This window comes from Kitasatospora purpeofusca (assembly GCF_042691725.1).
GTDB lineage: Bacteria > Actinomycetota > Actinomycetes > Streptomycetales > Streptomycetaceae > Kitasatospora > Kitasatospora purpeofusca_B.
Window position 1 is genome coordinate 6,391,692 of record NZ_CP170483.1, and the last position, 55,883, is coordinate 6,447,574.

Genomic DNA, 55,883 nt, shown 5'->3' on the forward strand with positions numbered 1-55,883 from the left:
CCCATGGATGCTGAACGGGGATCAGTCCGGTCGGTCCCGTCGGGCGTACGCCACCCCGCCGCACCGGCGGCCGGCGCCCGGCGCACCGACCTGCCGCGCACCGACGCGCCACGGACCGGGGCACCGCCCTCCGGCGTCCGCAGACCCGCGGCGCAACTGCCCAGGAGCCGGCGTCCGCTCCCCGAGGCGCCGCTCGCCGAGACCACCTCGCCGTGGATCCTGATGTACCACTCGGTGGCCGTCGAGAAGGAGGACCCGTACCAGCTGACCGTCAGCCCCGAGCGGTTCGCCGAGCAGATCGCCTGGCTGCACCGGCGCGGGCGGCGCGGGGTCTCGGTGCGGGAGCTGATGCGGGCCCGGGCGGCCGGGCGGGCCGACAAGCTGGTCGGCCTCACCTTCGACGACGGCTACGCCGACTTCGCCCGCCACGCCGTGCCGATCCTTCAGGCCTACGGCTTCACCGCCACCGCCTACGTGGTCGCCGACCTGCTCGGCCGCGCCAACGACTGGGACACCGAGGGGCCCCGCAAGACCCTGCTCACCGTGCAGGAGGTCACCGACCTCGCCGCCGCGGGCTGGGAGATCGGCTCGCACGGCCTCGGCCACCAGGCGCTGACCGGTCTGCCCGCCGAGGTGCTCGCCGCGCAGACCCGGGAGAGCCGGCGGGTCCTGGAGGAGGTGGTCGGCGGCCCGGTCACCGGCTTCTGCTACCCGTACGGCGCGGTCGACCTGGCCGCCACCCTGGCCGTCCGGGACGCCGGCTACGACTATGCCGTCGCGATCGCGCACTCCCCGCTCACCGGCCGCTACGCGCTGCCGCGCTGCTACGTCGGCGACCGCGACGGCGCCTGGCGCCTGCGCGCCAAGCGCGGCCGCCACCGCCTGCGCGACACCGTCGCCGAACTCCGCCGCCAGCGCCTCGCGGCGCGCCGGAACGGCTCCCGAAGGGTGCCGTCGTGAGGATCCTGCACATCGTCACCGGGCTGGCCTCCGGCGGGGCGGAGCGCCAGCTCCAGCTGCTGCTCCGCCATCTGCCGGCCCACCAGCACTGCGAGGTGCTGGCGCTGACCAACCCCGGTGCGGTGGCCGCCGGGCTGCGCGCCGAGGGCGTCACCGTGCACCACCTCGGCATGCGCGGCAACCGGGACGTCGGCGCGCTGCCCCGGCTGGCCCGCCAGGTCCGGGCCGGGCGCTACGACCTGGTGCACACCCACCTCTACCGGGCCGGGCTGTACGGCCGGACCGCCGCCCGGCTGGCCGGGGTGCGGGCGGTGGTCGCCACCGAGCACTCGCTGCACCCCGGGGTGATCGAGGGCCGCCCGGTCACCCGCGGCGTCAAGGGCCTCTACCTGGCGGCCGAACGCCTCGGCAGCACCACCGTCGCGGTGTCCCGGCAGGTCGCCCAGACCCTGCACGCCTGGGGCGTGCCGCCGGCCCGGGTCGAGCTGATCCCGAACGGCATCGACGCCGCCCGCTACCGCCACCCGCCCGCCGACCGGGCCGCCACCCGCGCCCGGGTGCGCGCCGAACTCGGCCTGCCGCCCGGGAGCCGGGTGATCGGCGGGATCGGCCGGCTGGTCCCGGGCAAGCGCTTCCACGTCCTGCTGGAGGCGCTGGCCGGGCTGGACGCCGCAGCCCGCCTGGTGCTGGTCGGCGAGGGCCCCGAGCGGCCCGCCCTGGAGCGGCTGGCCGCCGGCCTCGGCGTCCGCGACCGGCTGGTGCTCGCCGGCGAGCGCGACGACGTGCCCGACCTGCTCACCGCCCTGGACGTGCTCGCCGCGCCGTCCACCGAGGAGACCTTCGGCCTCGGCGTGCTGGAGGGGCTCGCGGCCGGCCTGCCGGTGCGCCACAGCGCCTGCCCGGCGCTGGACGAACTGCCTCCCGGCGCCGCCCCGCAGGCCCGCCGGATCCCCTCCGAGGCCGCCGCCTACACGGCCGCGCTGCGCGAGCTGCTCGACCTCGACGACCACACCACCGACCCGCTGCCCCGGCCCCCCGCGGTCGGCCACTACGACATCGTCCGGGTGGCCGCCGACCTCGGCGCCCTCTACGACCGGCTGGCCCGGGCCTGAGCCGACAGCACCGCCGCCGGGCCCCCGGCCGGGCGGCCCGCACAGCCAAGGAGTCCTCCATGACCGAACCGCGCAGTAGTGTCCGCCGGCTGGTCGGCCGCTGGTGGCCGCTGGTCCTCGCGGCGCCGCTGGGCGCCGCCGCCGGAGCCGGGTACGCCGTCGTCGCCCATCCCTCGTACGCCGCCAACTCCTATGTGATCGTGGTGCCCGAGACCCAGGGCGAGACCGGCACCGCGGTCAACTTCGCCCAGGCGTACGGGCGGCTGGCCGGACAGCCGCAGGTGCTCGCGGCGGCCGCCGCCGAGACCGGGCACGGCCTGGGCGAGCTGACGGCCCTGGTGCGGGGCACCACCTCGCCGGACGCGCCGATGATCGAGATCACCGGCACCGGCCCCCGGCCGCAGGAGGCCGTCCGGGCGGCCGACGCGGTGGCCCGCTCGCTGGTCGCCTTCGCCAACACCAACACCAAGGAGACCGGGGTGCGGCTGGTTCCGCTGGCCGCCGCCGCCGAGCCGGAGAAGCCGACCACGCCCTCCGGCCGGCTGGACGTCGCGGTCGGCGGCGCGGCCGGGGTGCTGATCGGCGCGCTGGTGCTGATGACCCGCCGCCGGAGCACCGCGTCCGCCGAGTCGGCCCCGTCCGCCCCGCCCGCCGCGACCGCCCCGCGTCCACGCGCCGCCGAACCGGTCCCCGGCCCCGCCGCCGAGCCCGAGCCCGAGCCCGCCGAGCCCGCCGCGTCCGAGCCCGTCGGGGCCGGGGCGGCCGCCGGGAGCGGACGATGAGCACCGAGGCCGCCGCCCCCGCGGCCGGCCTCCCCGCCCAGGCCCGCGCCCCCCACTGGACCACCGAGCTGCGCCGTGAGGACGACGCCCTCGACACCCTGGCCGAGGAGTGGGACGACCTGGTCGCCCGCTGCCGGACGGCCACCTTCTTCCAGGCCGCCGCCTGGCAGCGCTCCTGGTGGCGCCAGTACGGCACCCCCGGCGCCCTGCTGGTGGTGCTGGTGCGCCGGGAGGGCCGGCTGGTCGGCGCGGGCGCGTTCCGCCGGCGCGGCGGCCCGCTCGGCGGTCTGACCGGCCTCGGCGCCGGGCTGATCGACTTCACCGACGTCCTGCTCGACGACGACTGCGCCGACCGCGCCGCCGCCGAGTTCGCCGACGCCCTCCCGCTCACCCGCCCCTGGCACAGCCTGGAGCTGCGCGAGGTCCGCCCGGAGGCCGCCGTCCAGCGGGTGTTCGAGAAGTGGCGCGGCCGGCGGTCCCGGTTCGGCGACTCGCTCTGCCAGTACCTGCCGGCCGCCCCGATGGACCAGCTGCTCAAGCGGGTGCCCGGCAGGACCGCCCAGCGCAGCCGGGTCAAGCTGCGCAAGATCGCCGAGTCGGGCGTGGAGGTGCGCGCGACCGGGCCGGAGGAGGTGCCCCAGGCGCTGGACGGGCTGCTGCGGCTGCACTTCCTCCAATGGCAGGAGCGCGGCGTCACCCCCGAGCACCGCAGCGAGCGGTTCGCCCGGCACCTCTCCGAGTCCACCGCCGGGCTGGTCGCCACCGGCCGCGCGGCCGTCCACCAGTTCTGGCTGGACGGCGAGCTGGTGGCGGTCGACCTGGTGCTGCTCTGCCCCTCCTTCAGCGGCCTCTACCTGTACGGCGCGCATCCGGCGCTGCGGGAGCGGCTGGACATCGCGGGCCTGCTGTTCGGCGCGGCGCTGGACGAGACGCTGGGCGCCGGGATCCCGGTGATAAGCCTGCTGCGCGGCCAGGAGCCGTACAAGCAGCGCTGGCGGCCGGACCAGCTGCCCAACCAGCGGCTGCTGTTCGGCCCGCGCGGCGCGGCCCCGGCGGCCGCCGCCCGCGGCGGCGCGGTGCGCGCCCGGCGGGCGGCGGTGCGGCTGCTCGGCACCCGCGCACCGCGCCTCAAGGAGGCGTTGGCGGCCCGCCGCCGCAGCTGACACGCCTGTGGCGTGTCTGACCATTCCCGCCGGGCGGGCGGTGTCAGGGCACGCACGCCCCCAGCCTTCGGCCGGGAGGTACCCCCACGCCGCGTTGTCGTCGGTCGCCGATGGCCCCCAGCCTGGCGGCCGGGAGGTGCCCCCACCGCATGGACTCCGCCCCCAGCCTGGCGGCCGGGGGTGCCCCCACCTCCGCCTTGCGATGCACGCACCCTGACGCCGCCCGCTGATCCGACGCGAATGGTCAGACACGCCCTACCGCGGCCCGGGCGGCGCCGGGGCGGTCGGTGGGACGGGGGCGGTCGGGGCCGTGGGCGCGGCCGGCGGTGCGGGGACCGCCGGCCCGCCCGGGAGGCCGGGGGCCGGCGGCGCCGCCGGCCCGGCGGGCTCCGGGGCCCCCGGGGAGCCGGTCATCAGCTGCCGGAACCGGCTGCTGGAGCGCGGGTTGCGGTCGCACTGCCAGAAGCCGTGCGGACAGTAGTCGGTGACGGTCTGGTACGCGGTGTCGTGGGTGCGGATCCACTCCACCATCCGCTGCACGAACTCCGGGTTGTCGCCGTTGCGGAACAGCCCCCACTCCGGGTACGAGACCGGCTTGCCGCGCTTGGCCGCGAACTCGACCTGGTCCTGCAGCCCGTACGGCTCGCGCACGTAGTCGTCGAAGGTGCCGCCGGCCGGCTGGTCGTAGTTGTCCATGCCGATGATGTCGACCACGTCGTCGCCCGGGTAGCACTTGGTCCACGGGATCGCGTCCAGTCCCCGGTTGGGCGCGAAGTCGAAGCGGAACCGCTGCCCGGGCACCGAGCGCATCACCGTGACGATCCGCCGCCAGTAGGTCTTCCAGGCGGCCGGGTCGGGCTTGCAGCGGTGGGTGTAGGTGACGCCGTTCATCTCCCAGCCGAGGGTGAGCACGGTGTCCGCGCCGCCGAGCGCGACCAGCCGGCGGGCCAGCGTGAGGAAGTGCCGGTCGAAGTCGCCGCGGGCGCCCTGGCCGAGCAGCCGGGCCACCTCGCCGTCCGGCACGCTCGCCTCGCTCGGCGCCAGCATCGGCACGCCGAGCACGAGCATCCGGGACGGCTCGGCCAGCCGCCACTGCGACCACATGGCGAGCACCATCGGCTCGCCCTCGATGTCCGCCCAGCCGTTGCCCGCCAGATAGGTGTGGCCGACCTGGAGGTTGGCGTCGCCCAGCCACTGGGCGTACCGGCCGATCTGCGGGATGTAGTTGTCCCAGGAGCCGACGAAGGCCCCGAACGGCGGCTCGTGCGCCGGGCGCTGGACCGGCGGGCGCGGGGCGGCGCCGCGCGGCGCGATCGCGTCGGAGGAGAGCGAGTGCCGCTCGGTCTGGCCCAGCGGTGTCCCGGCGGGGACGCCGGCGGTGGTGAGCAGCAGCAGAGTGGAGGCGGCCAGCGCCAGACGGCCGAATCGCATGGGGTCTCCTCGGACGGCGCCCCGGGACGGTGCCACGGGCTGGGCGGAGCAGGGCTGGGCGGAGCGGGAGGGCCACGCAGCGTGGCAGTACCCTTGCCGACAGTAGGTCCGACCGGGCGAGGAAAGCCGAATGTCACCCTAAAGTGGGCGATATTCGAACGCCGTCCGCGTGTGCCGTGTATCACCTCGGTAACGGTCCTCGCGGGCCCGGGCGCCCTACCGCCGCGCCCCGTGCCAGGGCCCGTACGGCCGTTCCGGGGCCCGACGGCGCAGGTCGCCGGGCGGGCCCGCGCGGGGCTCCGGGAACCGGCCGGCGGGGTTCGGCCGTTCGGCCGTACGGGAAAGTCCGGCTGACTCGCGCGGGCACCGAAAGGTACGCTCCGCCCGTGTCCTGGAAGTCGCGCGCCCTCAGCCCCCGATCGATCCTGCCTGCCCTGGCGGTGCTGCTGGTCCTTGTGGCGGGCGCCGCCGCGCACGCCAACAAGCCGGTCCCGTTCGGCGACCGGGTGGCCGCGAGGAGCACCGCGGACGCGAGCGCGGACCCCACGGCCGCGCTGGACGCGGCCGCGCTGGACCTGCGGGTGGGGCCGGGCCTGGAGGCGTACCACCGGGCCACCGGCGAGCACGCCTGGTCCTACCACCGGGAGGGCGCCACGGCGCTGTACCTGGCGATGGCGGGGGAGAACGCCGTGGTGGTCTGGGACGACGGCCTGGTCACCTCGGTGCGGCCCGGCGACCAGCAGGTGCGCTGGCACCGCGCGGTGCCCGGCCTGGCCGACTGGCTGCGCGGCGCGGGCGAGCCGGGGGCCGACAAGCGGACCGAGGAGCAGCGCAAGCAGCTGGCCACCGAGCGGGCCGCGGCCTCGCTGCGCACCGTCGGGGAGCCCGCGCCCTGGGTGGCGGTGGTCACACCGGAGCTGACGATGGGGTTCCGCGACGCCGACGGTGACCTGCGCTACAACTCCAAGCCGCCCGGCAGCTGCGTCTACGACCCGGAGCGCACGGTGGCCACCGACCACGCGGTGCTGGTGCCGCGCAGCTGCGTCAACGGCAGCGGGCAGCAGGTCTCCGGCGGGATCTCCGGCTACCGGCTGGACAGCACCGGCTGGCAGCTGAACGCCGGCCCGGGCGTCGAGATGAAGGCGCTGGACGGGCGCCGGGTGCTGATCTCGGACGGGCCGATCGTCGCCCCCCGGGTCTTCGACACCTGGGCGGCGGCGCCCGAGGCGGCCTGCGGCAGCCCGGCCGAGCCGTTCGCCGCCGTCCGCCCGGCCGGCGGCTGCGGCGAGGAGGGTCCGCAGCGGCCGTAGTGCTCCGGACGGGTGATTCTGCGGGGCCGCGGGCGCGGCCCGGTAGACTTGCCGTCATGGCTGTTCTCTCCGGGCATTGACAGGCGAACGGCGCCGCCCCGCGCGGTCCGCCGATCCCCGTCGACGACGCCCTTTCCCGCCTCCCGGCCCGAACCCCGTCCGGTCGCCCGCCCACGTCCCAGGAGTAGTCCCCAGCCATGATTTCCGCCAACGGTCTCGAACTGCGTGCCGGTGCCCGGATCCTGATCGAGTCCGCGAGCTTCAAGGTCGCCCCGGGCGACCGGATCGGCCTGGTCGGGCGCAACGGCGCCGGTAAGACCACGCTCACCAAGGTGCTGGCCGGCGAGGGCATCCCGGCGGCGGGCACCGTGACCCGCTCGGGCGAGGTCGGCTACCTGCCGCAGGACCCGCGCACCGGCGACCTCGACGTCCTCGCCAAGGACCGCATCCTGTCCGCCCGCGGTCTGGACAGCGTGCTGCGCAAGATGCGCGAGAACGAGGAGCGGATGGCGAACGGCAAGGGCGCCACCCGCGAGAACGCGATGAAGAAGTACGCGCGCCTGGAGACCGAGTTCCTCACCAAGGGCGGGTACGCCGCCGAGGCCGAGGCCGCCACCATCGCCGCCGCGCTGGGCCTGCCGGACCGCATCCTCAACCAGCAGCTGCACACCCTCTCCGGTGGTCAGCGCCGCCGCGTCGAACTGGCCCGGATCCTGTTCTCCGACTCGGACGTGCTGCTCCTCGACGAGCCCACCAACCACCTCGACGCCGACTCGATCGTCTGGCTGCGGGACTTCCTGAAGACCTACAAGGGCGGCTTCATCGTCATCTCGCACGATGTCGACCTGGTCGAGACGGTCGTCAACAAGGTCTTCTACCTGGACGCCAACCGCTCCGCGATCGACGTCTACAACATGGGCTGGAAGCAGTACCAGCAGCAGCGCGAGGACGACGAGAAGCGCCGCAAGCGTGAGCGGGCCAACGCCGAGAAGAAGGCCGCGACGCTGAACGCGCAGGCCGACAAGATGCGCGCCAAGGCCACCAAGACCGTCGCCGCGCAGAACATGGCCCGCCGCGCCGACAAGCTGCTCTCCGGCCTGGAGCAGGTCCGGATGAACGACAAGGTCGCCAAGCTGCGCTTCCCGGACCCGGCCCCGTGCGGCAAGACCCCGCTGACCGCCAGCGGGCTGTCCAAGTCCTACGGCTCGCTGGAGATCTTCACCGACGTCGACCTGGCCATCGACCGGGGTTCCCGGGTCGTCGTGCTGGGCTTCAACGGCGCCGGCAAGACCACTCTGCTGCGGATGCTCGCCGGGGTGGAGAAGCCGGACACCGGCGAGGTGATCCCGGGCCACGGCCTGAAGATCGGCTACTACGCCCAGGAGCACGAGACCCTGGACCCCGAGCGCAGCGTCCTGGAGAACATGCGCACGGCGGCGCCGGACACCGACCTGGTGCAGATCCGCAAGATCCTCGGCTCGTTCCTGTTCTCCGGCGACGACGTCGACAAGCCGGCCGGGGTGCTCTCCGGCGGCGAGAAGACCCGGCTCGCGCTGGCCACCCTGGTGGTCTCCAGCGCCAACGTGCTGCTGCTGGACGAGCCGACCAACAACCTGGACCCGGCCAGCCGCGAGGAGATCCTCGGCGCGCTGCACGAGTTCTCCGGTGCGGTCGTGCTGGTCACCCACGACGAGGGCGCGGTCGACGCGCTCCAGCCGGAGCGGATCATCCTGCTGCCGGACGGCGTGGAGGACCTCTGGAGCCCGGCCTACGCCGACCTGGTCACGCTGGCCTGATCCCGGCTTCTCGGGGCCCGGTCGTCCGTTCGGACGACCGGGCCTTCGTCTTCCGGTCCGGCCGGGCGTCGATGAGTCCTCCCCTTTTTGGGCCAGAAAAACTAGTCCTTTCGGCGTGTCCGGGAATGAAGGGGTCCTGCATTCCGTTTGAGGAGCTTCCGTCGGACCGCCACTCGATCGTGGTCGGGGCCACGCTGCTGATCAGCCCTTTCGCATCGAACGGCGGCACGCCCCCGGGGGCGTGCACTCAGCGTGAGCGCCCTTGTGCGCTCGGATCACTACCGCAGGACCGCCCGTTGCGGACATGGACCTTGTCGAATGGGTGGCCAGGACGCGGTGGATGGGTGATCATGGGAATCTGACCGAGCAACGCTACGAGGAGGCACGGGTGGCCGAGACTCTGAAAAAGGGCAGCCGGGTGACCGGTGCCGCGCGTGAGAAGCTCGCGGCCGATCTCAAGAGGAAGTACGACTCCGGGGCGAGCATTCGCGCCCTCGCGGAGGAGACCGGTCGCTCCTACGGCTTCGTGCACCGCATGCTGAGCGAGTCCGGGGTGATTCTCCGGGGCCGCGGCGGTGCCACGCGGGGCAAGAACAAAGCTCCTGCTGGAGCTGGTTCCTGACGCTTCGTCAATTCATCGGACGGATGACTCGGCGGCAGGGCGCCGACTGGGGAGACGACCGTTGATCGTCCGCCCCCGGCCAGAGCGAACCGGCCGCCGATCGTCATGCCGCGGCCGCGCGCCGGCCGGGCCGCCCGTCGTCGGGAGCTGCCCGCCGACCGCCCCCTGCCGTCGCGCCGCCAGTTTTGTTACTCTCCGGTAGCCAAGCACCCTCGCCACCGGAGGTCCCCGCATGACCGCTCCCGCCACCGATCCGCAGACCCCGCACCGGGAGCAGGACGGCGTCCGCCTGGAGATCGACGGTGAACTCGCCGTCGTCACCCTCTGTCAGCCCAAGCGGCGCAATGCCCAGTCACCCGCCCTGTGGCGCGCCCTCACCGCCATCGGCCGCGAGCTGCCCGGGACCGTCCGGGTGGTACTGCTCCGCGCCGAGGGCGTCTCCTTCTCCGCCGGCCTCGACCGCGCGATGTTCACCCCCGAGGGCATCCCCGGGGAGCCCAGCTTCCTCCAGCTGGCCGCCGCCGGGGACAAGGAGCTCGACGAGACCATCGCCGGCTACCAGGAGGCCTTCACCTGGTGGCGCCGCCCCGACGTCGTCACCGTGGCCGCCGTCCAGGGGCACGCCGTCGGCGCCGGCTTCCAGCTCGCCCTCGGCTGTGACCTGCGGGTGGTCGCCGAGGACGTCCAGTTCTCCATGAAGGAGACCTCGCTCGGCCTCGTCCCCGACCTCGCCGGCACCAAGCCGCTGACCGAACTCGTCGGCTACGCCCGGGCACTGGAGATCTGCGCCACCGGCCGCTGGGTCGGCGCGGCGGAGGCCACCGCGACCGGCCTGGCCAACCTCGCCGTCCCGGCCGCCGAACTGGACGCCGCCGCCCGCGACCTCGCCGCCGCCCTGCTGGCCGCCCCGCGCAACGCGGTCATCGAGACCAAGGCCCTGCTCCGGGGCGCGGCCGACCGCACCTACGACGAGCAGCGTTCGGCCGAACGGGCGGCGCAGGCCCGCCGGCTGCGCGACCTGGCCGGCATCGGCGACTGACCGACCGCAACCGCGCCGGAAGGCCCGGCCCGGTGGGGCGCACCCACCGGGCCGGGCCTTTCCGGCGTTCGGGCCTTCCGGCTGCTCCGGGGGCGGGATTCGTGGCGAAATGCCAGAGTTGGAGCGATTTGCGATATAGCTGGAGCCGCACGACGGGAGATGAGCCATGCCTGACACTCCGACGCCCGCCACCCTGCACAAGAACGCCCCGCACGGTGCCCCCACCCCCGCCACCGCCTCCTCCGCCACCGCCTCGCCGGCGAGCTCGGAGGCCGCCCGTGGGGTCGGCGAGCGCGGCCGCACCGCGCTGGCCATCGGCGTGGTCGAGAAGATCGCCGGGATGGCCGCGCGCGAGATCAGCGGCATCCACGCCCTCGGCTCCGGCTTCGCCCGCACCTTCGGCGCGATGCGGGACCGGGTCCCCGGCGGGCGCGGCAGCGTCGGGCGCGGCATCAAGGCCGAGGTGGGGGAGAAGCAGACCGCCATCGACATCGCGCTGGTCGTCGAGTACGGCGTCGTCATCCCCGAACTCGCCCGCCAGGTGCGGGAGAACATCATCGACGCGGTCGAGCGGATGACCGGGCTGGAAGTCGTCGAGGTCAACATCGCCGTCAACGACGTCCACCTGCCCGACGAGCCCGACGTCGAGGAGGAGGAAGAGGAGGTGCCCTCCTCCGGGCAGCGGCCCAAGCTGAAGTAGCCCATGACGTGGTTGGTGGCGGAAGACGAGGTGGAAGCGGATGAACCTGGCCATCGTCGGCCTGGTGGTGGGAATGGCGCTCGGCTTCGCCGGATACTTCGGCGGCTTCGCGGCGTTCCTGCTGGTGGCGGTGCTCGGGGCGGCCGGATTCGTGGTCGGCCGCCTGCTGGAGGGCGACATCGACCCCGGTGAGCTGGGCGACCTGCTGCGCAACCGCGACCGGCGCCGCTGATGGCGGCCCTCGCCCCGGTACCCGCCCACCGGGAGCCCGGTGCCCGCGGCCGGCTGCGGATGGCCGACCGCGTCTACGCCCGGATCGCCGCCCGCGCCGCCCGCGACGCACTCGCCGACGCCTGGCGCGACCGCACCGCGCGCGGCGGCCCGCCGAAGGTCTCGGTCACCGGCCCCGCCACCCCGGGCGCCCCGGTCACCGTCCGGGTCTCGGTCGACCTCCCCTTCCCCGCCGACCTCGCCGCCCTCGCCCGCGCCGTCCGCGACCGCGTCACCCGCGACACCCGCGCCCTGACCGGCACCCGGGTGGCCGAGGTCGTCGTGGTGATCGAGCACCTGCTCCCGGAGACCTCCCGGTGAACGCCCCGCCGCGAGCCGCAGGCGTGGCGGAGCAGGCCTCGGGGCCCGCCCCGGCGAAGGTGCGGCGGCCGCGGGCCCCGCGCACCGCGGCGGCGGCGGTGGTGGCCACCGCGCTGCTGGTGGTCGCCGGGGCGCTGCTGTACGACGTGATCGCCGTGCGGACGGGGCACCCGGCCCGGCAGTGGCGGGCGGACCTGGCGGACGAGCTGGCCACCCGGCACCTGGACGACCCGGCCGTGCTGCTCGGCGCAGGCGCGGGCGTGCTGCTCGGCGGCGTGCTGCTCCGGCTGGCCCTCGCGCCCGGCCTCGGCCGCTGGCTGCCGCTGCGCCCGTACGGCGGCACCGCCGCGGCCGTCGACCGCTCCGGGGTGGCGGCCCTGCTGGCCGACCGGGCCGCCGGGCTGCCGGGCGTCGAGCACCTGCGGGTGCGGGTCAACCGGCGCCGGGTGCGGATCGCGCTCGCCGGCCCGGCCGACCCGGCCTCGGTGCAGCGCCGGCTGCGCGAGGAACTGGCGGCGGTCACCCTGGCCCGGCCGCTGCGCCTGGAGGTCCGGACGGCGGGCCGGCGCCGGCGCGCGAAGCCGGTCGAGGACACCGAGCAGGACACCGAGCAGGACGTGGAGCAGGACGCCGGGCGGGACGTGGAGCAGGACGCCGGGCGGGACGTGGAGCAGGACGCCGGGCGGGACGCGGAGCGGGACACCGCCCGGGACAGCGGGACGGCGCCGGGCGGGGGCGCCGAGTGAGCCGGGGCACCGTCAACCGGCTGCTGCTGGGGGTGGTCGGGCTGGTGCTGCTGGCGGCCGGGGTGCTGGTGCTGGCCGGCGGGCTCGACCTGTACGGGCACCTCGGCGTCGACCCGCCGTCCTGGTGGCCGCTCACCTCGCCCGACCAGCCGGTGCTGAGCGCGCGCTCGCGCTCCCGCTGGGCGGGCGAGTCGTGGTGGTGGCCGGTGGTGATCGCCGGGCTGGTCGTGGTGGTCGCGGGCACCGCCTGGTGGCTGGTGGCCCAGCTGCGCCGCAGCGGTCCGACGACCGTCGTGCTGCCGACGCCGGGCGCGCCGGGCCTGCGGCTGCGGCTGCGGAGCAGGGCGCTGGAGGAGGCGGTGGAGACCGCCGCGGTCGCGCTGCCGGAGGTCGAACGGGTGGGCGTCCGGCTGGTCCGCGGGCCGCGGCAGCCGCGGTTGCGGGCGGCGGTCCGGATGACCCCGGGCGGTGACCCGGCCGCGCTCGCCGAGCACTTCGAGACCGGCCCGCGCACCGGGGCGCGGGCCAGCCTGGACCTGCCGGACCTGCCCGCCGACCTGCGGATCCGGGTGGTCGCGGCCCGGCCGGAGGTCACCGGGCGGCGCCACCGCCGCCGCGGCGGGCAGCCGCGCGTGGTCTGACGCGCCCGGTGGCGCTCAGAGCCCGCGCAGCGCGCCGCCGTCCACGGGGACCATGACCCCGGTCAGGTAGGAGGCGGCGGGGGAGAGCAGGAAGGCGGCGACCTTGCCGAACTCCTCGGGGGTGCCGTAGCGGCCGAGCGGGATGTCGGCGCTGTGCCGGACCCGGGCGGCCTCGGCGTCGCCGCCGAGGGCGTCGAGTTCGCGCACCCGGTCGGTGTCGATGCGGGCCGGCAGCAGGCCGACCACCCGGATGCCGCGCGGGCCGAGTTCGTCGGCGAGCGACTTGGCGGCCATCGCCAGGCCGGGGCGCAGGCCGTTGGAGATGCCGAGGCCCGCGATGGGCTGGCGGACGGAGCCGGAGAGCACGAAGCCGATCACGCCGCCCTCGCCGAGCGTCGCGGCGGCGGCGCGGGCGATCCGCAGGGCGCCGAGGAAGACCGACTCGAAGGCGTCCCGCCAGGCCTCCTCGGGGGCGGTGGCGACCGGGCCGGCCTGCGGTCCGCCGACGCTGATCAGCACGCCGTCCAGCCGGCCGAAGCGCTCGACGGCCGCCGCGACCAGCCGCTCGGCGGTCGCCGGGTCGGCGTTGTCGGCCGCCAGCCCGTGCACCGCCCCCGGTCCGCCGCCGAGGGCGGCCAGCTCGGCGACGGCCGCGTCGACGCTCTCCTGACGCCGGCCGGTGACCAGTACCCGGGCGCCGTCGGCGGCGAGTTCGCGGGCGGTGGCCAGGCCCAGGCCCCGGGTGGCGCCGGTGACCAGGTACACCTTGTTCTGCAGTCCAAGATCCATGGGAGCCATCCTGCCGGGTCGCCCCGCACGGCGCGCCGCCGGGCGCGGCCGGCGCTGGCGTTGACGCCCGCGTCAAGGTCTACCGTCGTTCCCGGCGGCGTTCGAACAGCGGCCGGAAGGGCAGGGTCCGGACATGCGGATCGGTGAACTGGCGAAGCGGGCGGGGACGACCACCCGGGCACTGCGGTACTACGAGGAGCTCGGACTGCTCCCCGCCCGGCGGGCCGGCAACGGCTACCGCGCGTACGGCGAGGAGGACCTGCGGCTGCTGCGCCAGATCCGCACCCTCCAGGACTTCGGCTTCGGGCTGGAGGACACCAGGCCGTTCGTCGAGTGCCTGCAGGCGGGGCACCCGCACGGCGACTCCTGCCCGGCCTCGCTGGAGGTCTACCGCAAGAAGCTGTCCGAGCTGGACGAGTGCATCGCCCGGCTCGAGGAGGTCCGTACTCAGGTGTCCGAGCAGTACGCCCGGGCCGAGCGGGAGCGCGACGCGCTCGCCGCCGGGGCCTCGGAGCCGCCGCAGTGTGAATGGGCCGCACCGGCGGCCCCCGACCGGGACGAATGGGAGACGAGGTAGGCCATGGTGCAGATCACAGGGGTGGCGACGGTGACGGACGAGACCTTCGCCGCCGAGGTGCTGGCGGCCGAGGGGCCGGTGCTGGTGGACTTCACGGCGGACTGGTGCCCGCCGTGCCGCCAGATGGTGCCGGTGCTGGCGGACATCGCCCGGGAGGAGGCGCACCGGCTGACCGTGGTCAGCCTGGACGTCGACCACAATCCGCAGACCCAGGCGGCGTACGGGGTGCTGTCGATGCCGACGCTGATGGTGTTCCGCGGCGGCGAGCCGGTGAAGTCGGTGGTCGGGGCCCGGGCCAAGGCCCGGCTGCTGCGCGAGCTGGACGACGTGCTCTGACGGTTCCTGCGGCGCTTCGGCTCGGGCGCGGGCGGCTCAGGGGCGGGCGGGGACGGCTCAGGCGGGGACGGCGACCGCCGGGCCCTCGGCCTCGGCGGCCTCCTTGCGGCGGTCCTTGGCCTCCCGGCGCGCCATCACCGCGAACCCGACCGGGATCATCGCGGTGAACAGCCACCACTGGATCGCGTACGCCATGTGCGGGCCGATGTCGGAGTGGTTGGGTTCGGGCAGCAGCTCGGGCTGGTCGGCCGGGGCCGCCGGCTCGGTGGCGGTGAGCTCCAGGTAGCCGCCGAGCAGGGCGGCGCCGCTCTCCTTGGCCTGCTGGGTGCTGCTGATCAGGGTGAACTGCCGCTCCGGCAGGCCGGCCCGGTCCTTGATGCTGCCGGAGGCCGCCTCGTCCGCGCGCAGCCGGCCGGCCAGGGTGACCTGGCCGGCCGGTGCGGCCGGGACGGCCGGGTACTCGGCGGCGGAGGCGGCGGAGGGCACCCAGCCGCGGTTGACCAGGACGGTCCCCCTGCCGTCGGCCAGCACCAGCGGGGTGACCACGAAGTAGCCGATCTTGTCGCCGCTGGAGTCGGTCCGCTTGCGGACCACGAACTCGTGCGCCGGGTCGTACTGTCCGGTGGCCGTCACGGGGCGCCAGGTGAGGTCCTTGGGCACGGCGAACCCGGGTGCGGCCGACAGGGTGTCGTACGGCACCGGCTCGGCGGTGAGGGCCTGGGCGATCAGCTCGTTGCGGTCCACCCGCGCCTCGTGGCGGTGCAGCTGCCAGAACCCCAGCCGGATGGTCGCGGGGATCAGCAGCAGGGCGATCAGCAGGGTGATCAGCCAGCGCCGGGAGAGCAGAAAACGGTACACATGGGCACGGTACGCCTTGCCCACAACCGGCTCACGCACCGGGGTGCGGGGCGACCTCGCGCAGCAGTTGGAGGAAGGCGTCCTCGCCGACCACCGGGGTTCCGACCTCGCGGGCCCTGCGGGCCTTGCCGCTCCAGCTGTCCGGCTCGTTGGTGACCAGCAGGCTGGTGAGCCGGCTCACCGAGGTGGCGATGTGCAGGCCGGCCTCGACGGCGCGGTCCTCCAGCAGCTCGCGCTCGGTGGCGGTGTCACCGGTGAACGCCACCCGCATGCCCTGGACCAGCGGCTTGCCGTCCTCCCAGCGCCCGGGGTTCGGGTACGGGCACGGCGGGCGCTTCTTGGCCTGCCGGTACGCGGCGCCGGTCCAGGAGGCGCGGGAGGGGGAGGCGGGCGCGTCGTCGCCGAGGTCGGTGACGGCCACGCAGGACTGGAGCGGGAGCGGGACGCCCCCCGAGCGGGCCAGCGCCAGGCTGGGGCGGAACGCCTCGGCGAGCACCCGGGCGTCGTCCAGCGCGTTGTGCGCCTGGCGCTGGTGGACGCCGAAGTACGCGGCCAGCGAGGACAGCTTGCCGTTGGGCAGCGGCAGCCGCAGGTCGCGGGCCAGCACCATGGTGCACAGGCGCTGCTCGACCGGGGCGTGCAGGCCGGCCCGGGAGAACTCGCGGGAGATCATGTTCCAGTCGAAGAGCGCGTTGTGGGCGACCAGCACCCGGCCGCGCAGCCGCTCGGCGAACTCGTCGGCGATCTGCGGGAAGGTGGGCGCGCCGGCCAGCAGGTCGTCGGTGAGGCCGTGGATCCAGACCGGGCCGGGATCGCGCTCCGGGTTGACCAGGGTGTACCAGTGGTCGACGACGTCGCCGTCCTCGGTCAGCCGGTAGACGCCCGCCGAGATGACGCGGTCCGTGCGGCCGAGGCCGGTGGTCTCGACGTCCACCACCGCGAAACCGCCGGCGGGGGCGGCGGAGCGCTGGGCCGGGACGGGAGCGGTCCGCGGCGCTGCGCCGGGGGTCTCGGGCTGGATCGCGTACATGGTCCAACAGAATAAGGCCCGCCGGTGACCGCCCACGGCGCTTCGCCGTGGGCGGGGGTCGTCCGGAAGGTCGGCCGGGACGTGCCGGAATAGAGTGGACGGTGCAGTCGTCGTACACCTGGTCGATTGTTTTCCGGTCGCCCGCGGTACCCCGGCGGGCACCTCTGCGAAGGACGAACCCTCATGCGTGCCACGGTCATCCACGGTCCCCAGGACATCCGGGTCGAGGAGGTTCCGGACCCGGTCGTGCGGCAACCGACCGATGCGGTGGTGCGGGTGGTGAACGCCTGCATCTGCGGCAGCGACCTGTGGGCGTACCGCGGCGTCGCCTCGCGGGCGGCCGGGCAGCGGATCGGGCACGAGTTCCTCGGCGTGGTGGAGGAGGCCGGCGCCGAGGTGCGCGGCTTCACGCCGGGTGACCTGGTGGTGGCGCCGTTCGTCTGGTCGGACGGGACGTGTGACTTCTGTCGCGAGGGCCTGCAGACCTCCTGCCCGCACGGCGGCTTCTGGGGGCAGGTCGGCTCGGACGGCGGGCAGGGCGAGGCGGTGCGCGTCCCGTACGCGGACGGCACGCTCGTGAAGCTGCCCAAGGAGGCGCTGGGCGACGAGAAGCTGCTGCCGGGGCTGCTGGCGCTGTCCGACGTGATGGCGACCGGGCACCACGCGGCGGTCTCGGCGCGGGTGCGGCCGGGCGCCACGGTGGCGGTGGTCGGCGACGGCGCGGTGGGCCTGTGCGGGGTGCTGGCCGCGCACCGGCTGGGCGCCGGGCGGATCATCGCGCTGGGCCGGCACACCGCCCGTACCGACCTGGCCCGCCGGTTCGGCGCGACCGACGTGGTCGCCGAGCGCGGCGAGGCGGCGACCGAGGCGGTCCGGGAGCTGACCGGCGGGCAGGGCGCGCACGCCGTGCTGGAGGCGGTCGGCACCGAGGAGTCGATGCGCACCGCCGTGTCGATCGCCCGGGACGGCGGCGCCGTCGGCTACGTGGGGGTGCCGCACGGCGGCAGCGCGGGCGTCGACATCGGTCAGATGTTCGGCCGGAACGTGTCGCTCAACGGCGGCGTCGCGCCGGCCCGCGCCTACATCCCCGAGCTGCTGCCGGACGTCCTGTCCGGCGCCATCGAGCCGGGCCTGGTCTTCGACCGCACGGTGGACCTCGACGGCGTCCCGGACGGCTACCGGGCGATGGACGACCGTTCGGCCCTGAAGGTGCGGATCGCTTTCTGACGTACCGCTGTTGACGCTCCACCGGGGGTGGTCCGGTTCGCCGGGCCACCCCTTAGGTATGCCCGGATGGGTGGTTTTCGATCAGTCGGTTACGGCGGAAGAGTGAATGTTTGGCTGATCACGGTCAAACTCTTCCGGGTGAAGCGCGACCCTCCTAGCATGGCGCGGCGCGCATCGGAGTTGTGACTTCGCTCACGTTCGATCGTTTCCACTGATGCGACCGCTACGCCGAAGGAGTGAGGAGTCAGAGTGGAATCGCCGCCGATCACCACCACCCCCAGCGAAACCCAACTCATCGAGGAGAGTGCGGAGTTCCGCACCCTTCGCCGCTCGTTCCGGAACTTCGCGTTCCCGGTCACCATCGGTTTCGTGCTCTGGTACCTGCTCTACGTACTGCTCTCCGGCTACGCCCCCGCCCTGATGGCCGCCAAGGTCGCCGGGCACGTCAACGTCGCCCTCGTGCTCGGGCTGGCGCAGTTCGTCACCACCTTCGCGATCGCCGCCTGGTACGCGCGCTACGCCGACCGGAGGATCGACCCGAGCGCGGCCGCGATCCGCGAGGCGCGCGGTGCGGTCGTCCACGCCCCCCGGGAGGCCGCCGAATGAACCTGCTCGCCAGCTCCGCCACCGACCACCGCGGTCTCACGATGACCCTGTTCGGGATCTTCGTGCTCGCCACCCTCGGCATCACCGTCTGGGCCGGCCGGCAGACCAAGGACGCCGCCGACTTCTACGCCGGCGGCCGCGCCTTCTCCGGCTTCCAGAACGGCCTCGCGATCTCCGGCGACTACATGTCCGCCGCGTCCTTCCTCGGCATCGCCGGCGCCATCGCGCTGTTCGGCTACGACGGCTTCCTCTACTCCATCGGCTTCCTGGTCGCCTGGCTGGTCGCACTGCTGCTGGTCGCCGAACCGCTGCGCAACTCCGGCCGCTACACGATGGCCGACGTGCTGGCCTTCCGGATGCGCCAGCGCCCGGTGCGCACCGCCGCCGGCATCTCCACCATCGTGGTGTCGATCTTCTACCTGCTGGCCCAGATGGTCGGCGCCGGCAGCCTGGTCGCCCTGCTCCTCGGGGTCAGCGGAGACTCCGCCAAGCGGTGGACCATCGTCGCGGTCGGCGCGCTGATGGTCCTCTACGTCGCCATAGGGGGGATGAAGGGCACCACCTGGGTGCAGATCGTCAAGGCGGTGCTGCTGATCGCCGGCACCGCGCTGATGACCGTGCTGGTGCTGGCCAAGTACCACTTCAACCTCTCCGCCCTGCTCGGCGCCGCCGCCGACGCCAGCGGCAAGGCCGACGCCTTCCTCGAACCGGGACTGAAGTACGGCGCCACCGGCACCAGCAAGCTCGACTTCCTCAGCCTCGGCCTCGCCCTGGTGCTCGGCACCGCCGGCCTGCCGCACATCCTGGTCCGCTTCTACACCGTGCCCACCGCCAAGGCCGCCCGGAAGTCGGTGCTCTGGGCGATCGGGATCATCGGCGGCTTCTACCTGATGACCCTCGCGCTCGGCTTCGGCGCCGCCGCGCTGGTGGGCCCCAAGGCGATCAAGGCGGCCAACCAGTCGGGCAACACCGCCGCCCCGCAGCTCGCCGAGCAGCTCGGCGGCGGCGCCGGCACCACCGGCGGGGCGGTGCTGCTCGCGGTGATCTCCGCGGTCGCCTTCGCCACCATCCTCGCCGTCGTCGCCGGGCTCACCCTGGCCTCCTCGGCCTCCTTCGCCCATGACCTCTACGCCAACGTCATCCGGCGCGGCAAGGTCTCCGAGCGCGAGGAGGTGCACGTCGCCAAGTGGGCCGCCGCCGGGATCGGCGCGGTGGCGATCGTGCTCAGCCTGTTCGCCGACAAGCTCAACACCGCCGCGCTGGTCGCCCTGGCCTTCGCGGTGGCCGCCTCGGCGAACCTGCCCACCCTGCTGTACTCGCTGTTCTGGAAGCGCTTCACCACCGCCGGCGCGGTCAGCTCCGTCTACGCCGGGCTGGTCTCCTCGGTGGTGCTGGTGCTGTTCTCCCCGGTCGTCTCCGGCGCGAAGAACTCGCTCTTCCCGCACTCCGACTTCCACTGGTTCCCGCTGGAGAACCCCGGCCTGGTCTCCATCCCGGTCGGCTTCCTGGCCGGCTGGATCGGCACCCTGCTCTCCCGCCGCGCGGCCGACCCGGCGAAGTACGCTGAACTGGAGGTCCGCTCACTCACCGGGCTGGGCGCCCACTGACCGGCGGACGATGACTAAGCTGGCCCGGCCCGCCGTGACGGTGGCCGGGCCGGCCGCCGTCGGCGGCACCTCACTCGGGAAGGGACCGCCGTGCTGCTCGACACCTTCGGCCGCCGCGCCGTCGACCTGCGGGTCTCCCTCACCGACCGGTGCAATCTGCGCTGCACCTACTGCATGCCGGAGGAGGGCCTGCGGTGGCTGGCCAAGCCCGAGCTGCTCACCGACGAGGAGATCGTCCGGCTGGTGACCCTCGCGGTGCGCGACCTCGGCGTCCAGGAGGTCCGCTTCACCGGCGGAGAGCCGCTGCTGCGCCCCGGACTGGTCGGCATCGTGGAGGCCTGCGCCGCCCTCGACCCGCGCCCCGAACTCTCGCTCACCACCAACGGCATCGGCCTCGCCCGCACCGCCGCGGCGCTGCGCTCGGCCGGCCTGGACCGGGTCAACGTCTCGCTCGACACCCTCGACGAGGACACCTTCCACACCCTCACCCGGCGCCGCCGCCACCACGACGTGCTGGCCGGCCTGGCCGCCGCCGAGGCCGCCGGGCTCGTGCCGGTCAAGCTCAACGCGGTGCTGATGCGGGGCGTCAACGAGCACGAGGCGCCCGAACTGCTCGCCTGGTGCCTGGAGCGCGGCTACGAACTGCGGTTCATCGAGCAGATGCCGCTGGACGCCCAGCACGGCTGGGACCGCTCCGCGATGATCACCGCCGAGGAGATCCTGGAGCGGCTGTCCGCCCGGTTCGCCCTCACCCCCGAGCACTCCGCCGCCCGCGGCGCGGCCCCCGCCGAACGCTGGGTGGTGGACGGCGGACCGGGCCGGGTGGGCGTGATCGCCTCGGTGACCCGTCCGTTCTGCCGCGCCTGCGACCGCACCCGGCTCACCGCCGACGGTCAGGTCCGCAACTGCCTCTTCGCCACCGGTGAGACCGATCTGCGCACCGCCCTGCGCTCCGGCGCGGACGACGCCGAGCTGGCCGCGCTGTGGCGCGCCGCGATGTGGGGCAAGAAGGCCGGCGCCGGCATCGACGACCCGGAGTTCCACCAGCCCGCCCGCCCGATGTCGGCCATCGGGGGCTGAGGCTCAGCCCTCCTCGGGGGTCCACTCGGTGAAGCCGACGACCTCCTTGAGGAAGCCGCGCACACCGAGGAACTGGGAGAGGTGCTCCCGGTGCTCGTCGCAGGCCAGCCAGGTCTTGCGGCGGTCGGGGGTGTGCAGCTTGGGGTTGTTCCAGACCAGCACCCAGACGGCGTCCGCGCGGCAGCCCTTGGCGGAGCAGATCGGCGTCTGCGGCTGGGGGGTGTCGGGGAGCAGCATCGGCGGTCGTCCTCGGGCGGTCGGCGGGGGAGCGGTCACCGCCAGTCTGTCACGCGCCCCGATGAGCACCGCGCGAGAGCCCGCGCCCGAGCACCGAGCCCGACACCGGGGGAGCCGGAGCACGTGCGAGCGAGCCGAAGGGCCGCGCCGGTGCCGAAAGGGAGAAGCGAGGACGCCGTGACGAAGTCGCGGCGTTGGAGCGCCGACCGTCGGCACCGGACGTGAGCGGCCCGGAGGCGAGCCGAGCCCAAAAAAGGGGGAGAAGCGAGGAGGCCGCGACGAAGGAGCGGCATTGGAGCGCCGACCGTCGGCGCCGGACCGGAGCGGCCCGGAGGCGAGCCGAGCCCAAAAAAGGGGGGGAAGGGGGCGACGCCGGGCAGCCACGGGGGGAGCCGCCCGGCGTCGGTCCGTCGCTCCGACGGGGGATGCGGAGCGCGTACGCAGTATGTCACGGCCCGAGGCGGGTATGGGGAGGTCTTGCATGATTAATCTGAGCTTCTTTTGAGCTTTCCAGCCAGGCAACCGGTGGATTGTGGCTCAAAACGGACGGTCAGCTCCGGTCCTGTGAAGAATCGGTGGGCACACGCCCGGCCCCATCAGTACCCTGCGTCACATCCGCACCGCGCGCACCGGCGCCGCCGGGACCCAGCATCAGCTGCGTGGTCGGCGGCACGTCGAAGGTGGACGGCAGGCCCGGGGCGCGCTCCCGGCCCGCGTTGGCGAGCAGCACCGCGAAGTACGGCAGCAGCACCCCGCCCGCCAGCGCCGCGAACGCCAGCCACCGCTGGACGTCCCACAGCACCACCGCGAGCAGCACGCAGACCGTGCGCAGCAGCATCGAGGCGACGTACCGGCGCTGCCGCCCCCGGACGTCCTCGCTGAGGCTGCTGCGGGCCCCCGTGATCCGGTAGACCTGCTCGCCCTCGGCGCTCTTGCCCATGTCCCAAACCGCCCTTGTCCGCGCGCCCGCGCGCCTCGCCGCGCGGCCATCTCACGGTACGCCGGGAGGGGTCCGCGGACGAGACCGGGTCCGCGGAGATGCCCCTATCGGCCCTGCGAGAGGTACTCCGGCGGCACCACGTCCGTCAGCCAGACCCCGTTGGCGCTCACCCGGAACTCATGGCCCGCCGCCGCCATCGCGGCCGCGTCCACCAGGAGCACCACCGGCCGGCCGTGCCGGGCGCCCACCCGGGTCGCGGTCCCGGTGTCCGCCGACAGGTGGACGTCCTGCCGGGCCATCGGGCGCAGGCCCTCGCGAAGGATCGCCGGCAGGCTCCGGCTCGCCGTGCCGTGGAACAGCACCGGCGGGGGCTCGGTGGCGGCCAGCCCGAGGTCGACCGCCACCGTGTGGCCCTGGCTGGCCCGGATCGAGAGGCCGTCCGGCGAGTAGGCGAAGCGGCGCTTGTTGTTGGTCTCCACCACGTGGTCCAGCTCGGCCCTGGTCAGCCGGTTGCCCCGGGCGGCCAGCGCGCCGAGCAGCGTGTCCACCCGGACCCAGCCGGCCGGATCCAGGGTGATCCCGACCCGGCCGGGGTCGTGCCGCAGGATGCGCGACAGCATCTTGCTGGTCTTCACCGTGCGTTTCTCGTCCATCAGGCCGATCCTCCTCCGGTCGGCCGGGCCCCGGCTACGAGGCCTGGCTGACCGAGCTCATGTTGAATCCCGAAACCCGGACCGGCGGCATCGCCGTCCGGGTGAACCAGTCGCCCCACTCGCGGGGCAGGCAGCGCTCGGTGCGGCCGACCTCGGTGATCCGGCCGAGCATCTCCACCGGCGACTCGTTGAAGCGGAAGTTGTTGACCGCCCCGACCACCTCGCCGTTCTCCACCAGGTAGACGCCGTCCCGGGTGAGGCCGGTCAGCAGCAGGGTCGCCGGGTCCACCTCGCGGATGTACCAGAGGCAGGTGAGCAGCAGGCCGCGCTCGGTGCGGGCGATCATCTCCTCCAGGGTCGGCGCGGCCTCCTGGCCGGAGCCCTCCAGGACGAGGTTGTCGACCGCCGGGCGCAGCGGCAGCCCGCCCAGCGCGGCCGCGTGGCGGCTGGTGACCAGGGCGGCCAGCTCGCCGTCCCGGATCCAGTCGGTGGCGGTCAGCGGCAGGCCGTTGTCGAACACCGACGCCTCGTCCTCGCTGGCGTGCGCCAGCACGAACGGCGCGGCCTCCAGGCCCGGCTCGTGCGGGTCGGAGCGCAGCGTCAGCGGCAGCCCGGCCAGCTTCTCGCCGATCCGGGTGCCCCCTCCCTTTTTGGAGAAGACCGTCCGGCCCTCGAAGGCGTCCCGGCCGCCGGCCGACCAGTTCAGGTACACCATGAGGTCGGCGACGGCGGACGGCGGCAGCAGCGTCTCGTACCGGCCGGCCGGCAGGTCGATCCGGCGCGCGCCCCAGCCGAGCCGGCGGGTCGCCTCGGCGTGCAGGGCGGTGACGTCCACGTCGGAGAAGTCCCGGGTGGCGGCGCCGGTCCAGGCGGAGCCGGACAGGTCGGCGGTCTTGGCGTTCAGCTCGAACGTGCCGGTCGGCTGGTCGTGGCGCAGCCGCAGGCCGGTGGAGGTGCCCAGGTAGCTGGTGACCATCTCGTGCCGGGCGAAGCCGTACAGCAGCTCGCCCTGCTCGGCGGCGCGGGCGAAGGCCCGGCCGAGGGCCGGTCCGAACTCCGCGAACACCTCGATCGAGGTCTCCGCGGGCGGCCGGGTGAAGTCCGGCGAGTTCTGCTGCTCGGTGGCGGTGACCAGCGGCTGCGCGTCCTCGGCCGGGCCGGCGGCGCGGGCGGCCTCCTCGGCGGCCCGGACCAGGTCGGCCACGTCGTCCGGCCCGGCGGCCTCGCGGGAGACCACGCCGGAGGCGGTGCCCTCGGCACCGGCCACCGTGGCGATCACGGTGAGCCGCCGGCCCCGGGTGACGCCGTTGGTGGTGAGCGCGTTGCCGGCCCACCGCAGGTTGGCGGTGGACTCCTCGTCGGCGATCACCACGCAGCCGTCGGCGCGGGAGAGGCCGAGCGCCAGCTCGACGAGTTCGTGGGGCTGCGTCGTCGCGGTCATCAGTGGCCCGCCTCCTGCTGGGTGTTGAGCACGTTGACGTTGCGGAACAGCGCGGAGGGGCAGCCGTGGCTGACCGCGGCGACCTGGCCGGGCTGCGCCTTGCCGCAGTTGAAGGCGCCGCCCAGCACATAGGTCTGCGGGCCGCCGACGGCCGCCATCGAGCCCCAGAAGTCGGTGGTGGTGGCCTGGTAGGCGAAGTCCTTGACCTGGCCCGCGAGTTCGCCGTTGCGGATGGCGTAGGCGCGCTGCCCGGTGAACTGGAAGTTGTACCGCTGCTGATCGATGGACCACGAACGGTCGCCGACGATGTAGAGGCCGTTCTCGACGCCCGCGAACAGGCCCTCGGTGGACGGGCCGCCCTCGGCCGGCCGGAGCGAGACGTTGGCCATTCGCTGCACCGGGACGTGCGCGGGGGAGTCGGCGAAGGCGCAGCCGTTGGAGCGCTCGAAGCCCTTGAGCCTCGCCATGGCGCGGTCGAGCTGGTAGCCGACCAGCACGCCGTCCTTGACGAGGTCCCAGGACTGCGCGGCCACCCCCTCGTCGTCGTAGCCGACGGTGGACAGGCCGTGCTCGGTGGTGCGGTCGCCGGTGACGTGCATCAGCTCGGAGCCGTACTTCAGCGAGCCGAGCCGGTCGAAGGTGGCGAAGGAGGTGCCCGCGTAGGCGGCCTCGTAGCCGAGGGCGCGGTCCAGCTCGGTGGCGTGGCCGATCGACTCGTGGATGGTCAGCCAGAGGTTGGACGGGTCGATCACCAGGTCGTAGCGGCCCGGCTCGACGCTCGGCGCCCGCATCTTCTCGGCTAGCAGGACGGGCAGCCCGGCGAGCTCGGCGTCCCAGTCCCAGCCGGTGCCCGTCACGTACTCCCAGCCGCGCCCGACCGGCGGGGCCAGGGTGCGCATCGAGTCGAAGGCGCCGGTGCGCCCGTCCACCGAGGTGGCCTCCAGGACCGGGTGCAGCCGGATCCGCTGCTGGGTGGTGACGGTGCCGGCGGTGTCCGCGTAGAACTTGTTCTCCTGGACGGTCAGCAGGGTCGCCTGGACGTGCGAGACGCCCTCGGCGGCCAGCAGGCGCGCGCTCCACCCGGCGAGCAGCGCCGTCTTCTCGGCGTCCGGCACCTCGAAGGGGTTCACCTGGTACGCGGAGACCCAGGTGGCGTCCCGGTGCACCGGCTCGTCGGCCAGCTCGACCCGGTCCGTCGACCCCGCGGTGCGGCTGATCCCGCCGGAGAGCCGGGCCACCGCGACGGCCTGCTCGGCCACCCGGGCCGCCGCGTCGGGGGTGAGGTCCACCCCGGACGCGAAGCCCCAGGCGCCGTCCAGCAGCACCCGGACGGCGAAGCCGAGCTGCACGCTGTCGGAGGTGCCGGCCGGGCGGGCGTCGCGCAGCCGCCAGGAGGCGCTGCGGACCCGCTCCAGGCGGAAGTCGGCGTGCGCGGCGCCGAGTTCGCGGGCCCGGGCGAGGGCGGCGTCGGCGAGGGCGCGCAGCGGGAGGCCGAGGAAGAGCGGGTCGACGGCGCGGGACGGGGGCGTGCTGGTCGGGGGCAGCGGAGGCAATCGGGCTCCCTGGTCGGGCGGACGGCGGGTGCGGGCGCCCTCCTGCGCACAAAAGGGGAGCCCGCACCGCATCATTGCCCGTCAAAGGGGTTTCGGCCAGCGCATTTCCGGTGCGGCGGCCGGCCCGGTCGGACACGCCTCAGCCGACGCCCTCCCACCAGCCGTCCAGCTCCGGCGGGTTGTCGACGTCCACCCGTTCACCGGGGCGCGGGACCGCCAGCCGCACGCTGTGCTCCTTCGCCGCCACCAGCAGCCGCTCGACCGGCTCGGCCCACGGGTGCAGGCCCAGGTTGAAGGTGCACCAGTGCACCGGGAGCAGCAGCTCGGCGTTCAGCTCCCGGTGGGCGAGGACGGCGTCCTCGGGCGTCATGTGGATGTCCGCCCAGGCCGGGTCGTAGGCGCCGACCTGGACGAGCGCGGCGTCGAACGGGCCGTGCTCGGCGCCGATCCGCGCGTAGCCCTCGAAGTAGCCGGAGTCGCCGGTGTAGTAGACCTTGCGGCTCGGCCCGGCGACCACCCAGGAGCCCCACAGCGTGGTGTTGCGGGTCAGGCCGCGGCCGGAGAAGTGGTGGGCGGCGGTCAGGGTGAGCGCCAGGTCGCCGAGCGTGCAGGTCTCGTCCCAGTCCAGCTCGATGATCCGGTGCTCGGGCACGCCCCAGCGGCGCAGGTGGGCGCCGATGCCGAGCGGCACCGCGAACGGCGCGGACTGGCTGCGCACCAGCCGCCGGACGGTCGCCATGTCCAGGTGGTCGTAGTGGTCGTGCGAGATGAGCACCGCGTCCAGCTGCGGCAGCTCCTCCAGCTCCACCGGCACCGGGTGCAGCCGGCGCGGGCCGACCTGCGCGGCGGGGGAGCAGCGCTCGCTCCAGATCGGGTCGAGCAGCACCCGCGAGCCCTCGATCTCGACCAGCGCCGAGGCGTGCCCGTACCAGGTGACCGCCACGCCCTCGGCGGCCGGGCCCGCGCCGTCGGCCGGGCCGACGACGGGCACCGCGCGGCTCGGGGTGCGGCCGTCGCGCTGGAACAGCACCCGGCGCACCGTCTGCGGGTCGATGCCGGACGGCGCGGCCGCCCGGGCCAGCTCGGAGGGCGCGTTGTGGAAGACGCCGTCGCGGTACTGGGGGGAGTTGCGCAGCCGTTCCTCGCGCTCGCCGTCCGGCCGGCGGCCGAACGCCGCCGGGAGGTCGCGCAGCGCCCAGGCGACCGCTCCCGCGCCGACCGCCAGCGCGGCCAGGGCCGCCAGTCGTCCGCGCCGGTGGGTGGTCCCGGCCCGTGCCTCGCTCATTCCGCGCTCCGCCTCCGCTCGTCACCGGGGCCGCTGTCCGGTCGAGGGCCGTCGTCGGCCCCGGTGCGGCGGCCCCGGCGTCGTGCCGCACCTGGGGGCACAACGGGCGTGCCCCGCCGCCGGGTTCCCGGACGGGCCGCTCAGTGGACACGACAATCCGGCGCGGGGCGGTGGGCGAATCGCGGGAAATCCGGCCGGACACGGATTGTCGGGTACCGACAGTTCCGCCGGTGCGGCGCTGTGGGAGCTCGATTCGCCGCCGCGCCGGAACGACCGATAGCGTCACACCGCGTACCTCGTTACGACGTACGCGGACATCACGGAGTGGTACGCGGGCATCACGGCGTGCGCACACAACGGAGAGAGGTGGATCGTTGAGCCGCTCGGTTCTCGTCACCGGAGGCAACCGGGGCATCGGCCTCGCGATCGCCCTGGCCTTCGCCGAGGCGGGCGACAAGGTCGCCATCACCAGCCGGTCGGGTGAGGTCCCCGAGCAGCTGGCCAAGTACGACGTGCTCGCGGTGCGCTGCGACATCACCGACAGTGCCCAGGTGGACGCCGCGCTGACCGAGATCGAGGCCGCGCACGGCGGCGCGGTCGAGGTGCTGGTCGCCAATGCCGGCATCACCAACGACACCCTGCTGCTGCGGATGTCGGAGGAGGCCTTCACGTCCGTCCTGGACACCAACCTCACCGGCACCTTCCGCGTGGTGAAGCGCGCCTCCAAGCTGATGATGCGCGCCCGCAAGGGCCGGATCGTGCTGATCTCCTCGGTCGTCGGCCTCTCCGGCTCCCCGGGCCAGGCCAACTACGCCGCGTCCAAGGCCGGCCTGGTCGGCTTCGCCCGTTCGCTGGCCCGCGAGCTGGGCCCGCGCAACATCACCGTCAACGTGGTCGCCCCCGGCTTCGTGGACACCGACATGACCGCGGTGCTCAGCGACGAGCGCCGCGCGGAGATCGTCGCCGGCGTGCCCCTGGGCCGTTACGCGGCGCCCGCCGAGGTCGCTTCCACCGTGCGGTTCCTCGGTTCGGACGAGGCCGCGTACATCACCGGAGCCGTCATTCCCGTCGACGGCGGATTGGGCATGGGTCACTGAGACATGAGCGGAATCCTTGAGGGCAAGCGCATCCTGATCACCGGTGTGCTGATGGAGTCCTCCATCGCCTTCCACACCGCCAAGCTGGCCCAGGAGCAGGGCGCCGAGGTCATCCTGACCGCCTTCCCGCGGCCGAGCCTGACCGAGCGCATCGCCAGGAAGCTGCCGAACCCGGTCAAGGTCCTGGAGCTGGACGTCTCCAGCGAGGAGCAGCTGGCCGGCATCGCCGACCAGGTGCGCGAGCACCTGCCGAGCCTGGACGGCATCGTCCACTCGATCGGCTTCGCCCCGCAGGACGCGCTGGGCGGCAACTTCCTGAACACGCCGTGGGAGTCCGTGGCCACCGCCATGCACGTCTCGGCGTACTCGCTGAAGTCGCTCACCACGGCGCTGCTGCCGCTGATGCAGGACGGCGGCGCGGTCGTCGGCCTCACCTTCGACGCCCAGTACGCCTGGCCGCAGTACGACTGGATGGGCCCGGCGAAGGCCGCCCTGGAGTCGACCAACCGCTACCTGGCGCGCTACCTGGGCGAGCGGAACATCCGCTGCAACCTGGTCTCGGCCGGCCCGATCGGCTCGATGGCCGCCAAGTCCATCCCGGGCTTCCCCGACCTGGCCGCCACCTGGGACACCCGCTCCCCGCTGAAGTGGGACCTGAGCGACCCGGAGCCGGCCGGCCGTGGCGTCGTCGCCCTGCTGTCGGACTGGTTCCCGAAGACCACCGGCGAGATCGTCCACGTCGACGGCGGCCTGCACGCCATCGGCGCCTGACGCCTCCCGCACACGCCGCTGCCCGGCACCCCTTCCGAGGAGGAGGGGGCCGGGCAGCGGCGTTCTCGCGCGGGGCTACTGCGGGGCGACCGGCTTGCAGCCGTACTTGGTGGCCATGGCGTTGGCCCAGGTGCGGAAGGCGGGGGTGTCGACGGCCGGAACCTCCCGGTCGTCGCTCGAGGACCGGAAGACCTCGAGCACGAGACTGCCGGGGCCGCACGGAGCGACCACGCGGTTGTCCTTGCCGGTTCCCCGCCAGCCGGTCGGCAAGGGGCCCAGCGGATCGCTGCCGGTGCCGAGCATGGCGAAATTCGGATAGCGGGCATCGAGAGTGCCGGTGAACCGATAGAGCGGTGTCGACCGGTCGTTGTCGTAGATCCAGCAGGTCTGGACCGGCGCCGAGGGACTGCTGATGTCCTGGCGGGCGCCGGGCCGGAGCTTGTTGGCGGCGGTGGCACCCGCAAGCTTGCAGAGCTGTCCTTCGTCGACGGGCTGCGCGATCTGTTCGCCGGTGGTCAGGTGGACGTCGGGGACCTCCGCCGATCCGCAGCCGGAGCGGCGGGCGACCGCTGCCGCGAAGTCGGCGGCCAGCCCGGCCAGATCCTGCCGCGCCTCGGGCGACGCGGTCGTGTCCGCGCGGACGAAGCGGTAGGGGTCGGGCTCCTTGGCGCGGACCACGTCCACGGCGACCGCGTCGGCGTCCCGCTTCGGGTAGTGGTTCGTGTCCAGGTCGGCGAGTCGGCAGCCCGGCGCCATCAGCAGCCAGCCGCGGGCGTTGCCGAACGCGCCGACCGGCCCGCGGTCCGACTGGGACATCGCCGGATCGGCCTGCAGGGAAGGCTCGAAGAGCTCGGCCTTCTTGGTGCGCAGGTGGATCTCGGCGACGTACGTGCCGCCGCGCTCGAGGCTGATCGCGCAGTAGGCGTCCGGGTCGTCGCGGTCGGTCGACACGTCGCTGTCGGCGACCACGATCTTGCCGCTGCCGAGGACCCGTTCGGCGTCCTCGGCGGCAATGGCGCCGTCGCAGAGCCGGTCCGGGAGGAACAGGTTGGTGTACCGCCAGGTGGCGAAGCCGCCCGCGGCGAGGACCAGGACGAGCGCTCCGGCGACGGTCGCCCAGGCGCGTCGGGAGAGTCTCACTGCTGGCCGTTCCGTCCGAGGGCGCTCATCGCGTTCGCGTGGCCGTTGGTGTGGCCGTTCTCGATGTTGGAGTAGACGAGGTCGGCCCGGGCGTCCGTCGTGTAGCCGTTGGCGCGGCCCCAGCCGAGGGCCATCTCCTTGCTCTGGTTCAGAGCGGCGAAGTGGTGGTCGGAGGAGCTCTTGTTGCCGGCGTCCTGGGCGTCCTTCTTGACGTCGTCCGCCCACTGCTCGATGCCCATGTCGACGAGCGTTCCCGCGATGTCGCCGACCTCCGGGATGAAGCCGGTCACGGTGCCGTTCATCGAGGAGGCGAACGAGCTGGTCTTGTCGGCCCACTCCATCCGGTCGTCCTTGTTGTCGAGGATGACGTCCGAGCGGATGGCGTCGTAGGCGCCGAGCGCGGTGCCGACGCGCTGGGCCGGGAGGTCGACCACGTCGCGCTCCGCGCGGGGGTCGGCCGGCAGTCCGCCGATGATCTCGGCGGCCTTGGCCCGTTCGGCGCCGTAGAGCAGCGCGTAGGCCTCGGGCTCGTCCGAGACGCCGCGCAGCACGCGGACGAGGCTGTCGGCGCCGCCGTCGAGGTGGCCCTCGCCGTTCTCCTCCCGGACGCCGCCGCTGCCGCTGCTGACGTGGTCGCTGAGGATCTTGTGCGTGTCGTCGACGTAGTCCGACAGCGCGTTGGCCAGCGGCATCTTCAGGTCGTCGTGGATCTCGCTGCCCTTGCCCCCGCCGTCCAGGGCCGAGATCACGCCCTCCATGACCCGGGCCTGGGCCGGGGTGTGCGGGCCGCCGTTGTGGGTGCCCTGGCCGGGGACGTTGCCGGTGGCGGCGGCCTCCAGGGCGGCGGCGAGGCCGTCCTGGTGGGTGGTCTTGTCGACCATCGGCGGGCCGTACAGGGTGTTGACGTACGAGGTGGGCCACTCGCGGTCGCGCAGCAGGTACTTGAGGCGGTCGTCGGCGCCGGGGGCCTTGGGGTCGAGGAACATGGTGGCGGCGTCCGGGTTCTGGCCCATCAGCTTGAGCACGCCGTTCACGGGGTCGTACTCCAGGTCCGGGCGCGGGCCGTTGAACTGGTGCGAGGCCCAGCGGTTCTTGTCGCGCTCGGCGCCGAGGATGTCGGTGCCGAGGTCGTTCAGGAACTGCGAGCCGTACCCGGCGTTGCCGTGCTGGAGCAGGGTGGTGAGGGTCTGGTAGCCGTAGATCGGCTCGGCGCCGCCGCCGAAGTGGCGCTCGTTGACGTTCTTGACGCCGGCTTCCTGCAGGCCCTTGCGGAAGTCCTGGTAGAACTTGCCGTTGGTGTCCCGGGTGGCGCCGGCGATGGTGTTGGCGAGGTTGGTCTGCAGCTCGCCGTACTCGCCCTTGTTCTTGCCGTCGCGGTCGTTGAGCCGGACCTCCAGCTCGTCGGCGAGCAGCAGGGTGCCCTCGGGGCCGAGCGCGTTGAGCAGGGTCTGGCCGTAGACCGGGCTGCCGGAGTTGGCCTTCATCAGGTTGTTGAGCTCGGCGAACTCCTCCGGGGTGAGGGTCTTGCCCTCCTTGAGCCGGGCGGCGAGTTCGGCGGCCCGCCGGCCGTCCGCCTCGTCGCCGCCGCCGACGGCCCGGCCGTTGAACTCGTTCGAGAGGTCGCCGACCTTGGCGGCGCGGCGCAGCTGGAGGGCGGCCCGCTGGTCGGCGGCGGTCGCCTCCTCCACGTAGGTCTTGATCTTCTGCGCCCACTGGCCGGCGGCCTCGCCGCGCTCCTGCTGGTAGTCCCGGTCGTGGCGGTACTCCTGCTTGGTGGCCGGGTCGAGCGCGCCGACGTCGAACATCACGGCGCCGGTGCCGGTCACCTTCATGCCGTCGGCCTGGGCGTCGGCGACGGCCTGCTTCAGCTTCTTCTGCGCCGACTCGAAGTCGCTCTTGGCGTCGGTGATGATCGAGGCGACCGCCTTGGCCTCGGTCTGCGCGTCGATGCTCTGCTGGCGGGTGACGCTCACGTGCTGGTTGGCGGCGGAGGCGGTGGAGCCCATCCACAGGCCCTGGTTGCCGGTGAACGCGAGCACCTCGGTCTCCAGCCGGTGCTGGATCTGCTGGTACTTGCCGGCCATCGCCGTCCAGTCGGCGGCGGCCTTGGCCATCGCGGACGGGTCGGCCTTCATGACGTCCTCGAAACCGAGCAGGCTCATGGTCAGCCCTTCCCGGGGGTGAACGACGTGGCGATGCCTTGCTCGACGCTCAGGTAGTTGGTGTGGGTCTGCCGCATCATCCCAGCCTCCTGGTTGAGGCGGCCGTTGAGCTGCGAGACCTGCTCGTGCCACTCCTTGACCGCACCGCGCAGCGCCGACGCGGTGTCCCAGCCGCTCAGCTTCGTGGCCGCGGCCTCGGTCGACTCGTCGGCCGCCTTGCCGGCCGCGGTGCTGTCGTTGGCGATGCCGTCCAGGGAGGTCGCCGCCTTGTCGAGGGCCGGCGTCGACACCTTCGTCGGCGTCCCACCGCCCGGTCCCTGGCCCAGTTTCAGGTCCGGATCCGCCATCAGTTCTCCCCGTTGTGTCCACATGCGACCGGAGTGCGGCCGTCCGCGAAATTTCCCCGGGACGTTAGCACGCCAAATCCCGCCCCCGGCAAGGAGCAAGGTCATCTCCCGGGGGCGGGGCGCGGGGCCGGGCAGAAGGGGCCGGACGGCGGGGTCAGGCGACGGGGTCGCTGCACGCGCCGATGGCGCGGGCGGCCTCGTGGGAGGCGCGCTCGGGGTCGCGGGCCCGGATGGCGTCGACGATCCTGTCGTGGCCGAGGTAGCGCTCGGCGATGAGCTCGGGGCCGACCCGGTGGCGCAGTTGGGCACGGGTCACCTCGCCGAGATCGGCGTAGAGGACGGCGAGCACGTCGTTGTGGGCGGCGGCGACGACGGCCTGGTGGAAGGCGGCGTCGGCCTGGACGAAGTCCTCGGCGTCCCCCGCGCGCCAGGCGTCCTCGCGGCGGGCCAGGGCGGCGTCGATGAGGGCGAGGTCGCGGTCGGTGCGGCGGGTGGCGGCGAAACCGGCGGCGGAGGTCTCCAGGGTGACCCGCAGTTCGGTGACCTGGGCGCGGTCGGCGTCGGCGAAGCGGCGGTGCATCACGCCGGCCAGTTCGCTGGTGGCGAGGACATAGGTGCCGGAGCCCTGGCGGATGTCCAGCAGTCCGTTGTGGGCGAGCGCGCGGACGGCCTCGCGCACCGTGTTCCTGGCCACACCGAGCTGTTCGACGAGGGCGGCCTCGGTGGGGATGCGCGAGCCGACCGCCCACTCTCCGGAGGTGATCTGGGCGCGCAGCTGGGCGATCACCTGGTCGGACAGCGGGGTGCGCCTCGGCGAGGACAGCGCCACGGGGGACTCCTTGGGTCGGGTGGGTCGGGCCATCATGCCAATTCGAGGATGCGCTAATTCATCCCATCATTCTATGATGGCGCGCATGTCGTCCGCAGCAGGCACCGAAGCCCCCCTCATCGAGCCCTCCCGGGCCGCCTCCCGGCCGCCGGCCGAGCGCTCCTCCCCGACCGGCCGCAGCTCCCTCGGCTGGCTGTTCGCCCTCGCGATCGCCGCCGCCGCGTTCAACCTCCGCCCCGTGGTCACCAGCCTCGGCCCGCTGCTCGACCAGGTCCGCGAGGACCTCGGGATGAGCCCGACGGTGGCCGGCCTGCTCACCGCCGTCCCCTCGCTCTGCTTCGCCCTGTTCGGCTTCGCCGCGCCCGGACTGGCCCGCCGGCTCGGCCCGATCGCGGTGGTCACCGCCGGCATGGGCGCGATCACCGCGGGCGTGCTGGCCCGGTCGTTCGCCGGCAACACGGCCGTCTTCCTGCTGCTGACCGCGCTGGCGCTGGCCGGTGTCGCGGTCGCCAACGTGCTGATCCCGGTGGTGATCAAGCGCTACTTCCCGGAGAAGGTCGGGCCGATGATCGGCCTGTACTCGATGGCGCTGTCGGGCGGCACCGCGCTGGCCGCGGCCGTGGCCGTCCCGCTGACCAGCGCGCTCGGCGGCGACTGGCGGATCGGCCTCGGGGTGTGGGCCGCGCTCGGCGCCCTCGCCCTGCTGCTCTGGATCCCGGTGCTGCTCGCCCGGCGGGGCTCCGGCGGGCCGTCGGGCGGCGCGGCCGCCGGGGCGCGGCTGCCGATCACCCGCAGCCGCACCGCCTGGGCGCTGGCCTGCTTCTTCGGCTGCCAGGCCACCGGCGCGTACGTGGTGATGGGCTGGCTGCCGAAGATCTTCCAGGACTCCGGCATCTCCGAGGGCACCTCCGGCGTGCTGCTGGCGGTGACCATGGTGATCGGCGTGCCGGTCTCCTTCGTGCTGCCCAACCTGGCCGCCCGCCGCGGCGACCAGCGGCTGTTCGTGGTGGTCCTGGCCTCCTTCGGCATCGTCGGCTACCTCGGCCTGGCGTTCGCCCCGGCCGGCGCGCCGTGGCTGTGGGCGGTCCTGGTGGGCCTGTCCAACTGCGCCTTCCCGCTGGTGCTCACGATGATCGGCCTGCGCGCCCGGACGGCCGGCGGGGTGGCCCAGCTGTCGGCCTTCGCCCAGGGCGTCGGCTACCTGATCTCGATCCCCGGCCCGATCCTGATCGGCCGGCTCTACGAGGCGACCGGTGAGTGGTACCTGCCGCTCGGCTTCCTGGCGGTGCTGCTGGTGCCGCAGATCCTGTTCGGCCTGCGGGCGGCCCGGGCCCGGCACATCGAGGACGAGGCCGTCCCGGCGGGGGCGGTGGCCGCGGCCTGACGGGGCCGGTGGTGGACGGGCGTGTCCGGGGTGGGAGAATCCGGGCATGCCCGTTCTCGAACCGAACCCCACCGACGGCCACAAGAAGCTCGGCCAGATCGCCGCGGCCATCGGCGGCATCGTCGTCCTGCTGATCATCGTCGCGACCGTCGCCCAGAACCTGGGCTGACGGCCGGGCGACCTCCCGGTGAACCGCGCATGATGGCACCGCCCGCCCCGCCGGGTGGCGGCATCGGGCGGCATCGCGCTCCCGGCCGGCTTTTCTGCCAAGCTTGCTGGGTATGAGCGCCGACACGCCCCGCAGGATCATCGTTCTCCGCCATGCCAAGGCCGACTGGCCCAACGGCGTCGACGACCACGAGCGGCCGCTGGCCGACCGGGGCCGCCACCAGGCCCCGGAGGCCGGACGCTGGCTCACCGACTCCGGGATCAACCCCGACTACGTGCTCTGCTCCGACGCCCTGCGCACCCGGGAGACGTGGAAGCTCGCCGCGCACGAGCTGCCGAAGCGCTCGCGCCGGACCGTCTACGAGAACCGGGTCTACGAGGCCACCCCCGGCAAGATCATCACCGTCCTCCAGGAGACCCCGGAGGAGTACGCCGACCTGGTCCTGGTCGGCCACAACCCCGGGGTGCTCGGCCTGACCCAGGTGCTGGCCGGCGACGAGGGCGACCGGGAGGCGCTGGAGCGGCTGCGGCTCGGCGGCTTCCCGACCGCCGCCATCGCGGTGCTCAGCTTCTCCGGCTCCTGGAAGGACGTCGAGCCGGGCGTGGCCGCGCTGGTCTCGTACTTCACGCCGCAGGACTGAACGCGGACGACCGAGGGGCGCGCGGACCGAGTCCGCGCGCCCCTCGGCGTCGCCGTACGGGTCGGGTCAGCCGGCCGCCGGGCCGCCGTCCGCCGGACCGTCGAGGACGTCGGCCGCCTCGACCTCCTCGCGGGTGATCCCCAGCAGGTACAGCACGGTGTCCAGGAACGGGACGTTCACCGCGGTGTCCGCCGCCTGCCGCACCACCGGCTTCGCGTTGAACGCCACGCCCAGCCCGGCCGCGTTCAGCATGTCCAGGTCGTTGGCGCCGTCGCCGATCGCCACCGTCTGCTCCAGCGGCACCTTGGCCTGCTCGGCGAACCGGGTCAGCCAGCGCGCCTTGCCCGCCCGGTCGACGATCTCGCCGACCACCCGGCCGGTGAACTTCCCGTCCACCACCTCCAGGGTGTTCGCCGCCGCGAAGTCCAGCCCCAACTGCTCCACCAGGTGGTCGGTGACCTGGGTGAACCCGCCGGACACCACCGCCACCTGGAAGCCCAGCTTCTGCAGCGTGCGGATCAGGGTCCGCGCGCCCGGGGTGAGCCGGACCTCCGCGCGCACCTTCTCGGTCACCGCGGCGTCCAGCCCGGCCAGCAGCGCCACCCGGGCGTGCAGCGACTCGGCGAAGTCCAGCTCGCCGCGCATCGCCGCCGCCGTCACCTCGGCGACCTCCGCCTCGCAGCCCGCGTGGGCGGCGAACAGCTCGATCACCTCGTCCTGGATCAGCGTGGAGTCGACGTCCATGACGACCAGCCGCTTGGCCCGCCGCTCCAGCCCGGCCGCCACCACCGCGACGTCCACCCGCTGGGTGGCCGCCTCCTGCGCCAGCTCGGCGCGCAGCCGGTCGGTCGCCACACCCGAGACGGCCAGCTCGACGGCGGTCACCGGGTACTTGGCGAGCCGGAAGACGCGGTCGATGTTGCCGCCGGACTCGGTGACCCGGGAGGTGAGCGCGGCGACGGCGGCGGCGGTCAGCGGGTGGCCGAGGACAGTGACGTGCGAGCGGCCCTCGCGGCGCGGCCGGTTGTCGCCGATGCCGGAGAGGATCTCGGCCTGGAGCTTCTGGTCCTCGGCCCAGCGGTGCACCACGGCCCGCAGGCCGCCCTCGGCGCCCGGCGCCTGGGGAGCGCTGACCAGGACGCACAGCGTTATCCGGCCACGGGTGACCACCTGCTCGATGTCGACGACCTCGACGCCGTACCCGGCCAGGGTGGCGAAGAGCCCGGCGGTGATCCCGGGGCGGTCCTTGCCGAACACCTTGACGAGCAGGGTGCGCCCGTCCTCGGTCCGGGGCTGCGGGGCGGGGAGCGGCTCGGCGGCCAAGGGCGATGCGTTCATGGTGCCTCCCACGCTACCCGCAGCCCGCCGCCGCGACGGCACCCGTCCGGGTCGTGGACGGCAAGCCGGACCGGCGCGCGGACCTGCGCCGGAGCCGGTCGTCCAAGGGGGGTCCGCGAATCGTTGCCGCCCGGTCACAGTCCGCGGGGGCGGCTTTCACCGGTGCCCGGCGGGCTGGAATGATTCCCCCGTCAGATTCACGATCATTTCGCCCCCACCTGACCGGGGCGCACCATCGGGGGAACCGAGAGAGCGGGGCAGACGAGCAGTGCCGCAACTCGTCATCGAGATCAACGGACAGCAACGGGTCCTGGAACCCGGGCGGTCCTACACCATCGGTCGCAATCCGCAGGCGGACTTCCAGTTCGAGGACGCGCGGGTCTCCTGGCAGCACGCCACCATCTCGTTCAACGGGGCGGGTTGGCAGCTGGACGACCACGGGAGCACCAACGGCACCTACACCGGCGGCGCCCGCACCCTGCAGGCGCAGCTGTTCCCGGGGGCCGTGGTCAACCTCGGCAACGCCGAGAACGGCCCCCGGCTCGCCTTCTCCGCGCCGGCCGCCCAGCCCGCCCAGGCCCCGGCCTGGCACGAGGCGGCCACCAGCCGCAGTCCCGCCCCGCAGCCGCACGCCGCCCCGCCGGCGCAGCAGTGGCAGGCTCCGCAGGCCCAGCAGCCGCACCAGCAGCAGTGGCCGCAGCCCCAGCAGCACGCGCCGCAGCCGCAGCCGCACGCGCCGCAGCCGCACGTCCAGCCGCAGCACGCGCAGCCGCAGCCGTTCCCGCAGCAGCAGGGCTTCCCGCAGCCGACGCCCGCCGCCCACGACGGGGGGCCGCAGCCGACGATCATCCGCAACCTGACCGCCGGCATGAAGACCATCCGGATCGGCCGCGCGCTCGACAACGACATCGTGGTCTCCGACCTCCAGGTCTCCCGCCACCACGCCGAGCTGCGCCAGCTGCCGGACGGCCGCTACGAGATCGTCGACCTCGGCAGCCACAACGGCATCTTCCTCAACGGCCGGCGCGTCGAGCGCCAGCTGATCGGCCCACAGGACCGGCTGACCGTCGGCCACTCCGGCTTCGTGCTGGTCGGCGACCAGCTGCAGGAGTTCGTCGACACCGGCGCGGTCTCCTTCTCCGCCCGCCACCTGACCGTCGAGGTCGAGCACAAGGGCGCCAAGAAGATCCTGCTCGACGACGTCAGCTTCGGCGTCCCGGAGAAGTCCCTGGTCGCGGTCATCGGCCCGTCCGGCTCCGGCAAGTCGACCCTGCTGCGCGCCCTCACCGGCTACCGCCCGGCCGACCGCGGCGACGTCCTCTACGACGGCCGCAACCTCTACAAGCAGTTCGCCGAGCTGCGCTCGCGCATCGGCCTGGTGCCGCAGTCGGAGATCCTGCACAAGGAACTGACCGTCCGCACCGGCCTCAAGTACGCCGCCCGGCTGCGCTTCCCCGGCGACACCGAGCCGCGCGAGCGCGAGGCGCGGATCGACGAGGTGCTCTACGAGCTGCGCCTGGACAAGCGCGCCGACAACCGGATCACCGCGCTCTCCGGCGGCCAGCAGAAGCGCGTCTCGGTCGCCCTGGAGCTGCTCACCAAGCCCTCGCTGATCTTCCTGGACGAGCCCACCTCGGGCCTCGACCCGGGCATGGACCGCGAGGTCATGCAGATGCTGCGCGGCCTCGCCGACGACGGCCGCACCATCCTGGTCGTCACCCACTCGGTGGCCGAACTCGCGCTCTGCGACCGGCTGCTGGTGATGGCGCCGGGCGGGGCGGTGGCGTACTTCGGCCCGCCGGACGAGGCCCTGCACTTCTTCGGGTACGAGACCTGGGCCGACATCTTCCAGGCCTTCGAGAACTACCCGGACCACGACTGGGCCGGCCGCTACCGCGGCTCGGTGCACTACCAGCAGTACTCGGCCGACGTCGACTCCGGCGCCGTGCAGCCGGTGCAGTCCGCGCAGATCGTCCAGGAGGCCGTCCGCCCGCCGAAGCCGCAGAGCTGGGGCTCGCAGCTGTGGACGCTGATCCGCCGCTACGTCTCGGTGCTCGCCTCCGACCGGGGCTTCCTGGCGCTGTCGATCCTGCTGCCGGCGGTGCTCGGCGCGGTCAGCGTGCTGATCCCGAACGAGGCCGGCCTGGCCCGCAACCCCAAGACGCAGCTCGGCCTGAACAGCGGCGCCGCGACGATCATGCTGATCCTGGCGATCGGCGCCTGCTTCTCCGGGGCGGCCAACTCCGTCCGCGAGTTGATCAAGGAACGGGCGATCTACGAGCGGGAACGGGCCACCGGGCTGTCCCGCTCGGCGTACATGATGTCCAAGATCATCGTGCTGGGCTTCTTCAGCGTGATCCAGGGCGCGATCATCTCCGCCGTCGGCTTCCTGCCGCGCAAGCTCCCCTCGGACGGCCTGGTGATCAAGAGCCTGCCGATCCTGGAGATGAGCCTCGGCCTGATCCTGCTCAGCTTCGCCTCGATGATGTTCGGCCTGGCGATCTCCGCGCTGGTCAAGACCGCCGAGAAGACCATGCCGCTGCTGGTCATGTTCGCGATCATCCAGGTCGTTTTCACCGGCTGCCTCTTCCAGGTCTTCTCCAAGCCCGGCCTGGAACAGTTCGCCTGGCTGATGCCGGCCCGCTGGGGCACCGGCATGGTCGCCACCACGCTGGACCTCTCGCACCTGCTCGGCCCCTGGAACAAGGACTTCCAGAACCCCGAGTACGACGCGATCTGGGGCCACAACGCCGGCCAGTTCTGGTTCGACGCCGGGATCCTGATCCTGATGTCGGTCGTCATCGGCATCGTCGTGACCCGCCTCCAGCGCCGCCACGAGCCCGAGGTCATGCAGAAGGGCTGACCGCCCGCCGTCCGCCCGCGGGGGCGGCCCACCCCACCCGGGGAGGGCCGCCCCCGCGGCGTTCCCCGGGCGCGGCAGACCGAGGTGACCTAGGTCCGCAGACCCGGGGCCCGCCCGGCCCGGCGACGGACGCGCGGGCCCCGCGCACAGCGGTAGGTTGGCGTCATGCCCACCGTGCCAAGCGACCACCGGCACGCCGGAGCGCTGTCCGCCGACCGGATCCCGGTCGGCCCGCCGCCCGCCGCCACCCTGCCCGCCTGCGAACCCTGCCTCGCCGGCATCGAGGCCGTCAGCCAGGCCCTGCTCGCGATGAGCCGCCACCTGGAGGTCCGCGAGGTCCTGCGCCGGATCACCGCCTCCGCCCGCCGCCTGCTCGGCGCCGAGTACGCCGCCCTCGGCGTGCCCGACGACCACGGCGGCTTCGCCCAGTTCGTCGTCGACGGCGTCACCGACGAACAGTGGAAGGCCATCGGCCCGCTGCCCCGCCAGCACGGCGTGCTCGCCGAGATGTTCCACGAGACCGGCGCCGTCCGGCTCGACGACGTCCGCACCGCCCGCGCCTTCGGCGGCTGGCCCGACGCCCACCCCGAGCTGGGTGCCTTCCTCGGCATGCCGATCGTCGACCCCGACCCCGCCGAGGACGAACCCGCCGTCATCGGCGTCATCTACCTCGCCAACAAGCAGGGCGGCGGCGGCTTCACCGACCACGACGAGGAACTCCTGCGGATACTCGCCGCCCACGCCGCGCTCGCCCTGTCCAACGCCCGCCTCTACGAGCGCAGCCGCGAACTCACCCTGGCCGGGGAACGCGCCCGGATCGCCCACGACCTGCACGACGCCGTCGCGCAGAAGCTCTTCTCGCTGCGCCTCACCGCCAAGGCCGCCGCCAAGCTCGTCGACCGCGACCCGGCCCGCGCCCGCGAGGAGCTCGCCGAGGTCGCCCGGCTCGCCGCCGAGGCCGCCGACGAGCTGCGCGCCGTCGTCGTCGAGCTGCGCCCCGCCGCCCTGGAGGAGGACGGCCTGAGCGCCACCCTCGCCTCCCAGGTGCAGGTCCTCGACCGCGCCCACGCCGCCGACATCGCCTTCGCCGCCGACCGGGTCCGCGTCCTGCCGCAGGCCCAGGAGGCCGCCCTGCTGCGGGTCGCCCAGGAGGCCCTGCACAACGCGCTGCGCCACTCCGGCGCCCGCCGGGTCACCGTCACCCTGGCCGGCACGCCCGACCGCGGCGCCCTGCTGCGGATCAGCGACAACGGCCGGGGCTTCGACCCCGAGTCGGTCCGCCGGGCCGGCCGCCACCTCGGCCTGGCCTCGATGCGCGACCGCGCCGCCGCCGTCGGCGGCCGGCTCACCCTGGACTCCGCCCCCGGAAAGGGCACGGTCGTCGAAATGGAGGTCCCCGGTGCCTGACACCGCGTCCGCGATCCGCGTCCTGCTGGTCGACGACCACCAGGTGGTCCGCCGCGGCCTGCGCACCTTCCTGGAGGTGCAGGACGACATCGAGGTGGTCGGCGAGGCCGCCGACGGCGCCGAGGGCGTCGACCGGGCCCGCGCCCTCGACCCCGACGTCGTGCTGATGGACCTCAAGATGCCCGGCGTCGACGGCATCGAGGCGCTGCGCACGCTCAAGGAGGAGGGCAGCCGGGCCCGGATCCTGATCGTCACCAGCTTCACCGAGCACCGCACCATGGTCCCCGCGCTGCGGGCCGGCGCCGCCGGGTACGTCTACAAGGACGTCGACCCGGAGGCGCTGGCCGGAGCGATCCGCTCGGTCCACGCCGGCCACGTGCTGCTCCAGCCGGAACTCGCCGAGGCGCTGCTCGCCGACGACGGCCCGCGCCCCCCGCAGGGCCGCGGCGGCACCCTCACCGAGCGCGAGCGCGAGGTGCTCGGCCACATCTCCGACGGCCGGTCCAACCGGGAGATCGCCCGCAGCCTCCACCTGTCCGAGAAGACGGTGAAGACGCACGTCTCCAACATCCTCATGAAGCTGGACCTCGCCGACCGCACCCAGGCCGCGCTCTGGGCCGTGCGGCACGGCGAGACCCGCTAGCGCCCGTCGCGCCCGTCGCGCTCGTCCCGCTCGTCCACCAGCGCGTTGTACGCCGCCACCTGGGCCCGTCGGGCCGTGCGCCACAGCGGCGCCAGCGCCTCCTGCCGGGCCGCGATCTCCGAGGCGCTCACCGCCGCGCCGTGACCGCCCGAGGCGATCGACAGCAGCGCCGCCACCTGGCGTGCCGACTCCAGCACCCGCACCGCGCGCGGCGGGTACCCCGGCGCCAGCAGCTCGTCGTGCCCGCGCCGCCGGTACGCCTCCAGCGCCCGCAGCGACTCGGGCCCCGCCCCGGCCACGTCCAACCGGGTCAGCAGCACGGTCGCCCGGCGCAGCCCGTCCGCGAGCTCGAACTCCGCCTCGTGCAGCGAGGGCACGTCCGCCGGCGGCGCGTCGTTCACCTCGGCGCAGCGCCACAGCACCGTCGCCGACCGGTCCCCTGGCGGGCCGAACACCTCCACCTCGGGCACCAGCCCCAGCGGCACCCCGACCGCCAGCACCGCCTCGCCGGCCCCCAGCGCCCGCGCGTTGAACGGCGCCGGCCCGGTCAGGCCCAGCGGGTGCCCGGCCGTCGGCAGCGCCAGTCGCAGCCCCTTCACGCCCAGCACCCGCAGCCGCCCCAGTGCCCAGGTGAGCCCGTGCCGCTCGTCCGGAGCGTCCCCGGGCAGACCGGCCACCCGGTGGCTCTCGTCGGCCCCCAGCACCGCCGCGGCGGCGTTGTCGGGCGGCACCAGACCGGCCAGCAGGGCGTTGCCCCAGGCGGTCAGCCGCCCCGAACGGGGCTCTTCGTACGGATTGTCGGCAGGAGTGACGAGCATCCGGCCAGCCTACGGAATCGGCGGCCATCCGCGTGGCGTAGGTTTGCCCATGCGTGTGCGGCGCACCCACTCCGTGCCCACCGGCCGCCGGAGTAGGCCGCCCGCCCGCACCGACGGCCGAGATATCTGTTTTTGGGGAAGGCATAGGCATGAGCGACGTGCTGGAGCTGGTGGACGTTTCCGTGGTCCGGGAGGGGCGCGCGCTGGTCGACCAGGTCTCGTGGTCCATCTCCGAGGGAGAGCGCTGGGTCATCCTCGGCCCGAACGGCGCCGGCAAGACCACCCTGCTGCAGATCGCCTCCTCGTACCTCTTCCCGACCGCCGGCAAGGTCACCGTCCTCGGCGAGAAGCTCGGCGAGGTCGACGTCTTCGAGCTGCGCTCGCGGATCGGCCTGGCCGGCGCCGCGATGTTCGACAAGCTGCCGGCCGAGCAGACCGTGCTGCAGACGGTGCTCACCGCCGCCTACGGCATGACCGTCACCTGGCAGGAGACCTACGAGCAGTTTGACGAGTCCCGCGCGCTCGCCCTGCTCGACCGCCTCGGCATGGCCGGCCTGACCGACCGCCGGTTCGGCACCCTCTCCGAGGGCGAGCGCAAGCGCACCCTGATCGCCCGCGCGCTGATGACCGACCCCGAGCTGCTGCTGCTCGACGAGCCCGCCGCCGGCCTCGACCTCGGCGGCCGCGAGGACCTCGTCCGCCGCCTCGGCGCCCTGGCCCAGGACGAGTTCGCGCCGGCCATGGCCATGGTCACCCACCACGTCGAGGAGATCGCCCCCGGTTTCACCCACGTCCTGATGATCCGCCAGGGCAAGGTGCTCGCCGCCGGACCGATCGACACCGAGCTGACGGCACGCAACCTCTCCAAGTGCTTCGGCCTGCCGCTGACCCTGGAGCGCCACGGCGACCGCTGGTCCGCCCAGGGCCTGCCGCTCGGCTGACCCCGGGTGGACCCCGCGCGGACCTCTCGCGGACCTCTCGCGGGGCCGTGCGGAGTCCACTGAACCTCCGCTGAACCCGGTCGAACCGGAACCGGTCGTACGCGCGACCGGTTTCCGCCCCTCCACCTGCGGGAACTGACCGCCTCGAAGGCCCTTCCCTCCCTAGGATGGACACGTGGACAGCTGGATCTGGTGGCTTCTGGCCGCCGTCGGCCTCGGCATACCGTTGGTGATCACGGCAATGCCGGAGTTCGCCATGTTCGCCGTCGGCGCGCTCGTCGCGGCCGGCGTCGCCGGACTGGGCGCCGACCCGGTCTGGCAGGTCCTGACCTTCGTCGCGGCCTCGGTCGCGCAACTGGTCGTCGTCCGCCCGATCGCCTACCGGGCGCTGCGGAAGGGCCCGCAGATCAAGATGGGCATCGAGGCGCTCAAGGGCGCCACCGCGGTCGTTGCGGAAAGAGTCGACGCCCAGGGCGGCCGGATCAAGCTCAACGGCGAGATCTGGTCGGCCCGCGCGCTCCATCCCGAGCAGGTGTACCAGCCGGGGGAGCAGGTCGACGTCGTCGAAATCCAGGGCGCGACCGCCCTGGTCGTCTAGGGGAGAGTCCGTGGAACCCGTCCTTATCGTCCTGGTCGTCCTGGTCGTGGTGGCCTTCATCGCGCTGATCAAGACGATTCAGGTCATCCCGCAGGCCAGCGCCGCGATCGTGGAGCGCTTCGGCCGCTACACCCGGACGCTCAACGCCGGCCTGAACATCGTCGTCCCGTTCATCGACCGCGTCCGCAACCGGATCGACCTGCGCGAGCAGGTCGTGCCCTTCCCGCCGCAGCCGGTGATCACCCAGGACAACCTGGTGGTCAACATCGACACGGTGATCTACTACCAGGTCACCGACCCCCGGGCGGCCACCTACGAGGTCGCCAGCTACATCCAGGCGATCGAGCAGCTCACCGTCACCACGCTGCGCAACATCATCGGCTCGATGGACCTCGAATCCACCCTCACCTCGCGCGAGGTGATCAACGCCGGTCTGCGCGGGGTGCTCGACGAGGCCACCGGCAAGTGGGGCATCCGGGTCAACCGCGTCGAGCTGAAGGCGATCGAGCCGCCGACCTCCATCCAGGATTCGATGGAGAAGCAGATGCGCGCCGAGCGGGACAAGCGCGCCGCGATCCTCACCGCCGAGGGCAACCGGCAGTCGCAGATCCTGCGCGCCGAGGGCGAGAAGCAGGCCGAGGTCCTCAAGGCCGAGGGCGAGGCCCAGGCCGCGGTGCTGCGCGCCGACGGTGAGGCCGCCGCCATCCGGACCGTCTTCGAGGCGATCCACGAGGGCGACGCCGACCAGAAGCTGCTCGCCTACCAGTACCTCCAGACCCTGCCCGAGCTGGCCAAGGGCGACGCCAACAAGCTGTGGATCATCCCCAGCGAGGTCGGCGACGCGCTCAAGGGCCTCGGCGGCGCGTTCACCGGTCTGACCGGCAACGGCGGCGGTGCCAACGGCGGCGCGGTGGCCGCCCCCAGCGCCGCCCCGGCGGCCCCGCCGGCCTCCAGCCAGGTCCCGATCGACCCGGCCGCCGGCCCGCGCCCGCTGGACACCGACACCAAGGGGTCCGCGCGGCCCCGGATCGACCCGCTCCGCGAGTACCGCAAGATCGACCCGGAGTGACCGTCCTCCGCTCTTCGCTCCGCCGAGGGCCCGCCCCCGTACCGCACGGGGGCGGGCCCTCGGGCGTACCGGCCGGGACTGTGGCGTACGTCCCGAATGCCGGGCGCCTCTGGAACCCCCGCCGGTCCGTCCGGCATGATCACCGCGACAGGACCCCCACGGGAGGTGGCTCATGACGGTCTGGGAGGCGGTCGCCGTGCTGGCGGCAGGCGTCGGCGCCGGAATGATCAATGTGATCGTCGGCTCCGGCACCCTCATCACCTTCCCGGTGCTGCTCGCCGTCGGCCTCCCGCCGGTGACCGCCAACGTCTCCAACTCCTTCGGCCTGGTGCCCGGCTCGCTCAGCGGCGTGATCGGCTACCGCCGCGAACTGGCCGGCCAGCGCGCCCGGCTCGTCCGCTTCGGCACCGCCTCGCTGCTCGGCGGCGTCCTCGGCGCCTACCTGCTGATCGAACTGCCCAGCGCCGCCTTCGACGCCATCGTCCCGGTGCTGATCCTGCTGGCCCTCGTCCTGGTGGTGCTGCAACCCCGGGTCGCCAAGGCCGTCGCCGCCCGCCGCCGTCCCGACGGCGACCCGCACGGCGGGGTGCTGCTGCTCGTCGGGATCTTCCTCACCGGCATCTACGGCGGCTACTTCGGCGCCGCCCAGGGCGTCCTGCTGCTCGCCCTGATGGGCATGCTGCTCCAGGAGGACCTGCAGCGGATCAACGGGGTGAAGAACGCCCTCGCGATGATCGTCAACGGCGTCGCCGCCCTCTTCTTCCTCTTCACCTCGACGGTGAACTGGGCCGCCGCGGGCCTCATCGCGGTCGGCTCGCTGGTCGGCGGGCTGGTCGGCGCCAGGGTCGGCCGCAGGCTGCCGCCGCAGGCGCTGCGCGCGGTCATCGTCGTCGTCGGCCTGGCCGCCGTCGCCAAGCTGCTCACCGACTGAGGCCGCGCTCCGAGGTGTCGCCGAACTCCGACGCCCCGGCGTCTATAGGGTCCTGTGCGGGCACGTTGCCCGTGACCCGACAGCGACCGGTGACAGGAGTGGGCCGATGAGCCGCGAACGGCTGACCGAGGACGAGATCACCGCCGGACTGGCCGGCCTGCCGCACTGGACACGCGAGGGCGAGACCGTCGTGCGGACCGCCGACGCCCCGGACTTCCCCGCCGGGATCAGGGTCGTCGTCGCCGTCGCCGGGGCCGCCGAGGCGATGGACCACCACCCCGACATCGACATCCGCTGGCGCACCCTGCGCTTCGCCCTCTCCACCCACAGCGCCGGGGGCCTCACCGCCCTCGACCTCGCCCTCGCCGCCCGGATCGACGCCGCGCTGGCCGCCGAGTCCGCCGGCTAGCCGCTCCGGCGGAACCGTCCCCTCCGGCTCGCCGCGGGCCCGTGAGATGCTGACTGCCGCAGTGCAGGCGGCCGGGAGGGCGGAACGGATGGCACAGGACCCCCTCGGTGACGGCCACCCGCAGCCGTGGTACCCGCAGCAGGCGACCTGGCCGGGGGAGCAGGGACCGGGACCGGACGTCCCCTACCTCCCGTACGACCCGTACCACCCCTACGGCCAGGTCCAGCAGCAGCCCGACGCCTACGTCCCGGACGCGTACCCCTACCCCTACGACGGACAGCACCAGCACCAGCAGGAGCAGTACGCGCCGTACGTCGTCGTCCCGCAGCAGCCGGCGGGGGAGGAGCTGTACGTGCCCGCCGGCGCCGAGTACACCGCCGACGGCTACGTGCACCTGGAGCCCGAACCCGGGGCCGAGCCCGAACCGGAGCCGGAACCCGCTCCGGCCGCCGCCCCGCCCCCCTCCCGGCGGGCCGGCCGCGGCGCCAAGGCCCGCGCCGCCGCGGACGCCGCCACCACCGTGTACAGCCCCGGACGGCGCGCCCTGCTGGTGCGCAGCGTCGCCGGCGTCGCCGCGCTGGGCGTCCTGATCGCGGCCGGCCTGGTGGTGGGCGCCGAGGGCGGCGGCAGCGTCTCCGCCGGCGGCGAGCCCGGCTTCACCGCCGCCCACACCCGCACCTGGGCCGCCCAGGCGGACGCCGGCCGGCCCGGTGGCGACGACACGCTCGTCGGCAGCTGGCTGCTCGACGGCGCGGTGGTGCGCGCCGACGCCACCGGCGTGCGCGCGTACGGACTGACGGACGGCCGGCCGGTCTGGGCGGTGGAGCCGCCCGCCGCCGGAGCCGTCCCGTGCGGCCTGTCGCCGAGCGTCAGCCCGTCCGGCCTCGGCGCCGTGCTGTTCCGGCCGCAGGCCGACCCGAAGAGCCCGTGCGCGCTGGTCGCCGCCGTCGACACCAAGGACGGCCGGACGGCGTGGACCAAGCCGCTCACCGAGGCCAAGGGCGCCTACGGCGCGCGCGTCGGCGTCACCGACGACAAGGTGATCGCGGTCGGCGACAGCCACGCCGTCGCCTGGCAGTCCGCCGACGGCGCGGACGTCTGGCAGTACACCGGGCAGGGGAAGTTCTGCTCCCTCTCCGGCGGCGTCTCCGGCGCGACCGTCCTGGTCACCAGCAGCTGCGCCGACTCCGCCCCCGTCGACCAGGCCGTCGCGCTGAACACCGCCGACGGCAAGGTCTCCTGGTGGCGCGGCCTGAACAACCGGCCGAAGACGGCGACCGTGCTCTCCGCCGAACCGCCCGTCGTCCTCACCACCGGCGAGAAGCCCGAGGACGACCGGGTGTTCGCCTGGGGCCCGGCCGGCGACCCCGCCGCCGAGATCCCGGTCGCCGACGGCGAGGGCCGGCTGGACGTCGCCCACGGGACGTTCTCGGCCACCCCCGGCGTCTTCTTCCACGACCGCACGATGGTCACCACCGCCACCACCGCCGCTTCCGCCGCCTCGGCGAACGGGGCCGGCGGGCCGGTCGCGGTGGTCGGCTACGACCTCGACACCGGCAAGCAGCGCTGGCGGACCACCGCCCGCGAGAAGGGCGCCGCCCGGGCCGTCGGCGTGGACGGCGGAGCGCTGGTGCTCGCCGTCGACGAGCGCCTCGACCAGCCGGCCCACCTCAGCCGCTTCGCCCTGGACGGCGGGCAGGAGAAGGCCGGCGGCAGCTTCCCGCCCGGCACCGGCTCACTCCTGGTGGCCGGCCGCGTCCTGATCGGCGGCGGCCGGGTCGTCGCCGTCCCCGAGCACTCGGCCAACTTCGGCACCGCGACGGGCTTCCGGGCGAAGGAGTGAGCCCGCGCCCGGCCGGGGACCGACCTCCCCCGTCGGTCCCCGGCCGGGCTTCCCCCGGTTCCCCCCTGCTCCCCCCGGTTCATGGGCCGCCTCAAGCGGCGGCCGGGCTCAGGCGGCGGACGGCGCGGGGGCGGCGAGGGCCTGGGCCGGCAGCCAGTCGGCCAGCTCCCGGACGTCCGAACCGCGCAGCCCCAGCGCCATCATCAGCGTCGCCTGCGGCGTCGGCACGAACGGTTTGCGGAGCAGCTTCATCCCCGCCTGCTCCGGCGTCCGGTCGGCCTTGCGCTGGTTGTCCTCCGCGCAGGCGGCCACCGTGTTGAGCCAGGTGTCCCCGCCCCCGCGCGACTTGGGCTGCAGGTGGTCCACCGTGCTGGCCCGCCGCCCGCAGTAGGCGCACAGGTGCTGGTCGCGCACGAGCACCCCCCGGCGCGACCACGGCGCCTGTTGTCGGAACGGCACCCGTACGTACCGCTGGAGCCTGATCACCCGCGGCACCGGTACGGTCACCCCCGTTCCGCGCATGGTGCGCAGCGGGTGCGCCTGCTCCACCACGGCCTTGTCCTGGAGCACCAGGACCACGGCGCGCTGGAGCGACACCGTCGTCAGCGGCTCGTAGCTTGCGTTCAGAACCAACGTGCTGCGCACCCCGGCCACCCTTCCGCGGGCGTGCCACGGCGGCACGACCGTCCTTGACCCACGTCACTGCCGCCGCGCGGCGGTGGGACCACTGTGAAGGGGCTCCCCGTCGTCGAACAACGGAATTTCCGGTGTCACCCAGGGGCATGACCACGTCGGAACCCGGTCGGCGCGGCGCGTGCACGCCACTGTGGCGAAAACTCGCTGGCCGGGACCGCGTAGGCTCTACAACGCTGGAGTCGTCCCGCACCCGGGCCCGGCCGAACCGGGCCCGCACCGGGCGGGACGCCCGACCGAAGGAGAAGCGTGACCGTGACGGACATCGTCGACGAGCTGCGGTGGCGTGGGCTGATCGCCCTGTCCACCGACGAGGACGCACTGCGCAAGGCGTTCGCGGACGGCCCGGTCACGTTCTATTGCGGCTTCGACCCGACGGCCCCCAGCCTGCACCTCGGCAACCTGGTCCAGATCCTCACCATGCGCCGCATCCAGCAGGCGGGGAACCTCCCGCTCGGCCTGGTCGGCGGTGCCACCGGTCTGATCGGCGACCCGAAGCCCACCGCCGAGCGCGTGCTCAACGACCCCGAGACGGTGGCCGGCTGGGTGGAGCGGCTGCGCGGGCAGATCTCGCGGTTCCTCGACTTCGAGGGCCCGTACGCGGCGCGCATGGTCAACAACCTGGACTGGACCTCCGGGATGTCCGCGATCAGCCTGCTGCGCGACGTCGGCAAGTACTTCCGGGTCAACAACATGATCGCCAAGGAGGCCGTCGCCCGGCGGCTCAACTCCGACGCGGGCATCAGCTACACCGAGTTCAGCTACCAGATCCTCCAGGGCATGGACTACCTGGAGCTGAACCGCCGCTACGGATGCACCCTGCAGACCGGCGGCAGCGACCAGTGGGGCAACCTCACCGCCGGCACGGACCTCATCCGCAAGGCCGACGGCAAGTCGGTGCACGCGCTGGCCACGCCGCTGATCGTCAAGGCCGACGGCACCAAGTTCGGCAAGACGGAGTCCGGCACGGTCTGGCTCGACCCCGAGCTGACCACCCCGTACGCCTTCTACCAGTTCTGGCTGAACGCGGACGACCGGGACGTCCCCAACTTCCTGCGGATCTTCAGCTTCCGCTCGAAGGAGGAGATCGAGGAGCTGGAGCGCGAGACCACCGAGCGCCCGGCCGCCCGCCTCGCCCAGCGCGCCCTCGCCGAGGAACTGACCACCCTGGTGCACGGCGCCGATCAGTACGAGCGCGCGGTCGCCGCCTCCAAGGCGCTGTTCGGCCAGGGCGACCTCGCCGAGCTGGAGGCCCCCACCCTGGCCGCCGCGCTCGCCGAGGTCCCGAAGGCCGCGATCACCGAGCTGCAGTCGGTCGTCGACCTGCTGGTCGCCGTCGGTCTCTCCCCGAGCCGTTCGGCCGCCCGCCGGACGATCAAGGAGGGCGGTGCCTACCTCAACAACGTCAAGGTGACGGACGAGGAGGCGGTGCCGGCCGAGGCCGACCTGCTGCACGGGCGCTGGCTGGTCCTGCGCCGCGGCAAGCGCAACCTGGCCGCAGCCGAACTGGCCAAGTGATCGAACTGGCCGCCATGGCCGAAACACGATGCCGCTGACCTGCGGCTTCGACCCTCAGGGGCGGGATCCAGCCGGATCCCGCCCCTGATGTTTGACGATGTCCTCCAGGTGGCCTAGTGTTGAACGAGTCGCTGAAGCGGCCACCCACTCAGCGCGTCACGCTCAGAGCATGAATTTCGAGTGACACTCGGAATGCGCTAATGTGGAGGGCGTCGCAGAAAAGTGGCCCCGACCAGTTCGGGAAAGTCCGATGAATGAAACTCCGGAAAACGGAGCGGAAAACATCTGATAAGCTGGAAACACGAAAGAACGAAGCGCCCGGAGGGCCGGTGTGAAAGCCGCCTGATGGAAGCGTCCGTTCCTTGAGAACTCAACAGCGTGCCAAAAGTCAACGCCAGATATGTTGACATCCCCGGCCTCAGATTCTCTGGGGTTGGAGATTCCTTTTGAAATAACACTAGCGAGGACGCAGTGCGCGGGACCGCCTAATTCCGGTGGTTGCCGTGCCGCTCAACGCGGGTGTGAACCCGATTACGGGTAATCATTCACGGAGAGTTTGATCCTGGCTCAGGACGAACGCTGGCGGCGTGCTTAACACATGCAAGTCGAACGGTGAAGCCCTTCGGGGTGGATCAGTGGCGAACGGGTGAGTAACACGTGGGCAATCTGCCCTGCACTCTGGGACAAGCCCTGGAAACGGGGTCTAATACCGGATATGACCTGGGACCGCATGGTCCTGGGTGTAAAGCTCCGGCGGTGCAGGATGAGCCCGCGGCCTATCAGCTTGTTGGTGGGGTAATGGCCTACCAAGGCGACGACGGGTAGCCGGCCTGAGAGGGCGACCGGCCACACTGGGACTGAGACACGGCCCAGACTCCTACGGGAGGCAGCAGTGGGGAATATTGCACAATGGGCGAAAGCCTGATGCAGCGACGCCGCGTGAGGGATGACGGCCTTCGGGTTGTAAACCTCTTTCAGCAGGGAAGAAGCGCAAGTGACGGTACCTGCAGAAGAAGCACCGGCTAACTACGTGCCAGCAGCCGCGGTAATACGTAGGGTGCGAGCGTTGTCCGGAATTATTGGGCGTAAAGAGCTCGTAGGCGGCCTGTCGCGTCGGATGTGAAAGCCCGGGGCTTAACCCCGGGTCTGCATTCGATACGGGCAGGCTAGAGTGTGGTAGGGGAGATCGGAATTCCTGGTGTAGCGGTGAAATGCGCAGATATCAGGAGGAACACCGGTGGCGAAGGCGGATCTCTGGGCCATTACTGACGCTGAGGAGCGAAAGCGTGGGGAGCGAACAGGATTAGATACCCTGGTAGTCCACGCCGTAAACGTTGGGAACTAGGTGTTGGCGACATTCCACGTCGTCGGTGCCGCAGCTAACGCATTAAGTTCCCCGCCTGGGGAGTACGGCCGCAAGGCTAAAACTCAAAGGAATTGACGGGGACCCGCACAAGCAGCGGAGCATGTGGCTTAATTCGACGCAACGCGAAGAACCTTACCAAGGCTTGACATATACCGGAAACGGCTAGAGATAGTCGCCCCCTTGTGGTCGGTATACAGGTGGTGCATGGTTGTCGTCAGCTCGTGTCGTGAGATGTTGGGTTAAGTCCCGCAACGAGCGCAACCCTTGTTCTGTGTTGCCAGCATGCCTTTCGGGGTGATGGGGACTCACAGGAGACTGCCGGGGTCAACTCGGAGGAAGGTGGGGACGACGTCAAATCATCATGCCCCTTATGTCTTGGGCTGCACACGTGCTACAATGGTCGGTACAAAGGGCTGCGATGCCGTGAGGCGGAGCGAATCCCAAAAAGCCGGCCTCAGTTCGGATTGGGGTCTGCAACTCGACCCCATGAAGTTGGAGTTGCTAGTAATCGCAGATCAGCATGCTGCGGTGAATACGTTCCCGGGCCTTGTACACACCGCCCGTCACGTCACGAAAGTCGGTAACACCCGAAGCCGGTGGCCTAACCCGTAAGGGGAGGAGCCGTCGAAGGTGGGACCAGCGATTGGGACGAAGTCGTAACAAGGTAGCCGTACCGGAAGGTGCGGCTGGATCACCTCCTTTCTAAGGAGCAATATGCCGCTTGCAGGCGAATGTCCTGCACGGTTGCTCATGGGTGGAACGTTGACTATTCGGCACACTGGGCTTGGGTCCTGTTAGTACTGCTTCGGCGTGGAAAACAGTTCGCTGTCTGGTGTGTCGGGCACGTTGTTGGGTCCTGAGGGAACGGAGACGTACCTCAGTGATGCCGGTCCCATGCTTTGTCAGGTGGGTGTCTGGTCGTTGTTTGAGAACTGCACAGTGGACGCGAGCATCTGTGGCCAAGTTTTTAAGGGCGCACGGTGGATGCCTTGGCACCAGGAACCGATGAAGGACGTGGGAGGCCACGATAGTCCCCGGGGAGCCGTCAACCAGGCTTTGATCCGGGGGTTTCCGAATGGGGAAACCCGGCAGTCGTCATGGGCTGTCACCCATACCTGAACACATAGGGTATGTGGAGGGAACGCGGGGAAGTGAAACATCTCAGTACCCGCAGGAAGAGAAAACAACCGTGATTCCGGGAGTAGTGGCGAGCGAAACCGGATGAGGCTAAACCATGAGCGTGTGAGACCCGGCAGGGGTTGCGCTGATGGGGTCGTGGGATTTTTCTTGATCGGTCTGCCGGCCGGTCGGCGAGTCAGAAACCGTATGGATAGTCGAAGGACATGCGAAAGGTCCGGCGTAGAGGGTAAGACCCCCGTAGGCGAAATCTGTACGGCTCGTTTGAAGAACTCCCAAGTAGCACGGGGCCGAGAAATCCCGTGTGAATCTGGCGGGACCACCCGCTAAGCCTAAATATTCCCTGGTGACCGATAGCGGATAGTACCGTGAGGGAATGGTGAAAAGTACCGCGGGAGCGGAGTGAAATAGTACCTGAAACCGTGTGCCTACAAGCCGTGGGAGCGTCGTTGTGGTCTTCGGACCATGGCCGTGACTGCGTGCCTTTTGAAGAATGAGCCTGCGAGTTTGCGGTGTGTAGCGAGGTTAACCCGTGTGGGGTAGCCGTAGCGAAAGCGAGTCCGAATAGGGCGTTTGAGTTGCATGCCCAAGACCCGAAGCGGAGTGATCTAGCCATGGGCAGGTTGAAGCGGAGGTAAGACTTCGTGGAGGACCGAACCCACCAGGGTTGAAAACCTGGGGGATGACCTGTGGTTAGGGGTGAAAGGCCAATCAAACTCCGTGATAGCTGGTTCTCCCCGAAATGCATTTAGGTGCAGCGTCACGTGTTTCTTGCCGGAGGTAGAGCACTGGATAGGCGATGGGCCTCACCGGGTTACTGACCTTAGCCAAACTCCGAATGCCGGTAAGTGAGAGCGTGGCAGTGAGACTGTGGGGGATAAGCTCCATGGTCGAGAGGGAAACAGCCCAGAACACCGACTAAGGTCCCTAAGCGTGTGCTAAGTGGGAAAGGATGTGGAGTCGCAGAGACAACCAGGAGGTTGGCTTAGAAGCAGCCACCCTTGAAAGAGTGCGTAATAGCTCACTGGTCAAGTGATTCCGCGCCGACAATGTAGCGGGGCTCAAGCACATCACCGAAGTCGTGTCATTGCAGCATGAAGGGCCAACGCCTGCTGTGATGGGTAGGGGAGCGTCGTGTGCCGGGTGAAGCGGCGGTGGAAACCAGTCGTGGACGGTATACGAGTGAGAATGCAGGCATGAGTAGCGATACAAGAGTGGGAAACTCTTGCGCCGATTGACCAAGGGTTCCTGGGTCAAGCTGATCTGCCCAGGGTAAGTCGGGACCTAAGGCGAGGCCGACAGGCGTAGTCGATGGACAACGGGTTGATATTCCCGTACCCGCTTTGAAGCGCCAACGCTGAACCGAGTGATGCTAAGCCCGTGAAACCGACCTGGAGTCTTCGGACAAAGGGACGTGGTGGAGCCGGCGATCCAACCTCGTATTAGGTGAGCGATGGGGTGACGCAGGAAGGTAGTCCAGCCCGGGCGGTGGTTGTCCCGGGGTAAGGGTGTAGGACGTTGCGTAGGCAAATCCGCGCAACACATAGTCTGAGACCTGATGCCGAGCCGATTGTGGTGAAGTGGATGATCCTATGCTGTCGAGAAAAGCCTCTAGCGAGTTTCATGGCGGCCCGTACCCCAAACCGACTCAGGTGGTCAGGTAGAGAATACCGAGGCGTTCGGGTGAACTATGGTTAAGGAACTCGGCAAAATGCCCCCGTAACTTCGGGAGAAGGGGGGCCATTCCTGGTGACGAGTCTTGCACTCCGAGCTGGGGGTGGCCGCAGAGACCAGCGAGAAGCGACTGTTTACTAAAAACACAGGTCCGTGCGAAGCCGTAAGGCGATGTATACGGACTGACGCCTGCCCGGTGCTGGAACGTTAAGGGGACCGGTTAGCTCCATTTCGGTGGGGCGAAGCTGAGAACTTAAGCGCCAGTAAACGGCGGTGGTAACTATAACCATCCTAAGGTAGCGAAATTCCTTGTCGGGTAAGTTCCGACCTGCACGAATGGCGTAACGACTTCTCGACTGTCTCAACCATAGGCCCGGTGAAATTGCATTACGAGTAAAGATGCTCGTTTCGCGCAGCAGGACGGAAAGACCCCGGGACCTTTACTATAGCTTGATATTGGTGTTCGGTTCGGCTTGTGTAGGATAGGTGGGAGACTTTGAAGCCGTGACGCCAGTCATGGTGGAGTCGTCGTTGAAATACCACTCTGGTCGTGCTGGATGTCTAACCTGGGTCCGTGATCCGGATCAGGGACAGTGTCTGGTGGGTAGTTTAACTGGGGCGGTTGCCTCCTAAAGAGTAACGGAGGCGCCCAAAGGTTCCCTCAGCCTGGTTGGCAATCAGGTGTTGAGTGTAAGTGCACAAGGGAGCTTGACTGTGAGACTGACGGGTCGAGCAGGTACGAAAGTAGGGACTAGTGATCCGGCGGTGGCTTGTGGAAGCGCCGTCGCTCAACGGATAAAAGGTACCCCGGGGATAACAGGCTGATCTTCCCCAAGAGTCCATATCGACGGGATGGTTTGGCACCTCGATGTCGGCTCGTCGCATCCTGGGGCTGGAGTAGGTCCCAAGGGTTGGGCTGTTCGCCCATTAAAGCGGTACGCGAGCTGGGTTTAGAACGTCGTGAGACAGTTCGGTCCCTATCCG

General features: G+C 72.4%; 52 protein-coding genes and 2 rRNA genes (2 of these 54 cut by a window edge). 37 read left to right on the top strand and 17 right to left on the bottom strand.

Translation table 11 applies throughout. The features are described from left to right. The 5 genes in view from ACFCLZ_RS27625 to ACFCLZ_RS27645 are tightly spaced (at most 59 nt apart) and all read left to right on the top strand, a layout consistent with a single transcriptional unit that may run on beyond the window. Window positions 1-14: the 3' end of a lipid II flippase MurJ gene (locus tag ACFCLZ_RS27625; protein ID WP_380280279.1), read on the top strand. It extends 1,720 nt beyond the left edge of the window; 14 of the gene's 1,734 nt are visible here — the last part of the coding sequence; the start codon falls outside the window, past its left edge; it ends in the stop codon at window positions 12-14. Further along, window positions 4-960, top strand: a complete 957-nt coding sequence (locus ACFCLZ_RS27630) for a polysaccharide deacetylase family protein (protein ID WP_380280281.1) — start codon at window positions 4-6, stop codon at window positions 958-960. The genes ACFCLZ_RS27625 and ACFCLZ_RS27630 overlap by 11 nt, the downstream gene beginning before the upstream one ends. Further along, complete coding sequence (locus tag ACFCLZ_RS27635; RefSeq protein WP_380280284.1) at window positions 957-2,072, top strand: glycosyltransferase; 1,116 nt, start codon at window positions 957-959, stop codon at window positions 2,070-2,072. The genes ACFCLZ_RS27630 and ACFCLZ_RS27635 overlap by 4 nt, the downstream gene beginning before the upstream one ends. A gap of 59 nt (window positions 2,073-2,131) precedes the next feature. Beyond that, window positions 2,132-2,854, top strand: coding sequence for a hypothetical protein (locus ACFCLZ_RS27640; RefSeq protein WP_380280285.1), 723 nt, complete (start codon window positions 2,132-2,134; stop codon window positions 2,852-2,854). Next, complete coding sequence (locus ACFCLZ_RS27645) at window positions 2,851-4,017, top strand: GNAT family N-acetyltransferase (RefSeq protein WP_380280287.1); 1,167 nt, start codon at window positions 2,851-2,853, stop codon at window positions 4,015-4,017. Before ACFCLZ_RS27640 ends, ACFCLZ_RS27645 begins: the two co-directional genes overlap by 4 nt. Window positions 4,018-4,272: 255 nt before the next feature. Here ACFCLZ_RS27645 and ACFCLZ_RS27650 read toward each other — a convergent pair whose 3' ends face one another. Beyond that, window positions 4,273-5,448: a glycoside hydrolase family 26 protein gene (locus ACFCLZ_RS27650; protein WP_380280288.1), complete on the bottom strand. Its 1,176-nt coding sequence runs from the start codon at window positions 5,446-5,448 to the stop codon at window positions 4,273-4,275. Between the two features lie 386 nt (window positions 5,449-5,834). On the opposite strand from ACFCLZ_RS27650, the gene ACFCLZ_RS27655 reads away from it, so the two are divergent. The 9 genes from ACFCLZ_RS27655 to ACFCLZ_RS27695 all read left to right on the top strand — a co-directional run bounded on the left by ACFCLZ_RS27655 (window position 5,835) and on the right by ACFCLZ_RS27695 (window position 12,893). Further along, on the top strand, window positions 5,835-6,758 hold the full coding sequence (locus tag ACFCLZ_RS27655) for a hypothetical protein (RefSeq protein ID WP_380280290.1): 924 nt from the start codon (window positions 5,835-5,837) through the stop codon (window positions 6,756-6,758). A 197-nt stretch (window positions 6,759-6,955) separates the two neighbouring features. Then, window positions 6,956-8,554 carry an ABC-F family ATP-binding cassette domain-containing protein gene (locus ACFCLZ_RS27660; protein WP_380280292.1) on the top strand — a complete coding sequence of 533 codons (1,599 nt, stop codon included), beginning with the start codon at window positions 6,956-6,958 and terminating at the stop codon, window positions 8,552-8,554. Window positions 8,555-8,942: 388 nt separating this feature from the next. Further along, a complete protein-coding gene (locus ACFCLZ_RS27665; protein ID WP_350548483.1) occupies window positions 8,943-9,176 on the top strand; it encodes a helix-turn-helix domain-containing protein in 234 nt (77 codons plus the stop codon). Between the two features lie 232 nt (window positions 9,177-9,408). Next, window positions 9,409-10,215: an enoyl-CoA hydratase/isomerase family protein gene (locus ACFCLZ_RS27670; RefSeq protein ID WP_380280294.1), complete on the top strand. Its 807-nt coding sequence runs from the start codon at window positions 9,409-9,411 to the stop codon at window positions 10,213-10,215. 166 nt (window positions 10,216-10,381) lie between these two features. Further along, window positions 10,382-10,915: an Asp23/Gls24 family envelope stress response protein gene (locus ACFCLZ_RS27675; RefSeq protein ID WP_380280296.1), complete on the top strand. Its 534-nt coding sequence runs from the start codon at window positions 10,382-10,384 to the stop codon at window positions 10,913-10,915. A 40-nt stretch (window positions 10,916-10,955) separates the two neighbouring features. Beyond that, a complete protein-coding gene (locus ACFCLZ_RS27680) occupies window positions 10,956-11,147 on the top strand; it encodes a hypothetical protein (RefSeq protein ID WP_376088849.1) in 192 nt (63 codons plus the stop codon). Further along, window positions 11,147-11,506: a hypothetical protein gene (locus ACFCLZ_RS27685; RefSeq protein ID WP_380280298.1), complete on the top strand. Its 360-nt coding sequence runs from the start codon at window positions 11,147-11,149 to the stop codon at window positions 11,504-11,506. The genes ACFCLZ_RS27680 and ACFCLZ_RS27685 overlap by 1 nt, the downstream gene beginning before the upstream one ends. Beyond that, window positions 11,503-12,252, top strand: a complete 750-nt coding sequence (locus ACFCLZ_RS27690) for a DUF6286 domain-containing protein (protein ID WP_380280300.1) — start codon at window positions 11,503-11,505, stop codon at window positions 12,250-12,252. The genes ACFCLZ_RS27685 and ACFCLZ_RS27690 overlap by 4 nt, the downstream gene beginning before the upstream one ends. Next, a complete protein-coding gene (locus ACFCLZ_RS27695) occupies window positions 12,249-12,893 on the top strand; it encodes an alkaline shock response membrane anchor protein AmaP (protein ID WP_380280301.1) in 645 nt (214 codons plus the stop codon). Before ACFCLZ_RS27690 ends, ACFCLZ_RS27695 begins: the two co-directional genes overlap by 4 nt. 15 nt (window positions 12,894-12,908) lie before the next feature. Here ACFCLZ_RS27695 and ACFCLZ_RS27700 read toward each other — a convergent pair whose 3' ends face one another. Beyond that, a complete protein-coding gene (locus ACFCLZ_RS27700) occupies window positions 12,909-13,682 on the bottom strand; it encodes an SDR family oxidoreductase (protein WP_380280303.1) in 774 nt (257 codons plus the stop codon). Window positions 13,683-13,815: 133 nt separating this feature from the next. Between ACFCLZ_RS27700 and ACFCLZ_RS27705 the strand changes: the two genes are divergently transcribed. Further along, window positions 13,816-14,259: a MerR family transcriptional regulator gene (locus ACFCLZ_RS27705; protein WP_380280305.1), complete on the top strand. Its 444-nt coding sequence runs from the start codon at window positions 13,816-13,818 to the stop codon at window positions 14,257-14,259. Between the two features lie 3 nt (window positions 14,260-14,262). Continuing rightward, entirely contained in the window at window positions 14,263-14,595 is a 333-nt protein-coding gene (gene trxA, locus ACFCLZ_RS27710) for a thioredoxin (protein WP_380280307.1), read from the top strand. A 57-nt stretch (window positions 14,596-14,652) separates the two neighbouring features. Here the strand turns inward: trxA and ACFCLZ_RS27715 are convergent, their stop codons facing one another. Beyond that, complete coding sequence (locus ACFCLZ_RS27715; protein ID WP_380280309.1) at window positions 14,653-15,453, bottom strand: SURF1 family protein; 801 nt, start codon at window positions 15,451-15,453, stop codon at window positions 14,653-14,655. Between the two features lie 31 nt (window positions 15,454-15,484). Then, window positions 15,485-16,483, bottom strand: a complete 999-nt coding sequence (locus tag ACFCLZ_RS27720) for a DEDDh family exonuclease (RefSeq protein ID WP_380280311.1) — start codon at window positions 16,481-16,483, stop codon at window positions 15,485-15,487. Between the two features lie 183 nt (window positions 16,484-16,666). Between ACFCLZ_RS27720 and ACFCLZ_RS27725 the strand changes: the two genes are divergently transcribed. The 4 genes from ACFCLZ_RS27725 to moaA all read left to right on the top strand — a co-directional run bounded on the left by ACFCLZ_RS27725 (window position 16,667) and on the right by moaA (window position 21,003). Further along, window positions 16,667-17,710: a zinc-dependent alcohol dehydrogenase family protein gene (locus ACFCLZ_RS27725; protein ID WP_380280313.1), complete on the top strand. Its 1,044-nt coding sequence runs from the start codon at window positions 16,667-16,669 to the stop codon at window positions 17,708-17,710. Between the two features lie 249 nt (window positions 17,711-17,959). Then, complete coding sequence (locus ACFCLZ_RS27730) at window positions 17,960-18,316, top strand: DUF485 domain-containing protein (RefSeq protein ID WP_380280314.1); 357 nt, start codon at window positions 17,960-17,962, stop codon at window positions 18,314-18,316. Continuing rightward, a complete protein-coding gene (locus tag ACFCLZ_RS27735; protein ID WP_380280316.1) occupies window positions 18,313-19,923 on the top strand; it encodes a cation acetate symporter in 1,611 nt (536 codons plus the stop codon). Before ACFCLZ_RS27730 ends, ACFCLZ_RS27735 begins: the two co-directional genes overlap by 4 nt. A gap of 90 nt (window positions 19,924-20,013) precedes the next feature. Then, a complete protein-coding gene (gene moaA / locus ACFCLZ_RS27740; protein ID WP_380280318.1) occupies window positions 20,014-21,003 on the top strand; it encodes a GTP 3',8-cyclase MoaA in 990 nt (329 codons plus the stop codon). A 3-nt stretch (window positions 21,004-21,006) separates the two neighbouring features. Here the strand turns inward: moaA and ACFCLZ_RS27745 are convergent, their stop codons facing one another. From ACFCLZ_RS27745 to ACFCLZ_RS27770, 6 genes are all read right to left on the bottom strand, one after another. Next, entirely contained in the window at window positions 21,007-21,240 is a 234-nt protein-coding gene (locus ACFCLZ_RS27745; protein ID WP_380280320.1) for a hypothetical protein, read from the bottom strand. A 550-nt stretch (window positions 21,241-21,790) separates the two neighbouring features. Beyond that, complete coding sequence (locus ACFCLZ_RS27750; protein WP_380280322.1) at window positions 21,791-22,180, bottom strand: DUF3099 domain-containing protein; 390 nt, start codon at window positions 22,178-22,180, stop codon at window positions 21,791-21,793. A 104-nt stretch (window positions 22,181-22,284) separates the two neighbouring features. Continuing rightward, the gene (locus tag ACFCLZ_RS27755) at window positions 22,285-22,833 is read right to left on the bottom strand and encodes an RNA 2'-phosphotransferase (RefSeq protein WP_380280324.1); all 549 of its coding nucleotides are present in this window, start codon (window positions 22,831-22,833) and stop codon (window positions 22,285-22,287) included. A 34-nt stretch (window positions 22,834-22,867) separates the two neighbouring features. Further along, entirely contained in the window at window positions 22,868-24,274 is a 1,407-nt protein-coding gene (locus tag ACFCLZ_RS27760; protein ID WP_380280325.1) for a metallopeptidase TldD-related protein, read from the bottom strand. Further along, a complete protein-coding gene (locus ACFCLZ_RS27765; protein ID WP_380286304.1) occupies window positions 24,274-25,818 on the bottom strand; it encodes a TldD/PmbA family protein in 1,545 nt (514 codons plus the stop codon). The genes ACFCLZ_RS27760 and ACFCLZ_RS27765 overlap by 1 nt, the downstream gene beginning before the upstream one ends. Before the next feature lie 148 nt (window positions 25,819-25,966). Continuing rightward, window positions 25,967-27,112, bottom strand: coding sequence for an MBL fold metallo-hydrolase (locus tag ACFCLZ_RS27770; RefSeq protein ID WP_380280327.1), 1,146 nt, complete (start codon window positions 27,110-27,112; stop codon window positions 25,967-25,969). A gap of 374 nt (window positions 27,113-27,486) precedes the next feature. On the opposite strand from ACFCLZ_RS27770, the gene fabG reads away from it, so the two are divergent. Further along, window positions 27,487-28,209: a 3-oxoacyl-[acyl-carrier-protein] reductase gene (fabG, locus tag ACFCLZ_RS27775; protein ID WP_380280329.1), complete on the top strand. Its 723-nt coding sequence runs from the start codon at window positions 27,487-27,489 to the stop codon at window positions 28,207-28,209. A gap of 3 nt (window positions 28,210-28,212) precedes the next feature. Beyond that, window positions 28,213-28,980, top strand: coding sequence for an enoyl-ACP reductase FabI (gene fabI / locus ACFCLZ_RS27780; protein WP_380280330.1), 768 nt, complete (start codon window positions 28,213-28,215; stop codon window positions 28,978-28,980). Between the two features lie 75 nt (window positions 28,981-29,055). On the opposite strand, the gene ACFCLZ_RS27785 is transcribed toward fabI, so the two are convergent. The 4 genes from ACFCLZ_RS27785 to ACFCLZ_RS27800 all read right to left on the bottom strand — a co-directional run bounded on the left by ACFCLZ_RS27785 (window position 29,056) and on the right by ACFCLZ_RS27800 (window position 33,458). Continuing rightward, window positions 29,056-30,120 carry a hypothetical protein gene (locus tag ACFCLZ_RS27785; RefSeq protein WP_380280332.1) on the bottom strand — a complete coding sequence of 355 codons (1,065 nt, stop codon included), beginning with the start codon at window positions 30,118-30,120 and terminating at the stop codon, window positions 29,056-29,058. After that, complete coding sequence (locus ACFCLZ_RS27790) at window positions 30,117-32,282, bottom strand: DUF6571 family protein (RefSeq protein ID WP_380280334.1); 2,166 nt, start codon at window positions 32,280-32,282, stop codon at window positions 30,117-30,119. Before ACFCLZ_RS27790 ends, ACFCLZ_RS27785 begins: the two co-directional genes overlap by 4 nt. 2 nt (window positions 32,283-32,284) lie before the next feature. Then, on the bottom strand, window positions 32,285-32,629 hold the full coding sequence (locus tag ACFCLZ_RS27795) for a WXG100 family type VII secretion target (RefSeq protein ID WP_380280336.1): 345 nt from the start codon (window positions 32,627-32,629) through the stop codon (window positions 32,285-32,287). 154 nt (window positions 32,630-32,783) lie between these two features. Further along, entirely contained in the window at window positions 32,784-33,458 is a 675-nt protein-coding gene (locus tag ACFCLZ_RS27800; RefSeq protein WP_380280337.1) for a FadR/GntR family transcriptional regulator, read from the bottom strand. Between the two features lie 85 nt (window positions 33,459-33,543). On the opposite strand from ACFCLZ_RS27800, the gene ACFCLZ_RS27805 reads away from it, so the two are divergent. From ACFCLZ_RS27805 to ACFCLZ_RS27815, 3 genes are all read left to right on the top strand, one after another. Beyond that, on the top strand, window positions 33,544-34,842 hold the full coding sequence (locus tag ACFCLZ_RS27805; protein ID WP_380280339.1) for a CynX/NimT family MFS transporter: 1,299 nt from the start codon (window positions 33,544-33,546) through the stop codon (window positions 34,840-34,842). 46 nt (window positions 34,843-34,888) lie between these two features. Next, entirely contained in the window at window positions 34,889-35,011 is a 123-nt protein-coding gene (locus ACFCLZ_RS27810; RefSeq protein ID WP_380280341.1) for an SGM_5486 family transporter-associated protein, read from the top strand. Between the two features lie 112 nt (window positions 35,012-35,123). After that, window positions 35,124-35,651, top strand: a complete 528-nt coding sequence (locus ACFCLZ_RS27815; RefSeq protein ID WP_380280343.1) for a SixA phosphatase family protein — start codon at window positions 35,124-35,126, stop codon at window positions 35,649-35,651. A gap of 66 nt (window positions 35,652-35,717) precedes the next feature. Here the strand turns inward: ACFCLZ_RS27815 and serB are convergent, their stop codons facing one another. Beyond that, window positions 35,718-36,989: a phosphoserine phosphatase SerB gene (gene serB / locus ACFCLZ_RS27820; protein WP_380280344.1), complete on the bottom strand. Its 1,272-nt coding sequence runs from the start codon at window positions 36,987-36,989 to the stop codon at window positions 35,718-35,720. 268 nt (window positions 36,990-37,257) lie between these two features. Between serB and ACFCLZ_RS27825 the strand changes: the two genes are divergently transcribed. From ACFCLZ_RS27825 to ACFCLZ_RS27835, 3 genes are all read left to right on the top strand, one after another. Then, window positions 37,258-39,852: an FHA domain-containing protein gene (locus ACFCLZ_RS27825; protein WP_380280346.1), complete on the top strand. Its 2,595-nt coding sequence runs from the start codon at window positions 37,258-37,260 to the stop codon at window positions 39,850-39,852. A gap of 309 nt (window positions 39,853-40,161) precedes the next feature. Beyond that, window positions 40,162-41,259: a GAF domain-containing sensor histidine kinase gene (locus ACFCLZ_RS27830; RefSeq protein ID WP_380286305.1), complete on the top strand. Its 1,098-nt coding sequence runs from the start codon at window positions 40,162-40,164 to the stop codon at window positions 41,257-41,259. Beyond that, a complete protein-coding gene (locus tag ACFCLZ_RS27835) occupies window positions 41,252-41,902 on the top strand; it encodes a response regulator (RefSeq protein WP_376088936.1) in 651 nt (216 codons plus the stop codon). The genes ACFCLZ_RS27830 and ACFCLZ_RS27835 overlap by 8 nt, the downstream gene beginning before the upstream one ends. Here the strand turns inward: ACFCLZ_RS27835 and ACFCLZ_RS27840 are convergent. Then, complete coding sequence (locus ACFCLZ_RS27840; RefSeq protein WP_380280348.1) at window positions 41,899-42,720, bottom strand: hypothetical protein; 822 nt, start codon at window positions 42,718-42,720, stop codon at window positions 41,899-41,901. The two genes, ACFCLZ_RS27835 and ACFCLZ_RS27840, sit on opposite strands and share 4 nt — an antisense overlap. Before the next feature lie 149 nt (window positions 42,721-42,869). Between ACFCLZ_RS27840 and ACFCLZ_RS27845 the strand changes: the two genes are divergently transcribed. From ACFCLZ_RS27845 to ACFCLZ_RS27870, 6 genes are all read left to right on the top strand, one after another. Continuing rightward, window positions 42,870-43,661 (top strand): ABC transporter ATP-binding protein, encoded by a 792-nt coding sequence (locus ACFCLZ_RS27845; RefSeq protein ID WP_380280350.1) that lies wholly within the window; start codon window positions 42,870-42,872, stop codon window positions 43,659-43,661. A 175-nt stretch (window positions 43,662-43,836) separates the two neighbouring features. Beyond that, on the top strand, window positions 43,837-44,259 hold the full coding sequence (locus ACFCLZ_RS27850) for an NfeD family protein (RefSeq protein ID WP_380280352.1): 423 nt from the start codon (window positions 43,837-43,839) through the stop codon (window positions 44,257-44,259). A gap of 10 nt (window positions 44,260-44,269) precedes the next feature. Beyond that, window positions 44,270-45,328: an SPFH domain-containing protein gene (locus ACFCLZ_RS27855; protein ID WP_380280354.1), complete on the top strand. Its 1,059-nt coding sequence runs from the start codon at window positions 44,270-44,272 to the stop codon at window positions 45,326-45,328. A 172-nt stretch (window positions 45,329-45,500) separates the two neighbouring features. Beyond that, on the top strand, window positions 45,501-46,259 hold the full coding sequence (locus ACFCLZ_RS27860; protein ID WP_380280356.1) for a sulfite exporter TauE/SafE family protein: 759 nt from the start codon (window positions 45,501-45,503) through the stop codon (window positions 46,257-46,259). 106 nt (window positions 46,260-46,365) lie between these two features. Beyond that, a complete protein-coding gene (locus ACFCLZ_RS27865) occupies window positions 46,366-46,668 on the top strand; it encodes a 4a-hydroxytetrahydrobiopterin dehydratase (protein WP_380280358.1) in 303 nt (100 codons plus the stop codon). 88 nt (window positions 46,669-46,756) lie between these two features. After that, window positions 46,757-48,511 (top strand): PQQ-binding-like beta-propeller repeat protein, encoded by a 1,755-nt coding sequence (locus ACFCLZ_RS27870; protein WP_380280359.1) that lies wholly within the window; start codon window positions 46,757-46,759, stop codon window positions 48,509-48,511. 108 nt (window positions 48,512-48,619) lie between these two features. Here ACFCLZ_RS27870 and ACFCLZ_RS27875 read toward each other — a convergent pair whose 3' ends face one another. Then, on the bottom strand, window positions 48,620-49,156 hold the full coding sequence (locus ACFCLZ_RS27875) for an HNH endonuclease (protein WP_380280361.1): 537 nt from the start codon (window positions 49,154-49,156) through the stop codon (window positions 48,620-48,622). Between the two features lie 303 nt (window positions 49,157-49,459). Here ACFCLZ_RS27875 and tyrS point away from each other — a divergent pair, with 303 nt between their 5' ends. From tyrS to ACFCLZ_RS27890, 3 genes are all read left to right on the top strand, one after another. Then, on the top strand, window positions 49,460-50,722 hold the full coding sequence (gene tyrS, locus ACFCLZ_RS27880; RefSeq protein ID WP_380286306.1) for a tyrosine--tRNA ligase: 1,263 nt from the start codon (window positions 49,460-49,462) through the stop codon (window positions 50,720-50,722). Between the two features lie 544 nt (window positions 50,723-51,266). After that, window positions 51,267-52,790 (top strand): 16S ribosomal RNA (locus tag ACFCLZ_RS27885). A gap of 255 nt (window positions 52,791-53,045) precedes the next feature. Further along, window positions 53,046-55,883, top strand: a 23S ribosomal RNA gene (locus tag ACFCLZ_RS27890) (it continues 282 nt past the right edge of the window). The 16S and 23S rRNA genes sit together here, the layout of an rRNA operon.

Coding starts and splice junctions, on each gene's coding strand:
- ACFCLZ_RS27805 (WP_380280339.1), top strand. CDS start 33,544: ATGTCGTCCGCAGCAGGCACCGAAGCCCCCCTCATCGAGCCCTCCCGG.
- ACFCLZ_RS27810 (WP_380280341.1), top strand. CDS start 34,889: ATGCCCGTTCTCGAACCGAACCCCACCGACGGCCACAAGAAGCTCGGC.
- ACFCLZ_RS27735 (WP_380280316.1), top strand. CDS start 18,313: ATGAACCTGCTCGCCAGCTCCGCCACCGACCACCGCGGTCTCACGATG.
- ACFCLZ_RS27755 (WP_380280324.1), bottom strand. CDS start 22,833: ATGGACGAGAAACGCACGGTGAAGACCAGCAAGATGCTGTCGCGCATC.
- ACFCLZ_RS27830 (WP_380286305.1), top strand. CDS start 40,162: ATGAGCCGCCACCTGGAGGTCCGCGAGGTCCTGCGCCGGATCACCGCC.
- ACFCLZ_RS27640 (WP_380280285.1), top strand. CDS start 2,132: ATGACCGAACCGCGCAGTAGTGTCCGCCGGCTGGTCGGCCGCTGGTGG.
- trxA (WP_380280307.1), top strand. CDS start 14,263: ATGGTGCAGATCACAGGGGTGGCGACGGTGACGGACGAGACCTTCGCC.
- ACFCLZ_RS27720 (WP_380280311.1), bottom strand. CDS start 16,483: ATGTACGCGATCCAGCCCGAGACCCCCGGCGCAGCGCCGCGGACCGCT.
- ACFCLZ_RS27840 (WP_380280348.1), bottom strand. CDS start 42,720: ATGCTCGTCACTCCTGCCGACAATCCGTACGAAGAGCCCCGTTCGGGG.
- ACFCLZ_RS27705 (WP_380280305.1), top strand. CDS start 13,816: ATGCGGATCGGTGAACTGGCGAAGCGGGCGGGGACGACCACCCGGGCA.
- ACFCLZ_RS27745 (WP_380280320.1), bottom strand. CDS start 21,240: ATGCTGCTCCCCGACACCCCCCAGCCGCAGACGCCGATCTGCTCCGCC.
- ACFCLZ_RS27770 (WP_380280327.1), bottom strand. CDS start 27,112: ATGAGCGAGGCACGGGCCGGGACCACCCACCGGCGCGGACGACTGGCG.
- ACFCLZ_RS27795 (WP_380280336.1), bottom strand. CDS start 32,629: ATGGCGGATCCGGACCTGAAACTGGGCCAGGGACCGGGCGGTGGGACG.
- ACFCLZ_RS27865 (WP_380280358.1), top strand. CDS start 46,366: ATGAGCCGCGAACGGCTGACCGAGGACGAGATCACCGCCGGACTGGCC.
- ACFCLZ_RS27680 (WP_376088849.1), top strand. CDS start 10,956: ATGAACCTGGCCATCGTCGGCCTGGTGGTGGGAATGGCGCTCGGCTTC.
- ACFCLZ_RS27860 (WP_380280356.1), top strand. CDS start 45,501: ATGACGGTCTGGGAGGCGGTCGCCGTGCTGGCGGCAGGCGTCGGCGCC.
- ACFCLZ_RS27725 (WP_380280313.1), top strand. CDS start 16,667: ATGCGTGCCACGGTCATCCACGGTCCCCAGGACATCCGGGTCGAGGAG.
- ACFCLZ_RS27670 (WP_380280294.1), top strand. CDS start 9,409: ATGACCGCTCCCGCCACCGATCCGCAGACCCCGCACCGGGAGCAGGAC.
- ACFCLZ_RS27660 (WP_380280292.1), top strand. CDS start 6,956: ATGATTTCCGCCAACGGTCTCGAACTGCGTGCCGGTGCCCGGATCCTG.
- ACFCLZ_RS27870 (WP_380280359.1), top strand. CDS start 46,757: ATGGCACAGGACCCCCTCGGTGACGGCCACCCGCAGCCGTGGTACCCG.
- ACFCLZ_RS27845 (WP_380280350.1), top strand. CDS start 42,870: ATGAGCGACGTGCTGGAGCTGGTGGACGTTTCCGTGGTCCGGGAGGGG.
- ACFCLZ_RS27675 (WP_380280296.1), top strand. CDS start 10,382: ATGCCTGACACTCCGACGCCCGCCACCCTGCACAAGAACGCCCCGCAC.
- ACFCLZ_RS27760 (WP_380280325.1), bottom strand. CDS start 24,274: ATGACCGCGACGACGCAGCCCCACGAACTCGTCGAGCTGGCGCTCGGC.
- fabI (WP_380280330.1), top strand. CDS start 28,213: ATGAGCGGAATCCTTGAGGGCAAGCGCATCCTGATCACCGGTGTGCTG.
- ACFCLZ_RS27685 (WP_380280298.1), top strand. CDS start 11,147: ATGGCGGCCCTCGCCCCGGTACCCGCCCACCGGGAGCCCGGTGCCCGC.
- ACFCLZ_RS27645 (WP_380280287.1), top strand. CDS start 2,851: ATGAGCACCGAGGCCGCCGCCCCCGCGGCCGGCCTCCCCGCCCAGGCC.
- serB (WP_380280344.1), bottom strand. CDS start 36,989: ATGAACGCATCGCCCTTGGCCGCCGAGCCGCTCCCCGCCCCGCAGCCC.
- ACFCLZ_RS27790 (WP_380280334.1), bottom strand. CDS start 32,282: ATGAGCCTGCTCGGTTTCGAGGACGTCATGAAGGCCGACCCGTCCGCG.
- ACFCLZ_RS27630 (WP_380280281.1), top strand. CDS start 4: ATGGATGCTGAACGGGGATCAGTCCGGTCGGTCCCGTCGGGCGTACGC.
- ACFCLZ_RS27750 (WP_380280322.1), bottom strand. CDS start 22,180: ATGGGCAAGAGCGCCGAGGGCGAGCAGGTCTACCGGATCACGGGGGCC.
- ACFCLZ_RS27815 (WP_380280343.1), top strand. CDS start 35,124: ATGAGCGCCGACACGCCCCGCAGGATCATCGTTCTCCGCCATGCCAAG.
- ACFCLZ_RS27650 (WP_380280288.1), bottom strand. CDS start 5,448: ATGCGATTCGGCCGTCTGGCGCTGGCCGCCTCCACTCTGCTGCTGCTC.
- ACFCLZ_RS27700 (WP_380280303.1), bottom strand. CDS start 13,682: ATGGATCTTGGACTGCAGAACAAGGTGTACCTGGTCACCGGCGCCACC.